We start from the raw sequence: 57,671 nt of genomic DNA, 5'->3' as shown, positions 1-57,671 counted from the left end.
GGAGAAATCGTTGGCGGTTCGCAAAGAGAGGAACGTTTTGATGTTTTGGTCGAAAAAATGAAAACACTGGGCATTCATGAAGAAGAATTATGGTGGTATCTGGACACCCGAAGATTTGGTAGTGCGGTTCACTCCGGTTTCGGACTCGGATTTGAAAGATTAGTGCTTTTTGTAACCGGAATGACTAACATTCGTGACGTAATTCCGTTTCCAAGAACACCTATGAATGCTGAATTTTAATAAAAAGTTTAATCGGTTAATCGTTTATTTGTTTAACCGATTATTCCGAATAAACAATTAAACAAATAAACGATTAAACACAAGTGCTAAAGCAATTCTTAAATTTAAAGTTAACCCAAAAATTATCTCCACAGCAAATTCAGCTGATGAAGTTAATTCAATTGCCTACGCAAGCCTTTGAACAGCGTCTTTTAGAAGAAATGAATGAAAATCCGGCATTAGAATCCGGAAAAGAAGAAGAATACGAGAAAGACGAATATGAAAACGACGAGTACGACGACTTTGAAGATTCAGACCGAATTGAAGCCGACGACATCAATATCGACGAATATTTAAGCGACGACGATACTCCGGATTACAAAACGCAAACTAACAATTACAGCGACGATGATGAATCGCGCGAATCGCCTATAGCCGCTCCGATTAGTTTTCATCAGGATTTAATCAACCAGCTGAACACTTTTATTCTGGAAGACCATGAAAGAGAAATTGCCGAATTTCTGGTGGGAAGTATTGATGATATGGGCTACATTCGTCGTAGTATTCCGGATATTGTGGACGATATGGCTTTTACTCAGGCCATTTACACCGATGAATACATGGTAGAACGTATGCTTCAGGTTATCCATCAGTTAGAACCTTCCGGCGTAGGAGCAAGAGATTTACAGGAATGTTTGTTATTGCAGTTAAAACACAAAACGCCTACCGATTCGGTTGATTTGGCTGCTGATATCATCGAAAATCAGTTTGATGCTTTTACCAAAAAACATTACGACAAACTGATTCAGAAATACAATGTTTCGAATGAGCTTCTTAAAAAAGCGATTTACGAAATCGAAAAACTAAACCCGAAACCGGGTGGTGGTTTTACCGGAAACAACAAAATAACCGAAAATGTAGTCCCTGATTTTGCCATTCGAATTATTGATAACGAACTCGAATTGACCCTAAACGGAAGAAACGCCCCTTCTTTGCACGTTTCTAAGGATTATCAGGAAATGCTGCAAACGTATAAAGATTCCCGCGATAAATCAGTAGCTCAAAAAGATGCTGTTCAGTTTATCAAACAAAAATTAGACTCAGCCAAATGGTTTATTGATGCTATCAAACAACGTCAGGAAACCCTGTTTGTAACCATGAATGCCATCATGCATTATCAGGAAGAATATTTCTTAGATGGTGATGAAACCAAACTAAAACCAATGATTCTGAAAGACATTGCCGATATTGTAGGTTTGGATATTTCGACTGTTTCCCGTGTGGCTAACAGCAAATATGTGGAAACGCCTTATGGCACCAAACTGATTAAGGAATTTTTCTCAGAAGCGATGAAAAACGATCAGGGAGAAGATGTTTCGACTTTGGAAATCAAAAAAATATTGCAAAATATCATCGAAGAAGAAGACAAGAAAAAACCGCTTCCGGACGACCAACTGGCAGAAATGCTTAAAGATAAAGGCTATCCTATTGCCCGAAGAACAGTGGCCAAATACCGCGAACAATTAGATATTCCGGTTGCCCGAATGCGCAAAAAGATTTAAAACCTTCCCTTTTTACAAAACAAAAAAGGCTGTTTCGTTATTTGAAACAGCCCTTCTTTTTATAAAACAAACCAACCATTTTTATTCTTTCTTACTATCGATGATTGCTCCGGTTCCGGCACCAACACCCGCTCCGGCCAGACCACCAATAATAGCACCTTCTCCTTTTTTCTTACTGATAATAGCACCTGTAGCAGCTCCTACTCCGGCACCAATTACCGCACCTTTAGCCGTACTACTCCATTTCTTTTTCTCAGTTGTAGTCTGAGGTGTGGTATTATTAATTACCGTTACCTCTTTTCCCTTAGCAGCTTCCTGTTTTGCCATTTCTATTTTCATCGAATCAATGGCTTTTTGCTTAACCATTTCCATTTTCATCGAATCAATACTCGCCTGTTTCATCGAATCAATACTGGCCTGACTATCATCCATCATTCCTGCTTTTTCGGCTTTTTTACAGGAAACAATCATCAAAGAAGCTAAAATTACATAAACAATATATTTCATGACTTATCGTGTTTAAAATTATTACTCTACAAAGATACACTAAAAGACCGCCTGAATTCCTTACATGATTTTGTTAATATATTACAGAATTTTAACTCCGGCCTTATTCTTCCTGACTTTTTTGCATGGCTTCAAAATAAGCCGCGCGACTTAGCGGTTCATATTCTTCGGTTTCACCTAATAAAACCAATTTATCATTAGCTGTTTTTCTAAAACTGTAATTCGCCAGATTTCCGGTTCGGGTACATACCGCATGAACTTTCGTCACATATTCGGCCGTTGCCATCAATGCCGGCATGGGGCCAAAAGGATTTCCTTTAAAATCCATATCCAGTCCCGCAACAATCACACGAACACCCTGATTCGCCAAATCATTGCAAACCCTTACAATTTCATCATCAAAAAATTGTGCTTCGTCAATTCCTACCACATCACAACCCTGTGCTAAAATGGCGATATTAGCCGCCGCAGGCACCGGCGTGGAACGAATTTCATTCGCATCGTGCGAAACTACCATATCCTGATGGTAACGGGTATCCACTTCAGGTTTGAAAATTTCTACTTTTTGCCTGGCAAATTGTGCTCTTTTCAACCTGCGAATCAGCTCTTCTGTTTTTCCCGAAAACATGGAACCGCAAATAACTTCAATCCAACCAAATTGCTCTTTATGATTTACTGTATTTTCGAGAAACATTTTATATTTTTTCTAACTTAAAAAATGAATAGTTTTTATTACTTTGTAAACTTAAAATCGGCTTAAGATTTTATACTTTTACACTTTCTCAAAAGTAGAAAATTTTTAGCAATTTGAAGGTTTTAGAACACTTAATTAAAAGCAGTTCCTAATTCTTTCACTAAATAATAAAAAACATTCGCCAAAACTAAACCATTGTAAAATTGCCGGTCTAAACAAACGGCGAGAGCATCATTTGACCTCTAAAAATAAATTACAGATATGAAAAAAAGATTAGAAGCCGATTTAATTAGCATCGCACACAGAATTTTACAGCTTAAAGATAAATCTGATGTGAATCAATTGTATTTGGAAACCCAAAAACTATACGAAAAACTGTCTGTTTTAAAATTTATAGAAGAAAATTACGCGGATACCAAACCTACCATTGGCAACTATAGCGATATTGAAAAGGAAGTAGAAGGTTTCTATGACAAAGAAGCTGCTTTACCGGTTGAAACGGTTATTGAAATGACCGAAAGCACTATTTATCCGGAAACTAAAACCGAAGAAACTGTTGCTGCAACAACAGAAATAGTTGAAGAAGAAAAAGAAGCTGTTGCCGATTCTGAAAATAGCACAATTAAGGAAGAAACTATTGTTGCAGAAGAAACTGAAGAAGAGGAAGAAGACTTAGTTTCTGACGAAGAAGAAATCTTAGAAGAAAACGAAACTGAATTCCACGAACAGGAACCGGAAATTGAAATTGAAGAAGAGGAAAAAGAAGAGGAAGAAACTGATAATGAAAAAGTGGAAATTCCGGCTTTCAAAGCAGCTTTCGAATTAGCATCTGAGCCGGAAGCTGAAGAACCTAAAAAAGCGGAGCCTTTACAAATTTCGTTTGAAGACTTATTAGGTTTGGATTACAGCGAGCCTGAATTTGTTAAAGTAGATGAAATTCCGGCTCCAGCCGCAACTAATAATATTGTTTTTGAAGCTCCGGAAGCCATAGAAACTCCTGTAGAAAAAGCCGTGGAAACTTCTGAAAAAACCAATTCAAAATCTCTTTCGTTAAACGATAAATTTTCAAAAGGAATTGAAATTGACCTGAACGACCGTTTGGCTTTTGTTAAACATCTTTTTGGCAACAGTAACGAAGACTACATTCGAGTGATGAATCAAATCATCACTTTTGATAATTTTTATGAGACCAAAAGTTTCATAGACGACATGGTTAAACCCGATTACAACAACTGGGAAGGAAAAGAAGAATATGAGGAACGTTTTATGGAAATTATCGAAAAAAAATTCCTTTAAAACAACTGAAGAAGAACTAATTTATGTCTAAATTATACATCGTTCCCACACCCATAGGCAACCTCGAAGACATGACTTTTAGAGCCATTCGGATTCTAAAAGAAGTCGATTTAATTCTGGCCGAGGACACGCGTACCAGTGGAAAACTCCTGAAACATTTTGAGATAAGCACGCACATGCACAGTCACCACATGCACAACGAGCATAAAACCATCGAAAATCTGGTTGCCCGATTGAAAGCCGGTGAAAATATTGCATTAATTTCAGATGCCGGAACTCCTGCTATTTCCGATCCCGGTTTTTTACTCACCCGTGCCTGTGTTGAAAACGGAATTACGGTGGAATGCCTTCCGGGCGCAACAGCTTTTGTTCCGGCTTTAGTGAATAGTGGTTTACCTAATGACAAATTTGTTTTCGAAGGTTTTTTACCTGAAAAAAAAGGACGTCAAACCCGCTATTTAGAATTAGCTGAGGAAACCAGAACGATGATTTTGTATGTTTCGCCACATAAATTAGTCAAAACACTGAGCGAATTTGCGACTTATTTTGGCCAAGACCGACAAATATGCGTTTCGCGGGAACTTTCTAAAATGCACGAAGAAAACCGAAGAGGAACAGTCAAAGAAGTTTTGGCACATTTTGAAAACACAGCTCCAAGAGGCGAAATTGTAGTTATCGTTGCCGGAAAAACGATTGTAAAAGAAGCCAAGAAAAATAAATTTCAAAAAGACAAAGAATAATTAAATCTCATTTTGTCACATCGAGCGGAGTCGAGATGCTTCTATTAGTTCTCGACTCCGCTCGAACTGACAATAAAATCATAAAACAAAAACACTAGCAGATAATGAATATTCCAACTTTCCTAGAAAAATTAAAACAAACACCTGAAGCCATTACTTTTCCGGAAACCATTGAAGTAATCGAAGCGAATTACGATTTTACTCCAACCGCTTTTCAAAACGGAAATACACATAACGCTGCCGGAACAAACTCTGGTTCCTGCAAATTATTTGCTTTTGCCCAATTACAAAACTTATCTCAGGACGAAACCTTAGCTTGTTTTGGCGCTTTTTACCGCGATGAAGTTTTAGGAGATCCGGAAGGAACGAATCACCAAAACATCCGAAACTTTATGGTTCACGGCTGGAGCGGCATTCAGTTTGAAGGAACTGCTTTAGAATTAAAATAATTATTTAAGATTGAAGGTTAACGTCCCGATAGCTATCGGGACTGATTTCAGATCTAAAATCGTTAATCAACATTCAAAAATCGAAAAAAATGCGCTGGACACTGAAACCCAAACCTTCGGAAGACAAAATCAAACATTTGGCGCAGGCCTTAAATGTAGAAGAATTTGTAGCCCAATTGTTGGTGCAGCGCGGCATTGAAACTTTCGAACAGGCCAAAAACTTTTTTCGCCCTTCTTTAGAGCATTTGCACGATCCTTATCTGATGAAAGATATGGACAAAGCCATTGCCCGAATTGAAAAAGCTATCGAAAACGACGAACGCATTCTTATTTTTGGCGATTATGATGTTGACGGTACCACGGCAGTTTCTTTGGTTGCTTCTTATTTAAGCAGTTTTTATCCCAATGTGGCCACTTACATTCCGGATCGCTATACCGAAGGTTATGGCGTTTCTTTCAAAGGGATTGACTATGCTGATGATAACGAATTTTCATTAATCATTGCGCTGGATTGTGGCATCAAATCGATTGATCATGTGGCCTACGCCAAAGAACGAAACATTGATTTTATTATTTGCGACCACCACCGCCCGGGAGATTCTTTGCCCGAAGCAGCTGCGGTTCTGGATCCTAAAAGAAACGATTGTAATTATCCTTATGATGAATTGTGCGGCTGCGGAATTGGTTTTAAACTCATTCAGGCGATAGGTACAAACCGAAATCAGACGATTGAAGATTTAGTTCCTTATCTCGATTTGGTTGCTACCGCCATTGCCGCTGATATTGTCCCGATAACCGGAGAAAACCGGGTATTGGCGTATTTTGGTTTGCAGGTCATCAACAACAATCCCAGACCGGGAATTAAAGCTTTGGTACACCAAATCAAAAAGCAAAAATTAGACATTACCGATGTGGTTTTTATCATTGCTCCGCGAATTAATGCTGCCGGACGCATCAAACACGGAAATCAGGCAGTGAAATTACTCAGCGAATTTGACTTCGAACAAGCGCAACAGTTTGCTTCTGAAATCGAACAATACAATGCTGACCGTAAAGATTTAGACAAACAAATCACTAAAGAAGCTTTCGAACAAATTGAAAGAAATCAGGAGCAAAATAGATACACTACGGTTGTTTATCAGGAAGACTGGCACAAAGGTGTTATCGGGATTGTAGCTTCCCGATTAATTGAAACCTATTATCGCCCGACGCTGGTTTTTACCAAAAGTGGTGATAAATATGCTGCTTCTGCCCGTTCGGTTAAAGGATTTGATGTCTATAATGCACTGGAAGCCTGTTCGGAACATTTGGAGCAATTTGGCGGACACATGTATGCTGCCGGAATGACTTTAAAAGAAGAAAACTATGCTGCTTTTAAAGAAGCTTTTGAATTACAGGTTCAAAAAACCATTCATCCGGAGCAGCTTATTCCTGAGGTTGAAATTGATGCTGAGATTAATTTTTCGGATATCACACCTAAACTTTGCCGGATTTTAAAACAATTCGAGCCTTTTGGCCCTATGAATATGACACCTGTTTTTGTGACAAAAAATGTTATCGATACCGGTTATGCCAAAAAACTCGGAGCTGAGGAGGAACATTTAAAACTTTTCGTGAAACAAAATCAATCCGAAGGAATTGCAGCTATTGGTTTTGGTTTAGGAAATAAAATTGATTTGACCACCAATCAAAAACCATTTCAGGCAGCTTATTGCATTGATGAAAACGAATGGAACGGTAAAACTTCCATTCAATTACGATTAAAAAGTATTCAATAATGACTTCAAAAAAAATAGATAAAAAAGACCCTTACGCAGCCTTGCGTTACAAAGAATTCAACACCTTTTTATTCCTTCGTTTTGCGATGGTTTTTGCCTGGTCCATGCAATTTATTGTGATAGAATGGGAAGTGTACAGCATTACTAAAGATGCGCTTTCACTGGGAATCATCGGATTAATGGAAGTAATCCCTGCGGTTTCATTAGCCTTATTTGCCGGACATATTGTAGATCAAAAAGAAAAAAAAGGTTTGCTGATGAAATGTATTTTTGCTTTCTCGATAATCAGTTTTGGACTGTTTCTTTTAACCTGGCCGGCTGTTGTAGGAGGAATTTCGAATCAAGTTATATTATACCTCATCTATTTTCTGGTATTTTTAGGTGGATTAGTCAGAGCTTTTTTAGGTCCTACTATTTTTTCCTTACTTTCCTTAATTGTTCCTAAAAAAGTATACCCGAATGCCGCAACCTGGAGTAGTACGGTTTGGCAAATTGGTTCAGTAGTAGGACCCGCCGTAGCCGGTTTTTCAATTACACTTATGGGAGTGCATTGGTCTTTATGTCTGGTTTTTAGCTGTTCGGTAATGGCATTATTGGCTTTATCCCAAATTAGCGAAAAACCAATTTTAAATCCTAAAATTGGCGAACCGGTAATGCAAAGTTTAGCCGAAGGAATCAAATTTGTCTTTAACAATAAAACGGTTTTAGGAGCGATTACCCTTGATATGGTTGCCGTTCTTTTTGGCGGAGCTGTTGCTTTATTACCTATTTTTGCTCAGGATATTTTGAAAGTAGGTCCGGAAGGATTTGGTTTCCTGAGAGCCGCTCCGGCTGTGGGTGCTTTTTTAACGATGCTTGTTACTGCCTATGTCCCTTTGAGTAAAAATGCAGGAATGAAATTGCTGACCGCCATTTTTGGATTTGGTGTTTGTATCATAATTTTTGGACTTTCTACCCTGTTTTGGGTTTCCCTTTTAGCCTTATTCTTTAGTGGTGTTTTTGACGGAATTTCTGTGGTCATTCGTCAAACTATTTTGCAAATCAAAACTCCGGATAATATGCGCGGAAGAGTTTCTTCGGTAAACTCCATGTTCGTAGGTTCTTCCAATGAGTTAGGCGCTTTTGAAAGCGGCTTGACCGCCCGATTAATGGGGACCGTTACCGCAGTCGTCTTTGGAGGAAGTATGACACTTTTAGTGGTTTTAACCACAGGAATTATTTCACCTTCTTTTAGAAAACTGGATTTAACAAAAGATATTGAAGAACACGAGAAGAAAAATTAAAAAATAACCATAGAAATTTCCTAAAAAAGACTAATTATTGTTAAAAAAACACATTCTTAACAATAATTTAATCTAAGTATTTTTCGTTTAAACTACTTTCATAGCTTTTTAAACGAAAACATGAGCTTCAAAACAAAAATTAATGCAGTAAGAAGAAAAATTACGCGCAGCTTAACAAAGAATATTGGAACAACAAAACTGGGACAAAATCCTGATTCCAAAATAGAACTTAAAAACGTGTTAATCTGCCGTCCTAACCACCGTTTGGGTAATTTACTCCTTATCACGCCTTTAGTTCAGGAAATCAACCATGCTTTCCCGGATTGTAAAATTGATATTTTTATAAAAGGAGGCTTAGGCCCTATCGTTTTTAAAAATTATCCTTCGGTTGAAAACTTTATTGTTTTGCCAAAAAAACCGTTTAAAGAACTCCTCAAATACATTAAAGTTTGGTTTAAAATCAAACAAAAAAAATACGACTTAGTCATCAATATCGATGGCGGTTCTTCTTCAGGACGTATGTCAACTCAATTGGCAAATGCCGATTTTAAATTTTTTGGCGAACTCAACCTAGAAATTGTTGCCAATCATCCTGATTATAAACACATGGCCAAATATCCAATTTTTGAATTTCGCCATTATTTAAACCAACTTGGTTTTTCAAATCAGCAAAAGGAAATCCCAACTATTGACATCAAACTCAGCGAGCAGGAAATTCAGGATGCTAAAAAAATTCTGAATCAAATTGTTCCAAATGATAAAAAAACCATCGCCATTTTTACTTTTGCTACAGCTGCCAAATGCTACTGCAAGGAATGGTGGGATGTTTTTTATGAAAAATTAGTACACAATTTTCCGGAATACAATATTGTGGAAGTTTTGCCTGTGGAAAATGTTTCGCAAATTAACTTCAAAGCACCTTCGTTTTACAGTAAAGACGTTAGAGAAATTGCAGCTTTTATAGCCAACACCGAAGTTTTCATTGGTGCCGACAGCGGAATTATGCATCTTGCCTGCGCTTCGCAAATTCCTGTTGTAGGATTATTTTCGGTAACAGTTCCTGAAAAATATGAGCCTTATGGAAACAACAATATCGCCATCGATACCAATGTTACCGATTTAGAAACTATGATTGAAATCATAAAAAAGCGCCTTAACTAAATCAGGATTTTTAATTATTTTTATTTAGAACAAATTTAAATAATGATTATATTTGTTTCATACTTTAAAAATCATGGAACAAATACATCAAATATACCTTAACAGCACAGGAATTGCGTTTTATTGGGAAAAAGAAGAAGGAATCATTCCCGGCCGAATTCAACTAATCTTTAAGGAAATCGGTTTGTTTTTTTCCTACGCCGAACTTAAGGATTTTAATTATTTAATTGACGAAAGTATTGCTAAAAACAGTTGTTGTGCGGCCTGTGAACTAAAAAATTCTAACTGTAAGTTTTTATTAAAAACGCCTTTATTTCCCCTCGATTTATCAGTTACTATGAACGAATTACGAGATATAAAAGATTTGGTTTACGGAACTTTGTTCAAAATTGATTTGGAAATCTATTTATACGGGGAAGGAAAAAACTAGTTTTCGAAAGTTTTAATTACAAAATTTTCTCCATCAAAAACACCATAGGTAAAATACGAAATCCAATCGCCAAGATTAACATAATCGGCATTTTCACCCACAGGATGAATCATCGGCAAATGACGGTGACCAAAAACCAGGAAGTTATAATGCTTGGTTTCTAATTTTCGTTTGGCATACAAAATCAGCCATTCTTTGTCTTCTCCTAAAAATTTCACATCCGATTCTCCGGAAATCAATTTGTTTTTCACAGATAGATATTGCGCCAAACGGACACCAATATCCGGATGCAACCATCTGAAAAGCCATTTCGAAAAAGGATTCGTAAACACTTTTTTCATGCGTTTGTAACCTTTATCTCCCGGGCCTTTTCCGTCTCCGTGACCAATTAAAAAAGTCTTTCCGTTAAAAGTAAACTCCTGATTATCGTGAAAAACAGGAATATTCAATTCTTTTTCAAAATAATCATCCATCCACAAATCGTGATTCCCAACGAAGAAATAAATCGGAATTCCGCTGTCTCGAATTTCGGCCAATTTGCCTAAAACACGCACAAAACCTTTAGGAACAACCGTTTTGTATTCGAACCAGAAATCGAATAAATCACCCAAAAGAAAAATTGCCTCAGCATCTTGTTTCACTTCGTCAAGCCAGGCCACAAATTTTTGTTCTCTGGGAAAACTCAATTCGGCTGTTGGCGCTCCAAAATGCTGATCGGAAGCAAAATATACTTTTTTCATAGAAGAAGTTCTGAGTTATGGGTCCCGATAGCTATCGGGATGGGTTATGAGTTTATACATTAGAAATTCTATTCAACGTCTAACTCTTAACTTATATCTTTTAGAGATTATCACTGGCAAACCATTCGGCAAAAGAAGAATCGGTTTCCTGTAATTTCAGCGAAAACAATTCAATTCCTTCAGGTAATCTGCCGCTAATTCTTTGGGCAAAATCAATAACCATATTCTCACTCGTAGGCTGGTAATCTACTAAAATAACGTGGTGTCCTCGATTTTTTAATTCTGCTGCCAATTCAACATGAGGTGTTGTTTCGTTAAAAACTGTTGCATGATCAAACTGATCTACCACTTCTTCTTTTACGATTTTTTTCAAATCGCCAAAATCGATTACCATTCCGAATTTCACATCATTACGATTCTTTATCGGTTTTCCAATAACCGTTACGGACAATTTATAACTATGACCATGTACATTTTTACATTTTCCATCATAGCCGTACAAAGCATGACCGGTTTCGAAACTAAATTGTTTGGTAATTCTGATTTTACTCATCGTAGATTTATTTTGACGCAAATTTAAGGAATTGCTACGAGAAATAGCTATTTCCCCTTTTTAAACTGTTCCAGAGCTTTTTTAGTAAAATCGGACAAAACCAATTGTCCGGAAATCGCAGCGCGTTCTAACAACAAAGCATTCCAGTGCCCGGTTCCTTCCCAGAAAACTTTTTTCATAGCTGACAAAGAAGCCAAACTATAAGAAGTCAGTTTCGCACTAAAATCAGCAATAGCCGCATCCAATAATTCGGAATTTTCAAAAACTTCGGCATACAACCCTTTTCCCTGCGCCCATGCAGCCGATTTCCATTGGTGTGCGTTTAAAGTCATTTCGGTCATGGCGGTTGTACCCATTTTTCTGCTAACAGCAGGTTCAATCACAAAAGGGCCGATTCCAATCGCTAATTCCGATAATTTAACCGCAGCATTATCTGTCGCAAAAACATAATCACAGGCTGCTGCAATACCTACTCCTCCTCCAACTGCTTTTCCGTGAACACGACCAATAATGAGCTTGGAACATTGACGCATGGCATTGATTAAATGTGCAAAACCGGAGAAAAATTCCATTCCTTCCTGCTCATTTGAAACAGCCAGAAGCTCGTCAAAAGAAGCACCGGCACAAAAAGCAGCCGCACCTTTACTTTTCAAAATAATTATAGCCACATCGTCATTGGCACTTAAAGAATTGATTTCCGTTGTTAATGAATCCAACAAGGATCTTGGAAAAGAGTTACTCGCCGGATGTCCAAACTCAACCGTAGCAATTTTATTTTCGATAATAGTAAGTAAAGAACCTTTAGTTTCCTGCGTATTCATTTTGAATAGTTTTTAGGTAAAGTTAAAAATATTCGATAAAAACAATAGTTTTTTCAAAAGTTGTTTTTTGAATAAGATAAAATACTATATTTGCCTCGCATTTTGAAATTCAATCCATACGGGGGATTAGCTCATTTGGCTAGAGCGCTACGCTGGCAGCGTAGAGGCGACCGGTTCGAATCCGGTATTCTCCACAAAAAAAGGCTGTAAACTAACATTTACAGCCTTTCGTTTTTTATAAAAACATGCACTTATTTTTCAGGACAGTCAACTGTTGAAAATTTATATTTTACATTTTCAAAATCTATAGGTTCTCCTTTCACAAAGTAAGTAGCTCCCATTGTCGTCTCCATTTTTCCGTTACCAAGAATCAACTGACCTTCTTTTTTTAAGAAAGCCAACGGATTTTTATAAGTTACTTTGTCATTTCCTGCATCTATAAATGTGTAGCTAACCAATAAAGTGTCGCCATGAAAATCACCGAAAATCTCTCCAATTTTATTTGGCATTTTGTCAATCTTCATGACCATATCACCAGAAACTTTCCCGCTTTCTAAGGTATTTATTTTTAAATCGATAGTATCATTTTCGTATAATGCCATATAGCATGCCGTACTTACCACCACATCAGGTTTTAATTTAGCTTCCTTCTCCGCTTTTTTTTCAGGATCTTGTTTACAACTTCCAAAACCAATGCAAACGAATAAAAAACAAATCCAACTTAGAATTCTCATAATAGTATATTTTAAATTAATAATTGCGATAATAGCTAAAGCTAATTTACGAACAAACTCCAATTATTAACCCATATATTTCCAATTATTTCAACTAAAAATCAAAATAGTACTAACTTCCGGCCAAACTTTTCATCATTATTATTGTAGTTCGAAAATTAAAGCCGATTGTTTCTCTACCTCAAAAAAACTGCTTAATTCGAATTGCTTTCCGGTCAAAACATCTTTCCCAATTTTAAAATTCTTAATATTCTCCTGAAAACGTTTTGGATTTATTTTACCAGAAGTCAAACCATTATTCACCACCACCATTACTGTTTTGGTATCGGTAAATCTAAAGTAAACATAGACATTGTTTTCCGGAACATAGTGCGTCATTTTTCCAAAATGCACGGCGTCATTCGATTTTCTCCATTGGAACAATTTAGAGGTAAAATCAAAAAATTGTTGTTGTTCAACAGTTCTGCCAGTTTTTGAAAAGGCATTATTAGAATCTCCCTGCCAACCTCCCGGAAAATCCTGTCGGATTGCGCCATCGCCTTCACTTTTATTTCCGGCCATACCAATTTCGGAACCATAATACAATTGTGGAATACCACGCACTGTTGCCAAAATAGACATTGCCATTTGGTACTTTTTGAAGTCCTTTTGATAAACTTCGTTAAAACGATTGGTGTCATGATTTTCAACGAAAGTCAAAAGATTATTACTGTTTGGATACAAAAAATCATTAGTGAAATTGTTGTATATTCTTAAAAGTCCCTTATCCCATTCGGATTGATTTTGATTGAATACCACAGCCAAAGCATCCATCAGCGTAAAATCCATCACACTTGGTAAATGAGAATTAAAATTTTGTATCGCTCCAATTTTACTGTCCTTTTGCCAATAAGCCATTTGCGCCTGATCCTGCATCCAAACTTCACCTACAATATTAAAATTCGGGTATTCATCGGTGATGGCTTTGGTCCATTTGGCAATTCCTTTTTTGTCATTATAAGAATAGGTATCTACGCGAAATCCATCCAAATCGGCATATTCAATCCACCAAATAGCATTTTGAATCAAATAATTCAACACCAAAGGATTCGATTGATTCAAATCGGGCATCGATTGTACAAACCAGCCATCGGCACATAATTTTGCATCTATTTTAGAAGCATTGGTATCAAATTGAGTCGTCATGCGGTAATTAGTTTGCGCATAACCCGGAAATTGATGTAGCCAATCATAAGTTGGCAAATCATTCATCATCCAGTGTGCGGCTCCCCAATGATTGGTCACATAATCCATGATGAGTTTCATGTCTCTTTGGTGCAATTCGGATGACAATTTTAGATAATCCTCATTCGTTCCGTATCGCGGGTCTATTCGATACACATCCGATTGTCCGTAACCATGATAGGAACCTTGGGCATCGTCATCTTCACAAAGCGGAGTGGCCCATAGCGCCGTTGCGCCCAACTCCTTAATGTAATCTAAATTTTGAATAATCCCTTCAATATCGCCACCATGTCTGCCGGACGGATTATCCCTGTCAGCCTTTTCAAGCATAGCTTTTTGATTGTCATTTTTCGGATTCCCATTAGCAAAACGATCAGGCATAATCAAATAAATCATATCCGAAGCATCATAACTTTTGCGTGAAGCAGAATTAGCTTTTCGCTCTTTCAAGGCATACTTTTGAGTGAAAACCACTTTTTTATTTTTGAAAAATGTAAAAAGCAGCTCTTGTGAAGTCAGGTCTTTGGTATCAATAGTGACAAAAACATAATTAGGATTCTCCGTTTTTTGGATGGATTTAATTGGAATTCCATTTGAAACCGAAACTTCATTTTCAGCTATATTTTTGCCATAAAATAAAATTTGGAGTTCCGGATTGTGCATGCCTGCATACCAAAAAGGCGGCTCGGTTTTTTGGATTTGTGACCAACATTTTATCGAAAGAAAACACACTAAAAAAAGACTTATCCTCAATAGTTTTTTACTTTTTATAAATAAATTCATCATACTAATTCGTCTTAAAATTCCAAATTTGCCCAATTGTTTCTCCGCCCTTATTATCCTTAACCACCACTTTCCAGTAATAATTTGTTACAAGCTGTAAATCATTAATTTGCAAAGAAGTTACAGTCAAATTGGTTCCTACCTTGGTAGTTGGATTAGCTGTCGTTCCGCAATAGACATCATAAGTAAGCACATCACTAGCATCTACATCTGAAGCCAACCATTTTAAGGTAACGCTCGTTGCACTGATAAGCGAATTGATTTCAGGCTGTACCAATTGAGGTAAAAAAGGCGCGTGATTGGCCACTGCCTCTCCTTCGGTATAAAAACTAAAGGTATTAGAGTAGGTACTGGACGCATTCTTACTGTCAATAGCTTTCACCCGCCAATAATAAGCCGTTCCTTTATTGAGGGTAAAACTTTGGTAACTAGCAGTGCCTTCGGCTGTTTTTACAATTTGGCTAAACTGATTATCGGTAGCGATTTGAATTTGATAAGTAATCGGATTATTCTCGGCATCCGTGGCAGGATTCCATTCCAAACTCACCGCATTATTGATACACAAAGTGTTATTAGCAGGTGTTACCAACGAAGGAGCTGTGGGCGCCGTATTTCCAGTTTCCGATTCGAATGACGAATCACCGCCACCACAGGAATTCAAAAATGATATTATTAAAAATAAAGCAACAATCTTTCTCATCTTTATTGTTTTATAATCGTTAAACTAACCGGATTTTCTAAATCAATTTTTGCGAAATAAACAGCTGAGGCTAATTTTCCCAGAGACAATTTCACTTTTTGATCCACAACCGCATACGTATCTTTAGAAATTAATTGCCCGTTTGCCGTGTACAAAGCAATATGAACTTCATTTTTGAAAGTTGGAACCAAAAGCGTCATTACATCCTGAACCGGATTTGGATAAGCCAGCACCGTATCACTATTTGCAGAAATATTTTGGGTATAAATTCCCTCGCAAGGCACAGCCGATTTCACTTCCAATACATCGCCTTTTTGAACATCAATTGAAAAAGAAATGGAATTGGTCTCAAATTGAGTTATTCCATTCAAAACAACCTGATAAGGTGCTGTTCCCTCGGCTATTTCAACTGCTATTTTATTCGAAGTAAGCGTAGATTTTCCAACTAAAGTCCCACCCGAACCGATTGTAATGAAAAAGCATTGTTCGAAAATTTTGCCGGGAATAGTAATACAAACCGGGTAAGTTCCAGGTGCTAAATCAGAAACCGTCAAACTATTGTTCACAAAATTATAATTGACATTATTGATTTTGACTACATAATTATAAGACTGAATTGCATTGATCGAAATTTGTCCGTTTTTCTTATTGGCGCAGGTTTCAGATTTGGATTCGATAGTAAAATTATCCGAAGGTAAAGCAAAAGGGACATCGGCAGCAAAGGCTGCTTTATTTCCGTAAATTCGAAATTGTCCCGCAGGAATGGCAATCGGCTCATTGACATTAGTCACATTCCAAACCGAATTATCCATCAAATTATACCATTCGCCAGTGTATGGAAATCCTGTTGCAACATTTTGGCTAGTTACATCAAAATTGGCCAAAATAAGCACATCTTTTAAGCTGGTTGAAGGTAGATTAGCATCACTTATTTTTATGGTTTTGGTCAACGAACTACTATTAGCCATGGTAACTGTACCAGAAAAAACTGCCTCTTCGGTTTTAAGTTTTATCATTCGAGCCCAATCGGAATAAATTTTATAACGATTGTCATTGGCTAACCAATTATTTACCCATTGCGGTTGCTGTTTGGTAGCCAATTTACAATCACCAGCTGTAGCATCCGATGAAGTATTTACGGTTCCATCAGTACAACTAAAAATAGAATTTTCATAACCCAATTCTCCAAAATGCCAAATCATCTTTGGTCCCGGAACCAACAAAGAAACCGCTCCAATAGCCGACATTCTGGACAAAGCCGTATTGAGATTTTTGACATTATGAGTAGCGTTGGCAGCATTTCCATATTGTAAATTTTTATACATCAGGCGTTCTTCGTCATGACTTTCGGCATAGCCCATCAATCTGTTTTTAGTAAAACCTCTATTAGCGCTGTTCATTCTGGCAATATTGGCTGTATAACCCATCGAAAGTTCGTTGTACTCATTGGTCATTTTTCCCCACAACATAATTCCCTTGCTAGGCGACTCGGCAATTCGATAATTGGCCCATTGCTGTTCTTCGGTATCGGTGCCCAGATGTTCAAAAATAGTATAATGTGTTGGGTCTAAACCCCAAGAATAATCGGCATAGGATTTCAATACATCCACGCGATCCTGTTGATATCCATTGGTACAACTTTCGTCAGCAGCCGTACAGTTTTGCGTAAATCCTTTGGTCAAATCCCATCGAAAACCGTCAATGTGGTATTCCTGAATCCATTGTTTGATGACTCTTTTTACATAATATTGAGTTCGGGCTTGTTGATGATTAAAATCTTCTCCTACATTGTAACTGTGTTTAGCCTCTGTATTAAAATAAGGATTCTCGGTAGTTGGAGAACCAAAACCATCTCCGTCAGGATCGTTCATCCACATGCGAACCATTGGGTTTCGACCAAAAGCATGGTTGAGCGCCACATCCAGAATGACTGCAATTCCGTTCTGATGACACAAATCAATCAGCTCTTTGAACTTATCCGAAGTTCCATAAAATTTATCCAAAGCCAAATGAAATGAAGTATTGTAACCCCAGCTTTCATTGCCTTCAAATTCCATCACCGGCATTAACTGAATTGCGTTTATTTTTAATTTCTTGAAATGATCCATTCGATTAATCAAATCCTGAAAATTGCGATGCGCATCAAAATCACGGACTAAAACTTCGTAAACCACTAGTTTTTCTTTTTCTGGTTTGGAAAAATTGGTCACTTGCCAATTATAGGCAGTTTGACCAGTTTTTAAGACCGTTACTTCAAAATTTTGTCCGGCTGGATAGGCAGGCAAATTGGGATAAGTAGTTGAAGGAATCCCAGAATCATCATAAGGAGAAAGCACCAAAGTAGAATAAGGGTCGGCAATTTTGACTAAAATTGGCGAATTTGCCAAAGGCGTTTGATCGACAACCCAATATTGATAAGAATAATTAGTTCCAGAGGTCAAACCACTTAATTCCAACCAAAATTTACCTGTTGCTGGATCTTTTTTCATGGCATAATTTGAAGTTGGCTGCCAATTGTTGAAACTTCCAGCAACATAGACAAAATCTTTCCCCGGCGCATCCAAAACCAGCGTTGCTTTTGTCGCATCTGCAACATTATAATTAATTCCATCTTCTAAACCTGATGGCATTGCCTCGGAAATTGTATTTGGATTTACCACCACAGCAAACTTTTTGCTAATTACAGTTGCTCCTTGCGTAACCACCAACTCATAATTTTGATTACTCGAAATTGCCGAATGCGTATAAGAATAGCTGTCTGTACTAGAATTGGTATTAATTGTTGAGCCATTGGCTTTCAAAACATAGCTGGCATTTCCTCCTGAATTGCTCGCTGAAATACTAAAATTGGCTCCCGAAGCAATTATCGTTGTACTATTTTCTGCCGGGGAACTCAAAGTAACTTGGAAAGCCCCAACCTCAACAGCGATATCCTGAGATTGTTTGGACCCGGTTCCGTCTTTTGCTTTAATTAAAAACCCTATTCTGCCAATTCCGTTTCTATTAAAATATACTGATGGTGTAAATGTTTTTGTGTAAGTATCCGTTCCTGCATTATATGTAAATCTACTAGCTTCATTCGAAGAAGTCCAGGAACCGTTAGAAGGAGCATCCATTTGAGTTGCATCATTTACATCATAAGACCATGCCCATAGATATAATGCATTGCCTGTAACTCCCCAAGTACTTTCATTAATACTTGTACCCGCAATTGAAATAGTAATAGAAGTTGTCTCTTCAAAAGTTAGCGGATTTATTGAATAACTAACGGTTTGCTTCTGAGCAAAAGCAGTTATTGCCATCAATAAGAATATTAATAGTACATTTTTTTTCATAATCTCGTTGTTTGTTTAGTTAACTTGATTAAAAAAGGCTATCCGCAGATAGCCTTTTTATCGTATTCAAAAATTACTAATTTTTTGTAACGATGTATGTTTTTGCAGTAAAATCAACAACAATAGTATAGTTTCCTGCTGTTGCAATTGGAATGTTAGCTCCACCCGCATCTAAAGTGCCATCATTTCCATTATCGCCGTAATTTGTTGTCCAGCTATCATCTAATCTGAATTTGATTTCTCCAGCGGCTAAATCCATTGTGATTGAATATTTTTTAGTAGCAGAATTATAATCTAAGTTCGCATCAGCTCCCCAACCGTCACCACCTGTTGTTGCAGCGGTAGCACTACCAATTATACCCCAGTTTGGCCAGGCAGGATATGGTGTTACAGTGATAGTATAAAAATTAGATACCTGAGGAAGCGCACTAACCGCACCAACAGTAGATTTAATACGTACATCTAATTTTCCCTCGGCAAAAGGAGCAAGCCCGGCATCTAAAGCAGCAGCATTTAATTCTTCAACCGTAAAATTTTTAAATTTAACAGTGGTTGCACCCGCTACAGTAGGAGTTTCAAAATTAGTACCTGCTTTTGCTACTTCAATTGTATAGTTAACAACTGTTTCAGTTCCTTCATATTGCGCATCATTCCAAACAAAAGTAGTCGCCAAACTCGCAGCGTTAGCATTTTGAAGCACAAGATTAAAATTAGATTGCGGAGTAAGTAATACCGGTGCAGTTCCTTGAGTGATTACCGGTCTGTTTTCAACATCATCAGCATTACATGACACTGTTAATACGGCAATAAATCCAATTAAAATTTTATATATATTTTTCATTTTTATTATTTTTTATATGGTTAATTATATCCAGGGTTTTGTTTTAAAGTTGGGTTAGCTTGAATGGTTGTGCCAGGAATTGGCATAAGATTTCTGTATGACGGAGTAGAAGTACCATTTTGAATACCACCTTTCCATTGCCATATTTTACTTGATCCCGTAAATTTGTCAAAACGAATTAAATCGGTTCGTCTGTGGCATTCCCAAAACAATTCTCTTGCTCTTTCTGCCAGAATAAAATCTAATGTTAAATCGGAAGTTGAAAGACTGGTCGCATTGGCTCTTGCTCTAATTTTATTGATATAACCTAAAGCCGTTGCTATATTACCGTTTGATGCCCCTCTTAAAGTTGCTTCAGCATACATTAAATACGCATCTGATAATCTAAACATTGGAAAATCGGTATCCGGAATATCATTTCTTTGAGCAGCACTTCCGTCAGATTTTACATTTGTGTACTTCGTAACTGCATAACCATTTGAAAAAGCCCCAACATTAGCAATATCTAAAGTTTGTCCATTGGTATAAAAAGTACCTCTGGCATCTCCCGTAGCAGTTTCATCAGGAAACAATTGAACAAATTCTTTTCTTACTCTGATACCTGACCAACCACCATTCATACCTTGTGCAGCAGCATCCATACTGCCTCCTATAGAAGCGTGCAATATAAAACTCATACCTCCACCGGTCGCTCTAATCGCATTTCCGTCATTGATAACGGGGAATATAAATTCATTTTGAGCTCCATTGGTGTTATTATCGGCAGAAAATAAATAACGGTAAGGCACATCTGCGAAAGTGTAAGCTGAATTGATAACATCATTACAAGCTGTAACTGCTTCATCATTTTTGGCTGTTCCAACATATACTTTTGCATTAAGATAAATTTTTGTCAATAAAAACTTAGCAGCCGTTTTATCTACTCTTCCGTATTCATTTGTTTTTGAAGCCGCAAGACTATTGTCTAAATCTTTTAATTCCGATTCAATAAATGCAAAAACTTCGGCTCTGGTTTTTTGTTCCGGATAGAAAAATCCAACAGGATCATTTTCAGTTGTAATAGGTACATTCCCAAACAAATCCATCAAATTATAGTATGAAAATGCTCTTAGGAAACGCGCTTCCGCTCTGTAAATAGCAATTTCAGCTTTTAAATTGGAGTCGACACCTCTACTGTTTAATTTCTCTTCTGTAGTTTGTCTTAAAAATTCATTAGCAATACTAATATGGAAAAAGGCTCTGGAATACAATCCGTATAAGAATTGATTATTAGTGCTCCAGGTTTGAAAATTTAATGCTGGTAAACCATCATCTCCCCATGCCACAATAGCTTCGTCAGTTGTAAATTCTTGTGTTACAAATAATAGCCTTAAATAACTACTAAAATCACCTCCAATTCCGGCAATATCAGCAGCTCCATCACCATCATTTCCTCCCACATATAAACCGGCATAAAGCTTAGCCAATACCTGTTTATAAGATGCTGGATCTTCAAAAAAGGTTTCTGATAAAAACTCATCATCGTCTTTTGGGGTTACTTCTAAGTCGCTTGTACACGAAGTAAGCGTCATATTCAATCCTAAAATGAATAGGAAAAAATAAGATATATATTTAAATGATATTTTCATTTTATTTTTTTTTAAAATTTGTTCTTGAATGTACTATTAGAAATTTGCATTAACTCCAAACAAATACGTTCTGGCACGAGGATAAACATTGCCATCAATACCATTAAATTGTTCAGGATCCAAACCGTCATATTTTGTCAACGTTAAAACATTTTGAACTCCTGCAGAAAATCGCAATGTAGCAGCCTTAAATAATTTTTTTTCTAAGGTGTATCCTACTGTCAGGTTGTCTAATTTTATGAAAGATGCATCTTTTACAAAATAATCAGAATAGTTACGTTGTGTCCCATTTGAATTAGTTTCTTCATCAAATCCTGTATTATAATAATCTATAGTAATATTTGCTAAATCAGATTCTCTTCTTAAACCTGCCTGTAAATATCCTTTATCAGAGCTTACATTATCAAAAATATAGTTACCCAAACTAGCTCTCCAGTTCATTGTAAAATCAAAATTTTTGTAATTCAATGTACTGACAAAACCAAATGTATAATCCGGTGCTGCTTTGTGAAACCTGTAACGATCTTCGGTGTTAATTTGCCCGTCTCCATTTCTATCTGCATAAGCCCCTTGAATTGGTCTTTTGTTTGCATCATACAATTGCTCATAGACATAAAATGTATTTGGGGCAAAACCTACAGAGTTAATTTGTATTTGATTACCAGTTCCTCCCGTAATAGCTCCCGTAGTATATCCTTGAAAACCCGGAACAGCAAAACCTAAGTCGCTTATCTCCTGTTTAATATAGGTGGTATTGAAAGCTAAATTCCAAGTCAGATTATCGTTTTTAATAACATCTGATTCAATGCTGAATTCAACTCCATTTGTTTTTACACTACCTACGTTAGAAAAACCCTGATTTCTCATATTTGCACCATCAGGATAAGCAATAAAAGCTAAAAGACCATTTGACTTTTTATTAAAATAGTTAATAGATCCTGTTATTTTGTTATTGAATAATCCATAATCTAAACCTATATTAGCTTCAGCTAATTCTTCCCATTTAATATCTGGATTATAACCCTCAGTTCTTGCGACCCTGTAAATAGTGTTTCCAAAAATATACTGGGAATTCACCGTACCTAAGGTCACTCTTCTTAGATAATCATACGAGGCATTAATATCCTGCTGTCCTGTTTCACCATATCCTAATCGTAATTTAAGGTTTGATATAGTGTTGTTGTCTTTCAAGAATGATTCATTTGAAATATTCCAGGCGAAAGCAGCACCTGCAAAATTACCCCATCTGTTTTTTTCAGAAAAACGGGAAGTACCATCTCTTCTATAATTCAATGTTAATAAATACCTGCTGTCATATCCTAAATTTACACGACCAAAGTAAGATTGCAAATTAATATCCGGATCCGTTTGTACATCAGGCTCTGTACCAGGTATTCGTACATCATTAGTTGTAAATCCTTCTCTTTGGAACATCTGATAGTTGTAACCTGTCGTAACATCAACTTTAAATTTTCCTAAATCTTTAGTATAGTTAAAATAGGCATTTAAGTTTTTATTTTGGCGCGAATCTGTATATTGGGTATATCCTCCTTTATTCACCCAATTTCCTGTACTAAAACCTTCAGGTTGAAATCCGGTAGCGCTTTCAGTACTAATATCTATAAATCCGCTACTATCAAATTTATCAATACCTAATTCAACAACAGCTCTTAAATCTTCAAAGAAATGCAATTTATAATCTAATCTTACATTACCCCATTTTCTGGTAGAAGTAGATCTATTGTTTGTTTGATTCAACATAGCCACCGGGTTTCTTCCTGGCAATAATGGTAAATTCCCATTAGCTTCTAACCATTCAAAATAGCCTCCATAACGAGACCCCGCCTGATAAACCGGTTGTGTAGGATCAAATCCTATTGCATTACCTATTACAGCCGCCTGATTTTGGAATCTGTTTTTTCCAAAAGACAGATTTCCGCTAATGTCAATTCTTAAATGATTATCAAATAAAACCGGATTCAAAGACAGAGATGTCGTTGTTCTTTCGAAGCTGGTATTTTTTAATATTCCGGGATTGTTAGTGTTACCTACAGAAAGCCTTACAGGTAATTTACCAAATAGCGCACCACTGGCAGATATATTATTATTTGTTGTTAAAGCCGTATGGAAAATTTCATCTTGCCAATCAGTATTTGCTGTACCTAATAACGCTTTTTGAGCCGCAGTACCTTTTTCATTTACTACAGCACGAAATTGGTCAGCACTTAATACATCTACCGTATTGGCAATGGTATTCACACCTACCTGAGAACTGAAATTCACTTTTACACCGCCTTTGCTCCCTTTTTTAGTGGTAATTACAATTACCCCATTAGCTGCACGAGAACCATAAATCGCTGCTGCCGAAGCATCTTTCAATACCGTGAATGACTCAATGTCATTAGGATCAATTGTAGATAAAATACTTGTAGCGCCATTCGGGACAGCATTACTCATAGGAAGTCCGTCTATTACAATTAAAGGTTCGTTTGAGGCATTTAACGATGATCCTCCTCTAATTCTAATGTCTGCTTTTGCACCAGGTTGCCCTCCGCCGGTTACATTCACACCCGAAATACGGCCGTTAATTAAACTTTCAGCTGTAACGTTCTGACCTTTATTAAAATCTTTTGCTGAAATTTGGGAAACAGAACCCGTTGCATCTTTTTTCTTTACGGTACCGTAACCTACCTGTACAACTACCTCTTTAAGTTGATTGGTGTCTTCAGTCAAAGAAACCGAAAACCCTGTTTGTCCGTTATAAACGACTGTTTGGGCAATATACCCCATAAATGTAAACAGAACTTTGTCACCCTGTTTTACATTAGGCAATTTAAATTTACCGTCAAAATCAGTCGATACTCCTGAAAGAGCACCTTGTACATTTACATTTACTCCCGGGATTGGTTGACCTGTTGCTTTATCGACAACAGTCCCGCTTAAAGTGTTTTGAGCAAACACGGTAAACGGCAACAATAGGAATAAAAATAACAACTTTTTGTAAATTGTTTTCATACTTTTTGTTTAATTAGTTTGTTTTGGTTGTTAATAATAATTTTACAAAACCGAATATGGTCTTTAAGGAAGAGATTATTTCGATTTTGTTAATGTAAAATTATAGAGATTTAACAGTCTCCATTTTAACAACAATAAAAATGTAGTTAAGTAAGTAACTAATTAAGCCTAAAAAACTTTAAAAACAAGCAGTTAAGCATTTTTTATCTCGTGAAAAAAGTAGTGATTATGTAGTCAAAAAAACTGTTTTTTTGTGCTTTTTTTCTCTATTAACAAATAGTTAATTTAACATTCTATTAATTGTATAATTAACAATTATTTATTCTTTAATTTACATAATAAACAATTAAAATTACAAAAAAATACAGACTTTAAAGAATTTAACCGAACTAAATTATTAATTAAAACGGTCTGGAAAGACCAGTTAATTTGACCTATATCAACAGTCCTGAAGGCAAAAAACAATAGCATTTTTACTGATTTTGTATTTTAAGTATTTCAAAATACAAGCTCTACAGACCGGTATTTACGCCTAAAATTTGATGCTATAGTGTGAACCGATAGGTTATTTTTATCAAAAAAGTATTCGCCGGCTTTTTTCCCAATATTTGTGAATTCAATTCGGATATTAAACTTTCATTTGGATTTCCATTTGCCACTATTCCTTGTGACCAGACCAAAAATATTTCCGAACCGGGAATATATTCCCAACGTGCCACTAAATTAGATCTGAATTGTACAAATGAAAAATCAGGATTTTGGATTGAATAATCAATTTGATCATTCATATCTTCATCTATTTCATACTTATTTTCTGTTTTATTAAAATGAATCTGATTATGATTATATAAACTTACCCTGTCTCCATAATAGCTCGCAGTTGGATTTATCACTCTGCTAAAATGATTATACTTCACTCTGGAAATAAAAGGCTGACCATAATATTGAATGGTCAAATTAGGATTAATATTGTAATCTAACCGAATCGAAGTACTTAACGTATGCTGAACTAAATTTGCAGTAATATATCTCGGTATAATATTAAAATGAGTCTGATTAATATATTGCAATTTATTTTTATTCAAAGACAAAGCCGGATTAACCGAAAACATAAAAGCATTTATTGGCTGATAAACCAACGCTAAATTCAGTTCAGAGTATGAAAAAGAATCATTTTTACCTTTGTTATCATATATATTGACATTATATCTTAATTTTTTCCGACTGTCGGATATAATGCTTACCGATTTAAAGAAATCTTCGGAATAACGAAACCGAGGACCTCCCTGTAAAATAGAATTTGAATAATTTACCGGCTTATAAATGGCCGAAAAAATAAAATTCCAGTTGTTTTTCAATACAATATCCGAACTAAGAGTATATTGCATTTTATTATAATTTCCTTCGAAATCAAAGTTAGCAAGCTGCTCCAGATTAGTTGTTATTTTCCGAAAAATACCAAAAGGCTTTAAGGTTTCATAAGACAAAAATGCATATTGCTTAATTTCATCGGCTTGCCTTAAAAAACCAATATCGTTTAATTCCAATTCAGGTGAGCGCCAAATGATTCCTCCTCTATAACGCCAGTTTCCCACACTGGCTTTTCCTGTTTCAAATTTTCCTCCGATTCCGGCAAGGGATGTTCTTGAAGAATTAACTGTAAGATGTCCTGCATCAGTTCTTTGAAAAAGATGACTTATGCTTTTTTGGGTTGCAGTTATAGCTTCTTCACTTCCATTAACCCTGCTGGCTATAAAATTGCCCTTGAAGTAATACTTTCTGTTATTCCAGTTATGCATAAAATCAACTCCTACAGTATAAGCCGATTTATGCATAAAATTTAAAAAATCAGCTTCTAAATTTCTATTTGTTGCTGTAAAAATGGCTCCTATATAACTGTTGCGATTGTTAAAATCTTTTTGGGCACGTCCAACAAAGTAGTTGGTTAATGGTTCAACTAATTCTTTACCAGCTTGTCCGTTTTCCTGAATTTTTGCATATTCGCTATCTGTCACACTTTCCAAAATCCCTATTGACCAGCCATTTTTAGTTTTTCCGCTAAATTTTGCCGCACCTAAAATATTGGTATTATTTGGTACGGATACAAAAGAACCATTAGAAATATTAAATCTGCCATAAGGTTTTCTTCCAATTCGTCGGGAATAAAACAAATTGTCCTGATCATCAGCAAAAGTGTAGTTGAAAATATTTTTGTTCTCAACAAAAAAAGGTCGTCTTTCATCATAAAAAATCTGAAAACCATCCAGCACAATCGCAGCCGGATCAGCTTCAACCTGCCCAAAATCGGGATTTACGGTTAAATTTAATGTTAAATCATTAGTAATAGCTATTTTAGCATCCAAACCTCCATTTAAGTTAAAATCCCTACCTTTTTTAAATGGATTTCCATCTTCACGAGGGTAAGTCTCTAATTTAGAAAGAACAAAAGGCTGAATTTCTATTTGTCGTTGAGGAGACAAAGCTATCAAACCGTGTAATTCTCCAAATTCGCTTACCCAACCCGGAGCGTCGAGAGGAATACGCTGCCAAAGGGAACGCTCTTCAGTTCTAAAATACCTGCGTGTGGACTGAAGCCCCCAAATCTGTTCAGGGGCATCACTAAATTTTAACTGACTAAGCGGTATTTTAATTTCAGCAGTCCAGCCTTCATTGTCAATATTGGTTTTTAAATACCAAATCGGGTTCCAGTTACCCTCCCATGTTTTTCCGTTATCAGAAATAAATCCATCACTTTTTACACCCGCTACCGATGCTGCAAATGAAAAAGCTGTAAGCTTGTCATAATGACTACTTATGTTAATTTCAATCCAGTCTCCTTCAAAACCATCCCGTCTGGATAATCTTTTAACAATACCTTTAGGATCTTTGTCATAACATCTAAACCCAAAATAAATAAATTCTTTATCATATACTATTTTAAATTTGGTTTGTTCAATCGGTTCGGTATTTTCTTCAGGAAGATTTTCAATATAATCTCCGGTCCAGTCCACAATATCCCAACTGGCATCGGTTAAAATGCCGTCTATAACCGGAGCCGCTAAATCACCTAAAAATTTTGTGGTATAAACTCTCTTTTCGATTTTGGGCATATCCTGCCCTGAACAAAAATAAAAAGAGAATACGAATACCAGCAAAAATCGTATTTGCAGTATAATCATATCATTTTATTTGTGTTTAAATTATTTGAAATCTTATGTATGAATTATTTTTTGTTCTGCAGCCCAATAGCGTAACAATTACCGTCAGCGCTTCCAAAATAAACAGTGTTATTGGAAATAAAGGGAGAAGAAACAATAGAACCCAATTTATAAAATTGATCCATCACCGTTTTATTGACATCATAAAAGAGAAAATCACCCCCGTTAGCAGCATAAGAAAAGTCAAGAAGGTCATTATTTAATATTTCAGGGGCTGATAATTTTCTGCTTTCCGTACTGAAACTATTCCATTCCTTGCCCGAAGATTTAGTGCTTACGGCGAAGAAATTACCTGTAAAATCTCCAAAATAGGCCGTATCACCAGCAATGGCCGGAGAAGAATACACATACCCGCTTGTTTTAAACTTATATAATTCTTTTCCGTTTTTTGCGTCCAGCGCCAGCAGCTCAAAAGTATCTGATGTTCCAACATATAATACATCATTCGCCACAACTGCCGAACTGATAATCCATGAATTAGCCGCGTCATACTTCCAAACCAATTTTCCGGTTTCGGCATGGAGCGCAAATATAAAAGGATCACGAGCCCCAAAATAAACCATATCATTAGCCGCCACTACGGTAGATTCAATTCCTTTAAAGCCTAATTGCGTTCCTGTTTCAAATTTCCAGCGCATTTTTCCGGTTTCTGCATCTATGGCATACATATTAGCATCCCAACTGCCAATATAGAGCGTATTTTTGTACAGAACAGGACTGCAGTGAATGGATCCTTTTGCCTCAAACTTCCATTTTAGTTCTCCGGTATTTGCATTGAGTGCATATACATTTCCATCGCTGCTCCCAAAGAAAATTCTTGGATTTTTATCGTCAGGGTTGATAACAGGGGAGGACAAAAAGAAATCCCATAAATCATCCATATATTGGTCCACAGGTTTAAAACCTAAGTAACCTATTTCGCCAAACCACTTTTCGCCACCGGTTTTAAATTTCCATTTCACACGCCCGGTTTTGGTATCAATAGCGTAATAATAGCCATCAAAACTTCCAATGTAAACAGTGTTTTTGAAAACTGCCGGCGAACTATGTACAGCACCTCCGGTTTTAAATTTCCAATGTGTTTTACCTGTTTTTTCGTCGATAGCATAAAGATTGCCATCCTCACTGCCTATGTAAAGGACACCATCATAAACAACAGGTGATGAAAATATTTTTCCACTGGTTTTAACAGCCCATTTTAAATTGCCTAAAGGCATGTGTTTATCTCCTTTAAAAACGCGATTTTGAAATACGTTTGCGGTTCTCTTTTTTTCCTGCTGTCCAAAAACTGCTGAACTTTTTATTCCAAAAAGAATTATAATTACTGCAATTAAATACGTTCGTTTCATGTTTGGCTTGGTTAAATTAGTTTTTTTATGACAATATATTATTACAAAAATAAAAAACAACAGTATGTCTGTTCACTATTTTTTTAATTCCAATATCCACATTTTCATGGCAGGGATAGTGGTTTTGGTTGAAGCATTAAACTTCTCCTCAGTGATCACATTTCTTGCAGATGTAAAATCGGCAGTTCTTTCATCATACTTTTGCAAATCAATTTCTTTTTCAGTAGTACTAGTATTCATGACGCACATGATAGTCTGATTTTCATCGTATCTGAAATAAACATACAAACCATCAACAGGCACATAATGCATCATTTTACCTGTTTTAAGTGCCGAAGATGTTTTTCTGAAATTCGCCAGTTTTCGAACCAGATCCTGAGTAGACTTTTCATCCTCTGTGAGTCCTTTTCCTGTAAAAGCATTTTTTGTATCGGTTGCCCATCCACCGGGAAAATCACTTCGGACCAAACCATCCGGATCCTTAAATCCTTTCACCAAAACTTCTGAACCATAATACAATTGAGGGATTCCGCGGCAGGTAAGCAGCCATTGAAAACCTATTTTTTGTTTTTCTACATTTTTTCCAACAACAGAAAAGAAACGATGTTCGTCATGATTGTCCAAAAGCAATACTTTTTGCATCGGATTTTTACTTAAAAAATCACTGCTAAGTGTATAATACAATTTGTTTACGCCATCAGTCCAGCCAAATGGCTGAGTAAGTGCAGGGATAATTCCGTAATACAGACTCTGGAAATCAACAACCGATGGCAAATTGCTTTTAAAAGGCGTATCGATGTTGTTTTGCTCAAAATAAGTCTGGTTTGCCACTCCGTGAACCATAATTTCTCCAAAAATGGTCATTTTAGGATATTCATTTAAAATGGCTTGATTGCAGCGATTTGCAAAGTTCAAATCATTGTAAGTATAAGTATCCAGGCGAACGCCGTCGATACCAAAGGTTTCAATGTGCCAAATACAATTTTGAATTAAAAAATTGGCCATATAGGGATTATCCTGATTGATATCAGGCATGATCTTGTCAAACCACCCATTACTCATTTTTTTCTGATCCGATTTTGCACCATAAGGGTCAAATAGCGTCTGTTCCCTGTAATTAGTCTGCGTATATTCCGGCCAGCGGTGTACCCAGTCATTTTCCGGTTGATCCTGCTCTAAAAAATGATACAGTCCAAAATGGTTGTAAACAGCATCAAAAATGAGTTTCATACCACGTTGATGCAGTTTTTCGCTCAGTTCTTTATATTTTGCATCTCCACCGTATCGCGCATCAATTTTATAATGATCTGTAATGGCATATCCGTGTTCGGTACGGTTCATCATATCATTTTCCATTATAGGAGTAAACCACAAAGCAGTAATTCCTAATCCTTGCAGGTAATCCAAATTGTTAATTACACCTTGTAAATCACCACCATGACGGTCGTACATTTGGTTTCTATCCAGAGATTGATCCCTCATTCCTTTAATGCGATCATTGGTTACATCTCCGTTACTAAAGCGGTCCACCATTATTAAATCAATAAAATCAGCAGAATTTACACCTTGGGCATATTCGGTGCCGTTGCCGGTTCTGCGGGAATTAAGAGTCCAGTTGATTTTTTGCTTTTTTCCGTTCTGAATAACTTCAATGGATACGGTTCCCGGACGGGCTTCAGGTGAGATTAAAATATCGACAGCAAGATATTTTTTGTTCGAAAACTGATGTGTTTTCAAAACCTGAATTCCTGAATAATTAATGCCGGCATAATCAGAAGAAAAAGCCTCGCCGGTACTCCGAATAAGTAATTGTATTGAATTTGTTTTCATATCTACCCACCAATTAGTAGGATATACATCAATATTCTTAGCATTTGCAGCAAAAGCCAAATGCATTAAAATCAAGAAAAAAAAGAATGCTTTTTTCATCTTTGGTTGTTTTTAAGTTAGTTTTAGAACGAAAGATATTTCTCTTTTTCACTTTAAAAAAACAACTTATTTAAACAACATGATTTACATTGTAAACAACAATTTTAGTTTAAATTAAAGCCTTATTTTTACATTAATACAAAGCCTAAATTAAATGAGCGGAATCACTTATAATCCTGAGAACAAATTTCAAAAAATAAAACGCTATACCTTTTACTGGCTGGGTTATATTTTGCTGTTTAGTATGATTCAGGGACTTCCGGAAGGTGATTTCATAATAGCCTGGCGCAACGAATGGTACAGTGTTTTGCCCAAGATATTTTTTGTGACTATTATTGTTGAATTTTTAATGCCCGGTTTGTTATTTAAGAAAAAAACGACTGCTTTTATTGTCTGCTATATTCTTCTCATTTTATTTTTTGCATTCTTGCAGCGATTAATCGACAATTATATAATATTACCTTATTATTTGACTTTCTGGAAGATTGAACCGCTTTTGTCGGCACCGGTTTTTTTGTACAACGTGAGTAAATTGCAGTTTGTAGTCACGATACCAATAGCATTTAAACTTTTTTATTACTTAGCAGAAGAAAAAAACAAAGTCCAGACGATTTTATCCGAAAAACTGCAGGCAGAATTATCGTCGCTCCGAAACCAGTTTCATCCGCATTTTCTATTCAATGTCCTAAATAGTTTATACTCTAAAATTTTGAGCAAATCGGATGATTCTGCTGAAATTGTGCTTAAAATATCAGATTTGCTTCGGTTTTCCATTTATGATGTCAACAATAGAAGCATCTCTCTGCAAAATGAAATAGATTATCTCAAAAATTATATTTCGTTACAGCAGCTGCGTTTTGAAAATCAGCTTCAATTAAGTTTTAGCGTTTATGGAAATATTGAGAATCATTTTATTGAGCCTTTTTTGATACTTCCGTTTATCGAAAACAGTTATAAATATTGTTTAGACGAAAACAATAAAGGCTGGATTACAATTGCTATTAGTGTCAGTGATGATTGGCTTGTGGTTAAAATTGAAAATAGTCTGCCGGAGCATTTTAATACTATACCGGATAATGTGAGCAGCGGAATTGGAATTGCAAATGTAAAGAGGAGATTAGAATTGCTATATCCTGATAAACATGCTTTGACAATAAAAAATGAGACGTTAAGTTTTTTTGTTTCCTTAAAAATAAAGATAAAAGATGGCAGCAATTAATTGTATTATAATTGAAGATGAATTACCGGCTTCTGTTTTATTGGAACTTCATATTGCTAAGTTTGATTTTTTGGATTTAAAAGGCAAATTTACCAGTGTTTCCAGTGCGCAGAATATTTTGAAATCACATAAAATCGATCTTATTTTTTTAGATATAAATTTACCCGGAAAATCAGGAATAGAATTTGCAAAAAGTCTTTTAGCGGAAACTGCTGTTATTTTTACAACCGCTTATACAGAATATGCTGCCGAAGGATTTGAAATTGATGCTGTCGATTATATTTTAAAACCAATTTCGCTGGAACGTTTTACGAAAGCTATTAATAAATACAGCAAAGTTCGGGAGTTAAACGATATGATATTGTATTCTAAAAAACAAGAGAAAGAAAATCCATTTATTTTTGTAAAATGCGAAAGAAAAATGGTCAAGCTTTTTCTGGAAGAAATAAACTATTTTGAAGCTCAAGGCAATTATTTGCTGATTTTTACCACAGAAGAATGTTATAAAACCTACCAATCGATTACTGAAATGGAAGACAAACTGCCCGAAGGCTTGTTTTGTAGAATTCATCGTTCATTTTTAGTGGCAATAAATAAAATTACAAGCTACAGTACCGGCAGTATCAACATCCAAAATAAGCAATTGCCTATAGGAAGGTTTTATCATTCATCTGTATCTCATATTTTAAATTCTATGAGCAGTGCATTTAGACAATATTGATTAATAAGCAGCGAGAGATTGTTTGGATTTGAAATTTTTCAATTTAATATGAAAAAAATTATTTACACTAGCCCAAAATAATAAAAAAACCCCTCAAATTGCTTTGAAGGGTTTAGGTGTAATAAAATAACTCTTTGCCACTTAACTAATTAAACAAAATTTACTTTATCAATATTCTCAAATCTATTTCTTTTCAATTACGCTGATGGCATAACCACCTCCCGGCGCAGAAAACTGACTCAATTTAGTTTTGTTGGTCACATTCATTTTACGAATGGTATAAGCCTGCGGATTAGTTTTATAATGCGCATTTTTAGCATCGGCATAAATAGTGGCTTCGTATTTTTTTCCTTTTTCAAGGAAATCAAAATTGATGGAAGATACACGAGACGTTTCGCCATTTACATTTCCAATAAACCAATTGTTTGTTCCCTTGGCTTTTCGGGCTACGCTAATGTATTGTCCTGGTTCAGCTTCTAAATATTTACTCTCGCTCCAGTCAACTGCAACATCTTTGATAAATTGGAAAGCATCAGCAAAGCGCTCGTAATTTTCCGGTAAGTCGGCAGCCATTTGCAACGGACTATACATGGTTACATACAAAGCCAGTTGATTTGCCAGAGTACTGTTTAGGTGCGAAGTATTCTCCGGATTGATTTTACTGATATTCATTTCAAAAATTCCCGGTGTATAATCCATTGGCCCGCCAATTAATCGGGTAAATGGCAAGATGGTAACGTGATTCGGTTTAGAACCACCAAAAGCCTGATACTCGGTTCCTCTGGCCGATTCATTTCCAATTAAATTCGGATAAGTTCTGCAAATTCCAGTTGGACGAATCGCCTCGTGAGCATTGACCATAATTTTATAATCGGCAGCTTTCTCAATAGCATATTGATAGTGATTTACAATCCATTGATCGTAATGATTTTCGCCTCTTGGCAAAATTGGCCCTACATAACCACTTTTCACCGCATCATAACCGTTGTCTTTCATAAACTGATACGCTTTATCCATGTGACGCTCATAATTTCGGGTTGAACCGGAAGTTTCGTGATGCATAATCATTTTGATTCCTTTGGATTTGGCATATTCATGAATTCCTTTTACATCAAAATCCGGATAAGGTGTCACAAAGTCAAACACATAATCTTTAGAATGACCAAACCAGTCTTCCCAACCTACATTCCAACCTTCAACCAATACGGCATCGAATCCGTTTGCGGCAGCAAAATCAATGTATTTTTTCACATTAGTTGTATTGGCACCGTGTTTTCCGTTAGGTTTCGCTTTAGCAAAATCAGTTACACCTAATTGCACCGTTGGATACTCATCAGTATAAGCCCATGTGCTTTTTCCGGTAATCATTTCCCACCAAACACCTATATATTTCACCGGTTTTATCCAGGAAGTATCGTCAATTTTACAAGGGTCATTTAAGTTCAAAGTCATTTTGGAAGCCAAAATTTCCCGGGCATCATCACTCACCATAACAGTTCTCCAAGGCGACTGGCAAGGTGCCTGCATATAGCCTTTATCTCCTTTAGCATCCGGAGTTAACCAGGATTCGAAAATCATGTTTTTATCATCCAGATTCAGGTGCATGCAGGAATAATTAATCAAAGCCGCTTCGTGCAAATTGATGTATAATCCGTCAGCCGTTTTCATCATCAAAGCCGTTTGAACTCCCGTAGGCGAAAAAGATTGCTGAGAAACATTAGCCGTCATGGCTTTTTCCGTCAAACCTCTGATTTCGGATAATTTTGAAGTCGTATAATCGTATTCCTGAGTATCATAATCTCCCGGAATCCAAAACGCGGTGTGATCGCCGTTCATGGCAAATTGGCTGCGCTCTTCTTTAATCACAAAATAAGTCAGGTTCTTTTGCGAAGGAAACTCGTAGCGAAATCCTAAACCTTCATCAAACAAACGAAAACGGATAATCATTTGTCGGTCGGTTCCTTTTTGGTTTAGCGTAACTACCAATTCGTTATAATGGTTACGAATGCTGGCTACTTCGCCCCAAACCGGTTTCCAGATTTCATCAAAAGTAGTCGTCTTTGTATCTGCAATCGCGAAATCATTCAATAAAGATTTTGCATCGTCTTTCAACTCCAATCCCAATTTACTAGGCTTAATAACTACTTTGCCTTTGTATTTCAAACTGTAGCCGGGAGTTCCGTCTTTTTGCAAAGAAAACTCCATTTGCAATTGCTGATTGGGTGACTTAAGCTGCTGTGCTAACAAAGTATTGCACGTTAAACAAAGCCATGTTAATAAAAAGAAATGTCTCATTTGGTTGTTTTAATAAAATTAATAATCTGCTTTAACTTCTTTGGTTAACCAAATTTAAAACGATTTCACAGTGCCTATTTTTACTAATATAATTTGGTAGCTATAAATCGTAATTTAAAAACATAATTTATTCATTTACAATATTTTAAATAATATTTTAAATCAAAAAAAGTAGTGGTTTAGTAGTATAAAAAAAGCCTTTTAACCCCAAAAAAAGAGTCAAAAGGCAGCTGTTTTTGAAAAAACAATTTTCTATTTATTTGTACCTATTCGCATTACATTTGCTTCAAACTCATCTCTTGGTCCTAATGCTTTATTCCTTAGTTTGGTCCTGTAATTATAAATAGTCGATAAGGAATAACGCAAAAATTCGGCAATTTTAACACTATCGGATATTCCTAAACGAATCAGGGCAAAAATTCGCAATTCGGTATTCATTAACTCGCCCGGTTTTAATTTAATGTCTTCGTTATCGGTCAGCAAACTGTTGAATTCCTCAATGAAATTAGGGAAAAGCAACAAAAAGGTTTTATCAAAATTATGATAGAACTCTTTCAACTCAACTTCGATAAACTCCTTGGATTTTACGGCTTTGACCAATTCAGCGGTTTTTCCACTGGAAACAATAACATTCAGTTTGCGTCGGTATTCGTCTAATTTACTGATGTAAACCGAGCATTGATCCATATATCTTCCAATGTAAATTTCTTTTACCAAATTGGCTTCTTTGAGTGTGGTATTAGTTTCATTCAATTTTTCGTTAAAACTGTTCAACTCTTTATTCAATTCGATAAATTGACTGTTGGCCAAACTGATTTCCTTTTTAGCTTTAGATAATTTTTTCATTTGTTTGAACAACAAAATCAAAACCACCAGTAAAAACAACGACAGAATACTGGCGCTCACCAAAAAGACAATCAGCTGATGCCTGTTGGTATCATTTTGTTTTTGATAGGCATCATTAATGATAGGCATCATTCTCGAAATTTCATACGTTCTCAAACGCGCATTACAAAAAAGCGCATCTTCCAGCGAACGCTTGATGTATTTGTAAGCGCGGTCGATATCGCCTTCTTTGTACATGATAAAAGCCAAAGAACGCAGGGAAATGTATTCCTTTTTCTCCAGCTGTAAATCGGAAATAGCCGATTTAATTAACCATTTTTTCTCCTGTTCAAAATCTTTTTTTCGTTGGTAAGTTTCCGAAATAATATAAGCAACCACCGCTTTATCAGGATCATTATTACTTATTTTCGGAAAATAATCCTGTAACATTCGAAGCGTCTCATCGTATTGTCCTTTTTCAAAAAATTTATTCGCTTGCGTGATAACATAGGATTTCGAATTTGCAGGATCATATTTAAAAACAGAATCCCGAAACTGCTGCGTCAACTGCACATAACTATTTTTCTCCTGATTGGAAGCCGCATATTCCGACATGTACAAATAAATAGAACTATGCACTCCGTAATAAAAACTTTTAATTTCGGGCGTGGGATTGATATCTACTTTATTCAAAATATCCGTAGCTTCCTTATACATTCCCAAAGTTCCCATAATGGACGCCAAATTTAATTTTGCCGTATTAATTTTGTTTAAATCCTTTAAAGTATTGGCTACTTTCAAACTTCGTCGGGCATAATTTAAAGCCGAATCCGATTGATAAGCACGATATTCATTATATAATTTTTGATATATCTCGTATTTCTGGGCATTTGAAGACGTTAATTTCAGTAAACTGCTCAATTTATTCATTTCGGCTTCTTTCTTATTATGATAAAATTCGCTTTTATCCAAAGTCGCGTCTAATTCATCTAATAATGAATTCATTTCATCTTGAGAATACAGTAGTGCAGGAAAACAAATAATAAGGAATAAAGTCCAAATTTTATTCATTGTGGTTGTTTTTTGGTTAGGTTAAGGTAGAACTAATTTATTAAATATTCGGCAATAAAAACTTTTTTAGAGCACTTAAAAAATACTTTTCAGCAAAAAAATTGCATAACAAAATCAAAAGAGTTAAAAAATAATTCGCTCGTATTCCAGAAATATTTTCAATTTTTATCTAAAAATATACGAAAGGCGAATAGAACCGTAAAAGTAGCCAATCGTTCGGTGAAATTTTAATTCTTTGCCCCGGTAAACAAAGGCATAGGATAAATTCCAATTGTTTTTTCGATAGCGAAATCCGGCTTCGGCATTGAACCGCAACGGAATCAAATCAAAAGTTACCGGACTGTTATCATTAAACATGCTGCCCTGAATGGTAGCATCATAAATTTGATAATTTAAAAAAGGCGCCATGTAAAAATAAAATTCCCTCGCCTGCTGGATCGTATCGGCTCTTATTGAAGCACCATGAAAATTGGAATCTGAAAGCGGCATTAATTTTTTCAGCCCAATTCGGGTTACAAATCCGGTGGTTAGCGAAGTAAAAATGGTTCCTAATTTAGCTTCCGACAACCATTGAAAATCGATTCTTTCGCTTTTAATTTTTTTCAGAACAGGACGGGAAATCATAAAATACGTTTGAATCCCAAAGGTGTTTTGAATTTGATAATCCCATTGCTCAAAAGCAGTATAATGAAACAACCGATGCGTTCCGGATTGTACTTTGTCAGCAAAAGAATAAGGTCCTACAAATCCTAACTGTAAATATTTTTTAAAAACCGTTTGATTCGAATAAAAATTAGTATTTCCAAATTCTCCGAAAAGATAACCCGCAAAAGGACGATCAAACATATCTTCCTCATCGACATAAATAGTCCGCGGACTGTACATGTATTGTCCTAAACGGATTTCATTGATTTTCTTGAGAACATTTGGTTTGCTTTTTTTAGCCAAATACCGATAGAAAACTTCTAAACCATTCGTATAATATTGATCATTTTTAGTAGAAGTATACAAATCATTATCAGTAATAACTCCTATTTCAACACTATTATTCTGACCCGATATACGAACCGAAAGCAAAAACAAATAGAGTAATAATAATGTTTTGATTCGCATCTAATATTCAATTTTACCTACAGTATTCATCACGCGCATGATTTTATCTTTTCGTCTGTTGATGTAAGACGACGAACTCGTTGCGGTATATTTTCGAGGATTAGGCAAAATGGCGGCTATTCCGGCGGCTTGTCTTCGGGTTAAATTAGCGGCGTCTTTTCGGTACCAATGTTCGGCTGCCGCCTGTGCTCCGTAAACGCCATCGCCCATTTCGATGCTATTTAAATATACCTCCATGATACGCTCTTTGCCCCAAATTAATTCTATTAAAACCGTAAAATAAGCTTCAAGGCCTTTTCTTAAATAACTTCGACCCTGCCACAGAAAAACATTCTTGGCGGTTTGTTGCGAAATGGTACTTCCACCTTTTATTTTCCTTCCTCTGGAATTACTTTTATAGGCTTTTTGCATGGCCTTAAAATCAAAACCATTGTGTTGTAAAAACAATCCGTCTTCACTGGCAATAACTGCTTTTTGCAAATTAACTGAAATATTTTCCAGTGGTTCCCAGTCGTGACTGAAATAAACCGGCTTTCCGGCAACTTTATTTTCTATGGCTCTGATGAGCATCAATGGTGTAAACAGCACTGGAACAAACTTAAAAAAGACCACCAAAAACAGTGAAAGACCAACAAACCACAAAATCATTTTAAAGAAAAACACTCTCAATGTTGCCATAAAATTTCGGGAAGCTTTTTTAGTTTTTGTTTTAGGATTTATTTTTGTTGCCATTATTCGAAACCGGATTTTTTAATTTCTTTAAACTTACATAATTCTTTTAGAAATAAAAATCCACCCTTAAAAAACGGCGATTTTTACAGGGAGTAAAATTACTTTTTTTAAAGATTCTTCCAATAGATTTAACCTTATTTCTAATTCATTTAAAAAAAACTTAAAGTACAATCTACTTTAATACGACAATTTTAAATTAGCTATTTTTATATTTCTAAATAAAGATCAATGACTGCTCATAAAATGACTGCCGAATTATTATGGCAACTAGGAAGATTAAGCGTTTTAGGATTTTCCAAAGACAAAAAATATATTGTTTATAAAGTCAACACACCTTCAATAGAAGAAAACAAACAAAATACAAAGCATTATTTTATTCCGGTTAACGGAGGAAATCCAACCGAAATTGAAAACCCAAATACTATTTTAAAAAACAAAAATATATCGCCTGATGGCAAATACCTGCTTTCGCATCAGGAAGTAAAACTTCAAAATATTTTAGGGAAAGATTTTTATCCGGAACTGGAAAAATCAGAAGTTCAAATTTACGATTCCTTAAATTACAGACATTGGGACAGCTGGCACGAAGGGAAATTCAACCATGTTTTTTATAGTGAAAACCGCGATGATGCTCCTAAAACCGACATTATGCCAAACGAACTTTTTGACTGTCCGCAAAAACCTTTTGGCGGAGACGAAGATTACATTTGGTCACCGGACAGCAAAAGCATTTTGTATGTATGCAAAAAAAAGACAGGAACCGAATATGCTGTTTCTACCAACACAAACATTTTTCAATACGATTTAAAAAACAAAACAACCCGCAATTTAACCGCGGAAAATGCCGGTTATGATGTGGCACCCCAGTTTTCAAATTCCGGAATATTAGCCTGGTTACAAATGCAACGAGACGGTTATGAAGCCGACAAAAATGATATTGTTATTCTTAACAATGAAATCAAAACCAACTTAACGGCTCATTGGGACGGCACAGTAGATAGCTTTTTATGGAGTGATGATAACCAGAAAATTTATTTTATTGCTCCTATTGATGGCACCAAACAATTATTTGAAATCGCCTTAACTAATCCAAAACCCACTCAAATCACGGACGGAGATTTTGATATCACAAAAATCGTTGGTTATCACAACACTCAAATTATTGTTTGCCGAGAAGATATTAATCATGCTTCTGAAATTTTCTCTTATGATTTAGCTGAAAAAAATTGGATACAAATCACCAATATCAACACTAAAATCTACGAAAAATTAACCTTCAGCAAACCCGAAAAACGATATGTAAGCACTACCGATGGCAAGAAAATGCTGGTTTGGGTCATTTTTCCGCCTAATTTTGATGCTTCCAAAAAATACCCAACACTTTTATATTGCCAGGGCGGACCGCAAAGTGCGTTGAGTCAGTTTTATTCTTTTAGATGGAATTTTCAGTTAATGGCTGCCAATGATTATATTATTGTTGCCCCAAACCGTCGCGGAATGCCCGGACACGGAGTAGAATGGAACGAACAAATAAGCAAAGACTGGGGCGGTCAGGTAATGGACGATTATCTTTCGGCGATTGATACTGTGGCTGAGGAAAGCTATGTTGACAAAAACCGTTTGGGTTGTATCGGCGCCAGTTACGGTGGTTATTCGGTATTTTATTTGGCAGGAATTCACGATAACCGTTTTAAAACTTTCATTGCACATGACGGGGTTTTCAACACCCAAAGTATGTATGGCACTACCGAAGAAATATTTTTCAGCAACTGGGATTTTGGCGGTGCGTATTGGGAAACTGAAAACAATGTTTCCCAAAAAGCCTACAATGAATTCAATCCGATAAATTTAGTAAACAACTGGAACAAGCCTATTTTAATTATTCAGGGAGGAAAAGATTTTCGGGTTCCTATTGGTCAGGCGCAGGAAGCTTTTCAGGCAGCGCAATTAAAAGGTATTAAAAGTCGTTTTCTCTATTTCCCGGAAGAAAACCACTGGGTTCTTAATCCACAAAATGCACAAATTTGGCAAAAAGAATTTTACAAATGGCTGAAAGAAACACTTTAAAACTATCAAACAATAAAAATGGGAAATAAGAACAGTAATATTCCTTTAAAAGTATTCATCAGCTACATCATTCTTGTTTCACTTGTAGCAAGTGTAGGCTGGGTTTTATACAAAGAAAATCAAGACTATTCGAAAATAGAAAACAAAATAGCTTTTGAAAAAAATAAGGTTTTAAAAGTAAGCCAACTCTTCTCGAATGTGTATAAAACCGAAAGTTTAGCCCGAAAAACCATTCAATCCAATTCGGAAACCGATTATAAAAACTACATCCGGGAAACGAATTCTTTGCAAAACAGAATTGGTTCTTTAAAACAAATACTTTCCAGCGAATATCAAATTAAATTACTGGATAGTGTGATGATTTTGCTTACCGAAAAAACACAAAACATTAAGCACCTCAAAGCTATCAAAAACAAAACTTCTGATGAAGCTTCGGTAAACGAAGCCATTAAAGAACTCACCCAATTAGAATTTTCACTTAGCAAATTAAAACTCGAAGATTTTACCAAAAGCCCCGAAAAACTTAGCAGTTACCAGCGCAAAGTACTGCAAAACTACATAGATTATCTCAACCAGAATATTCCCGACGACAACAGCAATACGCTAACCAAAAAAGAAACCGATTCTATTTTAGCCGCTTCAAAACGATTGCTTAGCAAAGTAAAACTGGAAACCGAAAAGAAAAAAGAATCCTTAAACATTCAGGAAAGCAAATTGCTTACAAATGAACTTTTAATCTCGGACCAACTCAGAAAAGTACTCCGTGTTATAGAACAGGAAATCCTGACTTCATCAACTAAAAACAACACTGAAAAAGAAAAATCATTAAAAAAAATCAACCAAATCATAACCTATGCGGCCATTTTAGGACTATTACTCACCCTCTTTTTTTCGATATTAATTGCCAGTGATTTTTCAAAAACCCAGCTGTATAAAAAACAACTGGAAATAGCCAATTTTAAAACGCAAAACTTACTAAAAAACAGAGAACAACTCATCTCCACCGTTAGCCATGACTTAAAAACGCCATTAAGTACTATAACCGGTTACGCCGAATTATTAGGTAATTCAACCTTAAACAGTAAACAAAATTACTACACAAACAACATTAAAAGTTCATCGGAGTTCATCGCCAGGTTAGTACAGGATTTATTGGATTTTTCGCAAATTGAAGCCGGAAAAATCAATTTAGACAAAAAACCTTTTTCCCTGGCTGAAACTATCAACGAAGTCGCTAAAAATATTCAGTCGGTTTACCCGCAAAAAAATATCGACTTGGAAATTTTAATAGACAAAGAACTCGAAAATCCAATCATTGGTGATACTTTTCGTTTAAAACAGGTTTTAATTAATATCATTGGAAACGCTTATAAATTCACTCCGGAAGGTTTTATAAAAATACATGCAGCTCTTAATTTTGACAAAAACCAAGCATTGATAAGCGTTGAAGACTCCGGAATAGGAATTGAAAAAGAAAGTCAGGATTTAGTTTTTGAAGAATTTGCCCAAGCCAATGAAAATATTGAAAAAAATTATGGCGGTACAGGCTTAGGACTGGCTATTTCTAAAAAAATAATGACACTTTTAGGCGGCGAATTGTACCTGAAAAACAGTTCAAAAAAAGGAAGTTGCTTTGAAATCAGTTTAGCCGTTACATTTGATACCGAAACTAAAACCGAGGAAAAAAAACCACCGGTTTACATCCCGAATTCGCTAAACAAAACGATTGTTGTAGTCGATGACGATGCTCATTTGCTACAATTAAGTTGCGAAGTTTTAAAGGAATATCATCAGGTTCTTTGTTTTTCAAATGCCGATCAGGCGCTGCAAAAGCTGGCATTTGAAAATTTTGACCTTCTGATTACCGATATTCAGATGCCGGAAAAAGATGGTTTTCAATTCATCGAAGAATTACAAAAAATGAGCATTTACGACAATCAACCATTGATTGCCGTAACCGGAAGAACTGATTTGGGAGAGGAAATTTACACTAAAGCAGGATTTGCAACCCTACTCAAAAAACCATTTAGCCCTAATATACTGTTACAAACCATTGATGCTATTTTTGAAAAAAAACAGCTTCCTGTTCAAAATAATACCATTAAAAATCATGAGAACAGCTTCACTTTGGATTCTTTAAAATTATTTCTAAAAAATGATTCTGAGGCTGTCAAAAACGTCGTTGAATCTTTCATCGCTTCAACCATTTCTAATCTTATGCTACTTGAAAATGCAGTTCAAGCACTCGATCACCAAAAAACAAAACAACTCGCGCACAAAATGAATCCTATGTTCAAACAAATTGAAGCGATCGAAATTACAGCAATTTTAGACCAATTGGAATCAAAAGAATACGATGCAACCGGATTAGTTACTCAATTCTCTAATTTGAAAACCAAAACCAACCAACTCCTTACTGAATTAGCAAAAGTCATTTAGTGAATATTGTACAGTTTGAGTTTATTGTACAATGTTTTTCGGGTAATTTTAAGCAATTTTGCGGCTTCTGATTTATTATTTTTGGTTTTTACCAAAGCATTTTCAATTGCTTCTTTCTCGTTTTCCGACAAAGAAAAAGAAGTGTTTTTTGTTTCATTTTGCTGAAAAAATTCCACAGGCAAAACCGTGCTTTCTATAAAATCGCCTTGAGTCAACAAAGTAGCGCGTTTGACACAATTTTGCAATTCCCTTAAATTTCCGGGCCAGGGATAGTTTTGAAAAATATTGACTACTTCTTTTGAAAAACCTATTACCTCTTTATTCAACTGCTGATTGGCTTTTTCCAGAAAATAATCAGCAAAGAGAATTAAATCTTCTTCGCGCTCAACCAGCGAAGGCGAATGAATGGAAAATTCATTAATCCGGTGATACAAATCTTCCCTGAAATCGCCGTTTTTAACCGCTTCGCGCAAATCTTCATTGGTAGCTGTAATAATTCGAATATCAACCTCAATTTCTTTATTGCTACCCACCGCTTTTATTTTTCGCTCCTGCAAGGCACGCAACAATTGAATTTGATTTTCATAAGACAAATTTCCAATTTCATCCAGAAAAAGTGTCCCTCCGTTAGCCGCTTCAAAATAACCAATCTTATCGGAAATAGCGCCTGTAAAAGAGCCTTTTAAATGTCCGAAAAACTCGCTGGCGGCCAATTCTTTTGGAATAGCGCCACAATCTACAGCGATGAAATTATGCTCTTTTCGAAGACTTTGACGGTGAATACTTTGAGCGATTATCTCTTTTCCGGTTCCGCTTTCGCCAATAATTAAAACTGACATATCCGTTGGACTCACCAGTTTGATATGCTCCGATAATTTTTTAGAAGCAGCCGAAATTCCCTGAACATATTCGGTAGTAATAACTTTTTTTTTGTTTTTAGGAGCTATTTTTGACGTCTCTTTGACCGAAGTTTCACTTGCAAGAGCATTGGTAATTACTGCTAAAACTTCGTCGGGGTTAAAAGGTTTCGAAATATAATCGGAAGCGCCATTTTTAATAGCTTTCACAGCCGTACTTACCTCCGAATAACCGGTCATCAAAATCACGGGAAGTTGCGGAAAAATTGCTTTAAACTCGGCTAATAAATCAATTCCATCAGCATCTGGCAGTCGCAAATCTGTTAAAACTAAATTGAATGCTTCATTTTGAATTGCTAATCGGGCTTCACTGGCTGAAAAAGTAGTTCTAACCTCAAAATTATTTTTGATTAGAAATTTTTCTAACAGTTTACCAAACGAAACATCATCTTCAATAATTAAAATCTTCAACATTAGACAGACACTTTTTGTGCTAAATTAAGGCTAATATTATTGTATTTTCATAAAATTATGCAAAAAAGAAGGCTGCTCTTTCGAACAACCTCCTTCAAAAACAATAAGCTAATTCGCGATGCTTATTTTTGTATCCAGTTCCCATCAACATCTGTATAAACAGTAGCCAATTGGTCTTTAACTGTGATTTCTAGTTTGTATTCCTTTTTTTCGTTGATATAAGCCTTAGACAATACGGCATCCGGATAAGATTTCTTTAATGCTTCGGTCACTTTTGAGGGCAAATCCCCTGCTTTAATTTCTGTAAATTCATCTGTTGCCGGAGCTTTTTGTTCTGTTGGAGCTGTATTTTGATCTTGCGTTTGAGCATTTATTGTTGATAAACTTCCTAATACGATTGCTGCTGCTAAAATTAATTTTTTCATGATGTGTATTTTTTTAATATGTTATTTTTAAAATCTGTTCTATTCGTTTTTAATTATTTTTGAATCCATTTCCCTGTTTCATCTGCATATAAAGCGCCTTCTTTATCACCAACTTTTACCTCCAGTTGATATTCTTTTTTATCATTAACCGAAGCTTTATTTAAAATTGCAGTTGGAAAAGCTTTCTTTAAAGCCTCAGTAACGGCTGCCGGAAGTTCTTCTGCCTTAATTTCGGTATAAGCTGACGTTGCTTCTGTTACTTGTTCTGTTGCTTTAGTTTCCGCTGCAGGAGTTGCAGTCTCATCTTTCTCTTGTGCATTCATTGCTGTTAAACTTCCTAATACGATTGCTGCTGTTAAAACTAATTTTTTCATAATGTGTATAATTTAAAGTGTTATTAATGTTTTACACTTTGGACAATGAAATTATTATACCAGTATTTTTTGAAGAAGGAATAAAATTAAAAACTATTGATTTTCAATAACTTAAAAACAAATCATGATTTTACACTTTGTGTACCACTGTGTAAAACAGAAAAAAACTGTTTCTTTTTTACACACTTTTACACATAAAAAAAGCCGCACATCACTGTACGGCTTTGGATTTTTCAACAAATTAAACTTTATTCCGGTTCATTCATTTTGAAAGTTTCCATGAAGGCAGTAGTATAATCTCCCGCAATATAACGAGGATCATCCATTAATTGTCTATGGAAAGGAATAGTAGTTTTGATACCTTCGATTACAAATTCATCTAAAGCTCTTCTCATTTTAGAAATAGCTTCTTCACGGGATTGCGCGGTAGTAATTAACTTTGCAATCATCGAATCGTAATTTGGCGGAATCGTATAACCTGAATATACGTGAGTATCTAAACGTACTCCGTGTCCACCCGGCATGTGTAATGTAGTAATTTTTCCTGGTGAAGGTCTAAAATCATTATATGGATCTTCGGCATTGATACGAACCTCAATAGCGTGTAATTGCGGAAGATAATTTTTTCCAGAAATTGGAATTCCTGCAGCTACCATAATCTGCTCACGAATCAAATCGTAATCAATAACCTGCTCTGTAATTGGATGTTCTACCTGGATACGGGTATTCATCTCCATGAAGTAGAAATTACGATGTTTATCTACTAAAAATTCAACCGTTCCGGCACCTTCATATTTAATGTATTCAGCTGCTTTTACGGCTGCTTCACCCATTCTTTGACGCAATTCGTCAGTCATAAATGGCGAAGGCGTTTCTTCTGTTAATTTTTGGTGACGTCTTTGAACAGAACAATCTCTTTCAGAAAGGTGACAAGCTTTTCCATAAGCATCTCCTACAACCTGAATCTCGATATGACGTGGCTCTTCGATTAATTTCTCCATGTACATACCGTCATTTCCAAAAGCAGCAGCCGCTTCCTGACGAGCACTTTCCCAAGCTTTAAGTAAATCCTCTTCTTTCCAGATAGCACGCATTCCTTTACCACCACCACCGGCAGTAGCTTTCATCATTACTGGATATCCAATTTCTTTGGCTACTTTTTTAGCTTGTTCATAAGACTCTAAAATCCCTTCTGAACCTGGAACACAAGGAACTCCTGCTTCAATCATAGTTGATTTTGCAGTAGCTTTATCTCCCATTCTGTCAATCATTTCAGGAGCAGCTCCAATGAACTTAATTCCGTGTTCCTGACAAATTTTTGAAAATTTAGAATTTTCAGAAAGGAAACCATATCCTGGGTGAATTGCATCAGCATTTGTAATTTCTGCTGCAGCAATAATATTTGACATTTTCAAATAGGACAAGTTGCTTGGTGCAGGTCCAATACAAACCGCTTCATCAGCAAACTTTACATGCAAACTTTCTGCATCAGCAGTAGAGTAAACAGCAACTGTTTTAATTCCCATTTCCTTGCACGTTCTAATCACACGAAGTGCAATCTCTCCTCTATTTGCAACTAATATTTTTTTAAACATCTCTTTTGAGTTATGAGTTATGAGTTATGAGTTTAAAATTATGACTGATTACAAAATCACTTCATAATTTATAATTCATAATTTATAATTAATTAAGATGGGTCTACTAAGAATAATGGTTGATCAAATTCTACCGGAGACATATCATCAACTAAAATTTTAACGATTTTTCCGGAAACTTCAGATTCGATTTCGTTAAATAATTTCATTGCCTCAACCACACAAAGTACATCACCTTTAGCAATAGAACTTCCTACTTCAACAAACATTGGTTTGTCCGGAGATGGTTTTCTATAGAAAGTACCAATCATTGGTGACTTAATTGTAATATATTTTGATGTATCATCAGCTGCAGGAGCAGGAGCCGCAGGAGCTGCTGCTGGTGCAGGAGCTGCAGGCGTTGCTATAATTTGTTGTACTGGTGCAGCAGCCGGCATTTGTTGTACATAAGTTGGCTCTGGAGTACTACTTTCTAATACCGTTCTGATAGTAATTTTCACATCATCCATTTCCAGCTTTACCTCAGCAACACCAGAATTAGATACAAATTTGATCAGGTTCTGAATTTCTTTTAAATCCATAATATTTGTAATTTTAGTTTTAATTTATTGTTTGTTATACGCCCATTTCAGATAAATAGATCCCCAAGTGAATCCTCCTCCAAATGCGGCAAAAATAATAGTATCTCCTTTTTTAAACAAATGTTCAAAATCATTTAAAACCAAAGGCAGAGTAGCCGATGTTGTATTTCCGTATCGCTCGATATTCATCAAAACTTTAGATTCCTCTAAGTTCATTCGGCTTGCCGTAGCATCAATGATACGTTTATTAGCCTGATGTGGAACCAAATAAGCAACATCTTCGTTAGTAAGATTGTTTCTTTTCAAAATTTGTTCACTGGCATCAGCCATATTGGTTACAGCATATTTAAAAACCGTTTTCCCATCCTGTCTGATACTGTGTCTTTTTTCTTCAACTGTTTGAATTGTTGGCGGATGAAGAGAACCTCCGGCGTCGATTTTTAAGAAATCACGACCAATACCGTCGCTTCTTAAGTATTCATCCTGTAAACCTAAACCTTTATAATTAGGTTCAAATAATACTGCTCCGGCACCATCACCAAAAATAATACAGGTCGTTCTATCAGTATAATCTACGATTGAAGACATTTTATCAGCACCAATTAATAATACTTTTTTATATCTTCCTGATTGAATATAGGCGGCTGCAGTTGACATTCCGTATAAAAAGCTGGAACAGGCCGCTTGCAAATCGTATGCAAAAGCATTAGTGGCTCCTATTTGAGTCGCAACATAAGCTCCCGTTGCAGAAACCTGCATATCCGGTGTTGCCGTTGCCATTAAAACCAAATCAATTTCCAAAGGATTAATATTCGCTTTGGCAATTAAATCTTCAGCTGCTTTTATTGCTAAAAAAGAAGTTCCTTTGTCAGCGTCTTTTAAAATTCTTCTTTCTTTTATTCCTGTTCGTGATGTAATCCACTCATCGTTTGTGTCAACCATAGTTTCAAGAACCTGATTAGTAAGCACAAAATCTGGAACATAAGCTCCAACAGCAGTAATTGCGGCTGTAATTTTATTCATTTTATTCGGATATTTCCTCTTCTGTTTTTACCCAGAAGAAAACGTTTAAAAAAGGGGTTAAAAATACAAAAAAAATCTAAAACCCTTTATCTTAAAACTTCTTATTTAACGAAAATAACAAACAACAAAAAACTCTCACAAAGTGTGAGAGTTCTCGTAGTATCTATAAAAACATATTAAGCAAAAGTAGCTTCTGACTTGTCAATAACCACTTGTCCTCTGTAATACATTTTTCCTTCATGCCAGTAAGCTCTGTGGTACAAGTGAGCTTCACCTGTAACAGGGCAAGTAGCGATTTGAGCTACAGTAGCTTTGTAATGTGTTCTTCTCTTATCTCTTCTTGTTTTCGAAGTTTTTCTCTTAGGATGTGCCATTTTACTATATTATTTATCCGTTAATAGTTGCTTTAATTTGTCCCAACGCGGGTCTATATTCTCTTCTTTATTCTCTTTTTTCTCTACTTCTTTGACCTGTAATTCATTCAGCTTATCCAAAGCATCCGTTTTTAAACTTCCGTCTTTAACTCCTGGATGAATTCGTTTTTGAGGAACCGAAAGAACAATCATCTCATAAATATACTGTGCAATATTTATTTCAAACTCTCCAAAAGGCAAAATAAGCAACTCCTCATTATCATCATTAAACACTTCTCCAAAACGAACGATCAATTTCATTTTACCTTTAATTGGCAAATCAAAATCTTCACCCGTCAAGTCGCAAGGCACGTTAACCGTCCCCTTGTGCTTAAAACTTAACTCAAGCATATTGCTACTTTTCTCTAAAACCACCGAAACTTTGATATCCGAATTTTGAAATTCGTCATACTCAAAGATCCCAAAGAACGCATTATCTATCTGATACTCAAAATGATGTTTTCCTAGCTTTAACCCTACAAAAGGAATTAAAAATTCTTTAGTCTTGTCCATTTCAACAAAATTTTGCCCAAATCCGAAGCTTCGGAAAGGGAGTGCAAAGATATAAAATTATTGTAAATCCAATAACTTATTAATCTTTTTTTATTTACATTTATTTTTCCTTAACTTTTAGCGGATTTTTAACCATCTCCTCATGCTGAATCCTTGAGCGATAAACATCTATAGCCAAATAAACCGCTTCTTTAAAAGAATTAAAATCTGCCATTCCTTTTCCGGCAATATCATAAGCAGTTCCATGATCCGGAGACGTCCTTACCTTACTCAATCCCGCTGTAAAATTAACTCCTTTACCAAAAGACAAAGTCTTAAAAGGCACCAATCCCTGATCATGATAAGTTGCAATAATTGCATCAAATTTTTCATAATGTCCACTTCCAAAAAAACCATCTGCCGCAAAAGGCCCAAAAACCATCGTTCCCTTATCAAACATTTTTTTCAACACCGGACGAATCAATTCTTCATCTTCTTTACCAATAACCCCTCCGTCGCCACAATGCGGATTCAAACCTAAAACAGCAATTTTAGGATTATTGATACTAAAATCCTTAATCAAAGACTGCTTGACCGTATTTATTTTTTTTACAATCAAATCTTCCGTCAATCGGGAAGTCACTTCGTTAATTGGCACATGATCCGTCAACAAGCCTACTCTCAGGTTGTCCTGAACCATAAACATCAACGCATCACCTTCTAACTCCTGATCTAAATAATCCGTATGTCCAGGAAACTTAAAATCTTCCGATTGTATATTGTATTTATTTATAGGTGCCGTAACCAAAACATCTACCAAATCCTCCTTCAAAGCCTTGGTAGCCGCCACAAAAGATTTTATAGCATACTCACCCACCTTATCATCATTTACACCCAAATTCAAATCGACTCCTTCTTTCCAAACATTCAAAACATTTAGCTTCCCCGGTACCACCTGATCCAGTTTATCAATACCGTGAAGCGCAACAGTCAACTCCAAATTTCGCTTTATAAAAGACAAAATTTTCACATTAGCAAAAATAACCGGCGTACAAAGCTCCAACATTCGGGTATCTTCAAATGTTTTTAGAACCACCTCGCTCCCAATACCATTTAAATCCCCTATCGAAATTCCTACGATAATATTTTCTGCATTTTTAATCATATCCACACGTTTTATTGCTAATTTTGAAAGCAAATTTAGTAAAATAAAACAAGAATGTTTACAGGAATCATAGAAACCCTCGGAACTATCCAGGAAATAAAACACGAAAAAGACAACATCCACGTTACAATAGAGGCCAACATCACTAACGAACTTAAAATTGACCAAAGTGTAGCCCACAATGGCATCTGTTTAACCGTAGTAGCTATCAAAGATTCCACCTACACCGTAACTGCCATTGACGAAACCATTCAAAAAACCAATTTAGGCGAATGGCAAAAAGACGACTTAGTCAATCTGGAAAGAGCCATGAAACTAGGCGACCGCTTAGACGGACATATTGTTCAGGGACACGTAGATCAAACGGGAACTTGCATTTCGATCGAAGAAACTAATGGAAGCTGGCTTTACACCTTTGAATACGATGATAAATTAAACAATCTAACCATCGAAAAAGGATCTATCACTGTAAACGGTGTTAGCCTGACCGTTGTGAATTCTCAAAAAAACCAGTTTAGCGTAGCCATCATCCCTTACACTCACGAACATACTAATTTTAAAAATTTTAAAGTAGGTTCTAAAATCAATCTCGAATTTGATGTTATTGGCAAATATGTCTCCCGATTATATGCTAACAAAATATAAAAAGAAACGCCCGATTAAACCGGGCGTTTCTTTTTATCTATAGAGCAATAAATTTTATAAAATCCAAATAATAAAGCTACAATCAATAGCACTACCAAATTTTCCTCAATTGGCAAACCCGGAGGAGTTACAGGACCACTTAAAGACACAGGTGCAGACGTCGGTTCGGGAGGCTCAGCATCGGCGAACGCAATTAATTTCCCTGCAAAAAAGAAAAAAAGACCACCACTATACTTGTTAAATATTTTTCCCATACGGTAAAAAACAACTTTTTAAAAACAGCTCACTTTTTATAAAATTCAAAACCAAACCTTCTTAACAAAGATAAGCCATTAAAACGAATTTACCCCAAAAGCAACACCTCTCAAAACGTTAATTTTAAAGGGTTTTAATCGTTTTTTTCAAACCGTTCGTCAGACAAGAAACATTGCAACACCCCAAAACAAAATCACAAAAAAGCAGAAAACTCATTTATTTTCAACAGTTTCACCTATATTTTTACCGCCTCAAAAGCAATCCATCCTAAAAAAATCAAAACACAAAAAAAAGGCTCCGCAAAACTGCGAAGCCTTTACAAAAAGTGGTCCCACCTGGGCTCGAACCAGGGACCACCTGATTATGAGATAGACTATTAATGTTTGTATTTGATTGCATTTAGCTTCAAAATCGCTGTTTTTCAACTATCTATCATTTTTAAAAAATATTTTTGTTTCATCCAGTTTCACAATATGTAAGCATTTGTTGTACGTATGTTAAACTTTTAAAAATATTAAAAATGAAAGCTAGTGTAAAAATCATCCTAAAAAAAACAATACTTAATGACGGTACTTTTCCAATTAATTTAAGAATAACGATAAACAGAAAGTCTAAATTTTACAAAACCCCTTACAATGTGTTACCAAAATTTTGGGATGATAAAGCAAATGAATTTACATCTAAATTCCCAAATTATTTACAATGTAACCGAATATTAAATTCGATAAAACAAGATGCCTCCAAAATATTAGATACAATGATTGAAGATGGACATAACTTTTCCCTAGAATCATTTGACACTCTGTTTAGACCTGAAGAAGTTGAAAAATTAAACTTTATTGCTTATTTTGAGGAGAGAAAACTTCAATTAAAAGAATCCGGAAAAATAAGTTCAAGTAGTTCCTATTGTGATACCATCTCTGCTCTCATAAGATTTAAACCAACAATTACTACTTACGATTTCACAAAAATTAATTACGATTTCCTAATAGCATTTGAATCCTCCTTACGGGCTAATGGCTGCAATGATGGCGGTATAGGAGTATATATGCGCAATATCAGAGCGATATATAACTCTGCAATAAAATCTAAAATTGTTTCTAGTGAGTTTTATCCTTTTAAAGATTATGTAATTTCAAAATTAAAATCCAGTAAAGTAAAGAAAGCTTTAAACAAAGAAGATTTACAATCATTATTAGACTATGACATATCTAAAAACAAAGAAGGAGTTAAAGCCTTATACACTTACTTATTCAGTTTTTATTGCCGAGGCATGAATTTCACTGATTTAGCTGAATTGAAATGGACAGACATTAATTTAAATGATTTCTCATACGTTAGAAATAAAACTGGAATAAAACTAAATGTAAAAATTCCAGACAACAATTACATGAGAACTATCCTTAACTACTTTAAAATTTATCGACCATTTGATACCGATTACATTTTTCCAATATTAGATAGAGATGAAAAACTATACACAAAAGAAGAATTGAGAGACAGAAAAAAAAGTGTTTTGAATTATTATGGAAAGCTCCTCAATACTATTGCTCTCGAATGTGAAATTAAAAACAAAGTAACTTTTTATACTGCCAGACATACTTTTGCAACTCTATCTTTAAAAAAAGGTATCAATACCGTCATGATTAAACAAGCTCTAGGACATCAATCCATTAAAACAACCGAAACTTATCTGGAAGATTTTAACACCAAAGAACTAGATAAAGCCTTTGAGAATTTAATTTAATAAGCAAAAAAAGTAATTCCGCAAAGTCAAAAGACATTGCGGAATTTTAGTTATCAAAATCATTACTTAAAAATTGATAATTTCCACGGTAAATAAATTTCTTTCTATGACTAAATCATCAGCATACTTCGCGAAATAGAAAACTGATATAGTTAATATAAAATCCAAAAACTAACTATTAAATTTACAAATAATCTTTGAAAATGTTTTCCCCCTTTTTGTAAACTACATACCTTGTATTTAATGAATCCCAAATTTGTACATATATTGTCCCATCCTTATTTTTACCAATATTTATAGAAATATTATCTTCTTGCTCATTTGTTTCAATTTCAAGCTCTTCATTATTAACCACATAAGCCTCAATAGCCTCTGGTTCTTTAGTGATTGACATTATATCTTCACTACAATTTTTTAATTTTATCTTTACCTTCATATAATAATCATTAGAAAAGCGTTGTTAGTATTTCTTGTATTTGATTTGCTCTTGCAATAGATGCCGGATTTAGCTCGCCTGTACTAGGAATAGTTTTCTGTGCCGCCTCCATTAATCCAGTATATATTTCGGTTAACACTTGCTTAGTATAACCAGATTCGATGAGTTGTTCTGCTGTGAAATCGGATGCTGATTTTAATATTGTTGTTTGATTCCCCCAACCTAAAAATTCTGATGCTGCTCTACTACCACCTACTTTACCTAAAGCCTCAACAAGAAGATTAGTCCCTTGTGTAGCCACTACTTCTTCAGCAATAACAGCAGATGCTCTGATCAACAATCCCGCTTCAGAAAAAGCTCCGAGGGTATATAAATCGAGTCCTGCCCATAATAAGTAGCCACCTGCTGCCAAATAGTCTCCATTTTCAAGAGCTTCACCGCTTTGATATAATGCACCAACAACGGGCAGTAACTTTAGAGTATCTTCAGCAATAGAGGATAAATCAGGTGAAGATGAGGGATCATTAAATAGCCTATCCTGAGCAGCAAGATAACTTGCCGTAACATCAGCCATAAATTGCTCATGATCAAAATTTGTAGCTGAATCAACTGTTACAGGATCTAAAGTCGCCCAAAGATCCATTTGTTCTTCGGTTAAATTATACATCATTTCCGTAATCTGTTGATTGTCGGCACCACCATCAAAATCATAATTTAAGAATTCCATAGAAGAGGTAATCACATCCCCGGATAAATTCCCAGAATCATAATCAGCATAAGCATTCCCATTATCGTCAAAAGTCCAATGTGAATCACCATCTCCCTGAAACGCTATAAACAAAAAATCATCGTAATAATCTTGATAATCCCCTCCATCATTCCAATCCTGTGAATAACTAATTTGACCTACAAGCATACATAAGAACGTAAGTGCTAATATAAAGTATTTATTTTTCATGGTTCTTATTGTTTAATTAAAATAGAAGATTTCACTTGTTGTCCGTAATTTAAACGCAGTATGTAATATCCTGAAGGTGCATTAAGACTAATGTTCATCTTTTGTACTCCCTGCTCCAGATTATTCCACCGGGTAGTATAAAGCTGGTTGCCAGTCATACTGTAAATACTTGCATTAACATTAGTTTCTTCGGTTAAATCAAAACTCAATTCAAAGCTACTACCAAAAGGATTGGGATACACCACTACCTTAGAAAGGACTTCACTTTCCTGAGTAACTGTAGTTTGATCTTGTTTCTTCTCTAAAATAAGATACATGGGTTTTTCGTTCTCCCATTCTTTTATGTTGTAAAGTTGTAGATTACCTGCCAAAAACAGGGATTCATCAGTTTGCAATAATTGTAACTTAGCATCTTTAAATTCATAAGAATTTATAGTATCTTTATAAAAATGTTCTGTTCGGTCTATTCTAGAGTCTTCAAATACAATGGCATCGTCTTGTATACGGGCATTAAAAATAGCGGTATCACCTGCTATCTCTTTCCATTCTCCAGTTAATTGCTTACCGTCTTGCTGTAGGTTTATTTCCAGTGGAGTACTGCTTATAATGTTTTGACCACTAAAATCATAACGCAACAATGTACCAGTATAATTTCCTGAAATGTTTTGAGCTATAGGAGCTTGTTTTACCTTCTTGAAAGTATCCGGAGCATCTGTTTCGGTAATTGTAATAACTTCGTCTATGGGTTTAGATACAGTCTTTAACTGATTTGGATGAGCATTTTCAGCTTCCGGGTCAGATAGTTCTATTTCTGATTTTTTAAATCCTAAAACTGCAGATTTGTTAAGCCAGTATTTAGCCTTTTCAGTATCAATAGTTACACCGTATCCATTACGGTAGCATAATCCCAACATATACATAGCTGCAGCATTATTTTTTTGGGCTGCCTGTTCAAATAGTCCAATGGCTTGAGCATAATCCTGTGGATAACCAAAACCTTTATAATGCATATAACCCAATGAGTAAATACATTGACTACTGCCTTTATCTGCTCCTTGCTGAAAAACACTTATAGCTAATGGAAAATTTTCGGCGGTACCTTTACCCTTCATTACCATACCACCCCAGGTATTCCAAGCCCTGTCATAACCGCCTTTAGCCGCTTTTTCAAAACAACTGATAGCCTTTTCATAATTTTGGGCTACACCAACGCCTTCTTTATACAATAATCCTAAGTTGTACCAGGCTTTGGCATAGCCGTTTTCACCCGCTTTTTCAAGCCAGTTAATAGCTTGTTGTTCATCAAGTGATACGGAGATTCCTTTGCTGTACAATAAACCCAGCCCGTTCATTGCTTCAGCATTACCCTGAGCTGCAAGTTGCTGATAAGTGGCTAATCCGGCTTCGGGATTGTAATTTTTGCTTCCCTCAATAAGTTGCAATCGGGCAGTTACTAACGCCCTCTTAATTTCTGGAGATTCCTGTGCCCGGCACAGCATTGCTCCCAGAAGCAGTAGAAATACTGCTGTTTTTTGAGTAATTTTTCTCATGGTTATATTGATTTTAATTGATTAATTGTTTTTTCTTACCCTAGTCTCACTGAATTGCTTTATTCTTTACACTGACAAAGGTTCTTCGGTTTAAGACCTTACCAAGTCAAAGCATTTTTTACAGTGGTATTTTTAGCTTTAGTACGGGTTATCACATCTAATTGTTTAAGCAATTCCGGTTTTTTACGCTCTACATCTCCTCTCATAAAAACATTTTCAGGAGTATGATATACGTAGGCCTTCTCTTTAATGACCAAATATTTTAATTGATAATTAGCAAATTCTGTTAAAGTTTTATTCTTATCTAAATCTTTGGTTAGTCCTTCCGCTTCAAGTTGTAACCAGTTTCTTAGGGCTTCTTTCCGGGCATCCTCTTTATTTTTAGAAACCAACCATTTATTGATTTGTTCTGGATTTAGTATCCTGCCTATAACCTCATGTTCCGAAGGAACTATTTTTGAAGGACTAAGGTTAGACTCCTTTTCGGAATTTTCTAATTTAATTTTTTCATGCTGTCTGTATTGAGACAAAAGAGAATCAATTTGATTTTTAGTTAATTCCAATTCTTTTTCATACTTAATTACTGAAGCATACCTGTTATTTTTATAGGATCCATTAGACAGTATGTTAGCACGTACTAATAGAGGAGGCTCTCCAAGTGCAATTTTTTTTGCTAAAAAATCCCCCTTTTTTTTATCGTATTTATCTGCTTTTTTATCTAACAAACTGTTTTTAGCCAAATAATAATTTAAAATTTTAAGAAATTCTGTCTTATAATCTTTTTCGCTTAGGATTTTAAGTCTTAGGATTTTGACCATCTCTTTTTTTGCTTCCTCTATTGATTGGTCTTTATAAATTATGTTGAGTAAGGATATATATTGCTCTTTAGCCAGAATTTTGCTAAGTTTAATATTATAAGCTTGAATGGTTCCTTTTGATGGCACAGTAGGAACAGAAACTAAAGAATCGTTTTGCTCACGTATTTGGCTAACTTGTGTTGAAGTTAATTTTAATTCAGTTGCAAATTTTAGAGCTGTTAGGAAACGGTTATCCTTATTAAGTTCATATCCATAGTGATCTAATTCTTTTTCGGATAATATGGATTTTAAAAAAGGAATATTAATAGTATAATACAATTTTAACTTTTCAACAGATTCTCCATTTGCTAGAGCCATAGTAGCCAGACTATCGGCTGTGATAAGTTTTTGAC

At 35.5% G+C, this 57,671-nt stretch carries 48 protein-coding genes and 1 tRNA gene (2 of these 49 cut by a window edge); 16 read left to right on the top strand and 33 right to left on the bottom strand.

What is annotated here, in order from left to right:
• Both asnS and rpoN read left to right on the top strand, forming a co-directional pair.
• On the top strand, positions 1-240 hold the end of the coding sequence (asnS, locus tag B6A10_RS01755; protein ID WP_188219475.1) for an asparagine--tRNA ligase. The gene continues 1,194 nt to the left of window position 1, outside the view; the window shows 240 of its 1,434 coding nt (coding positions 1,195-1,434); its start codon lies off the left edge, out of view; it ends in the stop codon at positions 238-240.
• Positions 241-323: 83 nt separating this feature from the next.
• The gene (gene rpoN, locus B6A10_RS01750) at positions 324-1,781 is read left to right on the top strand and encodes an RNA polymerase factor sigma-54 (protein WP_188219474.1); all 1,458 of its coding nucleotides are present in this window, start codon (positions 324-326) and stop codon (positions 1,779-1,781) included.
• Between the two features lie 81 nt (positions 1,782-1,862).
• Here the strand turns inward: rpoN and B6A10_RS01745 are convergent, their stop codons facing one another.
• Together B6A10_RS01745 and B6A10_RS01740 are read right to left on the bottom strand one after the other, a co-directional pair.
• A complete protein-coding gene (locus B6A10_RS01745; RefSeq protein WP_026715394.1) occupies positions 1,863-2,288 on the bottom strand; it encodes a YMGG-like glycine zipper-containing protein in 426 nt (141 codons plus the stop codon).
• A 103-nt stretch (positions 2,289-2,391) separates the two neighbouring features.
• Complete coding sequence (locus B6A10_RS01740; RefSeq protein ID WP_026715393.1) at positions 2,392-2,982, bottom strand: thymidine kinase; 591 nt, start codon at positions 2,980-2,982, stop codon at positions 2,392-2,394.
• Positions 2,983-3,243: 261 nt separating this feature from the next.
• On the opposite strand from B6A10_RS01740, the gene B6A10_RS01735 reads away from it, so the two are divergent.
• The 7 genes from B6A10_RS01735 (at position 3,244) to B6A10_RS01705 (ending at position 10,119) form a co-directional block, all read left to right on the top strand.
• Entirely contained in the window at positions 3,244-4,278 is a 1,035-nt protein-coding gene (locus B6A10_RS01735; RefSeq protein ID WP_188219473.1) for a hypothetical protein, read from the top strand.
• Between the two features lie 23 nt (positions 4,279-4,301).
• Positions 4,302-5,018 (top strand): 16S rRNA (cytidine(1402)-2'-O)-methyltransferase, encoded by a 717-nt coding sequence (gene rsmI, locus B6A10_RS01730; RefSeq protein ID WP_188219472.1) that lies wholly within the window; start codon positions 4,302-4,304, stop codon positions 5,016-5,018.
• A gap of 104 nt (positions 5,019-5,122) precedes the next feature.
• On the top strand, positions 5,123-5,467 hold the full coding sequence (locus B6A10_RS01725; protein WP_188219471.1) for a HopJ type III effector protein: 345 nt from the start codon (positions 5,123-5,125) through the stop codon (positions 5,465-5,467).
• Between the two features lie 89 nt (positions 5,468-5,556).
• On the top strand, positions 5,557-7,245 hold the full coding sequence (recJ, locus tag B6A10_RS01720) for a single-stranded-DNA-specific exonuclease RecJ (RefSeq protein ID WP_188219470.1): 1,689 nt from the start codon (positions 5,557-5,559) through the stop codon (positions 7,243-7,245).
• The gene (locus tag B6A10_RS01715) at positions 7,245-8,528 is read left to right on the top strand and encodes an MFS transporter (protein WP_188219469.1); all 1,284 of its coding nucleotides are present in this window, start codon (positions 7,245-7,247) and stop codon (positions 8,526-8,528) included. The genes recJ and B6A10_RS01715 overlap by 1 nt, the downstream gene beginning before the upstream one ends.
• A 120-nt stretch (positions 8,529-8,648) precedes the next feature.
• Positions 8,649-9,689 (top strand): glycosyltransferase family 9 protein, encoded by a 1,041-nt coding sequence (locus tag B6A10_RS01710; RefSeq protein ID WP_188219468.1) that lies wholly within the window; start codon positions 8,649-8,651, stop codon positions 9,687-9,689.
• A 73-nt stretch (positions 9,690-9,762) separates the two neighbouring features.
• Positions 9,763-10,119, top strand: a complete 357-nt coding sequence (locus B6A10_RS01705; protein WP_026715386.1) for a hypothetical protein — start codon at positions 9,763-9,765, stop codon at positions 10,117-10,119.
• Here the strand turns inward: B6A10_RS01705 and B6A10_RS01700 are convergent.
• The 3 genes from B6A10_RS01700 to B6A10_RS01690 all read right to left on the bottom strand — a co-directional run bounded on the left by B6A10_RS01700 (position 10,116) and on the right by B6A10_RS01690 (position 12,233).
• Entirely contained in the window at positions 10,116-10,859 is a 744-nt protein-coding gene (locus B6A10_RS01700; RefSeq protein ID WP_188219467.1) for a UDP-2,3-diacylglucosamine diphosphatase, read from the bottom strand. The two genes, B6A10_RS01705 and B6A10_RS01700, sit on opposite strands and share 4 nt — an antisense overlap.
• Positions 10,860-10,959: 100 nt before the next feature.
• On the bottom strand, positions 10,960-11,412 hold the full coding sequence (locus tag B6A10_RS01695; RefSeq protein ID WP_026715384.1) for a 6-pyruvoyl trahydropterin synthase family protein: 453 nt from the start codon (positions 11,410-11,412) through the stop codon (positions 10,960-10,962).
• Between the two features lie 47 nt (positions 11,413-11,459).
• Positions 11,460-12,233 carry an enoyl-CoA hydratase/isomerase family protein gene (locus B6A10_RS01690; protein ID WP_188219466.1) on the bottom strand — a complete coding sequence of 258 codons (774 nt, stop codon included), beginning with the start codon at positions 12,231-12,233 and terminating at the stop codon, positions 11,460-11,462.
• A 120-nt stretch (positions 12,234-12,353) separates the two neighbouring features.
• On the opposite strand from B6A10_RS01690, the gene B6A10_RS01685 reads away from it, so the two are divergent.
• Positions 12,354-12,427: transfer RNA gene (locus B6A10_RS01685), tRNA-Ala, on the top strand.
• A 57-nt stretch (positions 12,428-12,484) separates the two neighbouring features.
• On the opposite strand, the gene B6A10_RS01680 is transcribed toward B6A10_RS01685, so the two are convergent.
• The 10 genes from B6A10_RS01680 to B6A10_RS01635 all read right to left on the bottom strand — a co-directional run bounded on the left by B6A10_RS01680 (position 12,485) and on the right by B6A10_RS01635 (position 30,989).
• Positions 12,485-12,967 carry a hypothetical protein gene (locus B6A10_RS01680; protein WP_188219465.1) on the bottom strand — a complete coding sequence of 161 codons (483 nt, stop codon included), beginning with the start codon at positions 12,965-12,967 and terminating at the stop codon, positions 12,485-12,487.
• A 141-nt stretch (positions 12,968-13,108) separates the two neighbouring features.
• On the bottom strand, positions 13,109-14,977 hold the full coding sequence (locus B6A10_RS01675) for a glycoside hydrolase family 13 protein (RefSeq protein WP_188219464.1): 1,869 nt from the start codon (positions 14,975-14,977) through the stop codon (positions 13,109-13,111).
• A gap of 1 nt (position 14,978) precedes the next feature.
• Entirely contained in the window at positions 14,979-15,674 is a 696-nt protein-coding gene (locus B6A10_RS01670) for a glycoside hydrolase family 78 protein (protein WP_188219463.1), read from the bottom strand.
• 2 nt (positions 15,675-15,676) lie between these two features.
• Entirely contained in the window at positions 15,677-19,009 is a 3,333-nt protein-coding gene (locus B6A10_RS01665) for an alpha-amylase family glycosyl hydrolase (RefSeq protein ID WP_188219462.1), read from the bottom strand.
• 76 nt (positions 19,010-19,085) lie between these two features.
• Positions 19,086-19,850, bottom strand: a complete 765-nt coding sequence (locus B6A10_RS01660) for a SusE domain-containing protein (RefSeq protein ID WP_188219461.1) — start codon at positions 19,848-19,850, stop codon at positions 19,086-19,088.
• Positions 19,851-19,870: 20 nt separating this feature from the next.
• Entirely contained in the window at positions 19,871-21,478 is a 1,608-nt protein-coding gene (locus B6A10_RS01655; protein ID WP_188219460.1) for a RagB/SusD family nutrient uptake outer membrane protein, read from the bottom strand.
• Between the two features lie 36 nt (positions 21,479-21,514).
• Positions 21,515-24,493 carry a SusC/RagA family TonB-linked outer membrane protein gene (locus B6A10_RS01650; protein WP_188219459.1) on the bottom strand — a complete coding sequence of 993 codons (2,979 nt, stop codon included), beginning with the start codon at positions 24,491-24,493 and terminating at the stop codon, positions 21,515-21,517.
• 545 nt (positions 24,494-25,038) lie between these two features.
• Complete coding sequence (locus B6A10_RS01645; RefSeq protein WP_188219458.1) at positions 25,039-27,672, bottom strand: DUF5916 domain-containing protein; 2,634 nt, start codon at positions 27,670-27,672, stop codon at positions 25,039-25,041.
• A 44-nt stretch (positions 27,673-27,716) separates the two neighbouring features.
• The gene (locus B6A10_RS01640; RefSeq protein WP_188219457.1) at positions 27,717-29,060 is read right to left on the bottom strand and encodes a beta-alanine-activating enzyme beta-propeller domain-containing protein; all 1,344 of its coding nucleotides are present in this window, start codon (positions 29,058-29,060) and stop codon (positions 27,717-27,719) included.
• Between the two features lie 75 nt (positions 29,061-29,135).
• The gene (locus tag B6A10_RS01635; protein ID WP_188219456.1) at positions 29,136-30,989 is read right to left on the bottom strand and encodes an alpha-amylase family glycosyl hydrolase; all 1,854 of its coding nucleotides are present in this window, start codon (positions 30,987-30,989) and stop codon (positions 29,136-29,138) included.
• Positions 30,990-31,143: 154 nt separating this feature from the next.
• On the opposite strand from B6A10_RS01635, the gene B6A10_RS01630 reads away from it, so the two are divergent.
• Both B6A10_RS01630 and B6A10_RS01625 read left to right on the top strand, forming a co-directional pair.
• Complete coding sequence (locus B6A10_RS01630) at positions 31,144-32,208, top strand: sensor histidine kinase (protein WP_188219455.1); 1,065 nt, start codon at positions 31,144-31,146, stop codon at positions 32,206-32,208.
• On the top strand, positions 32,195-32,929 hold the full coding sequence (locus B6A10_RS01625; protein ID WP_188219454.1) for a LytR/AlgR family response regulator transcription factor: 735 nt from the start codon (positions 32,195-32,197) through the stop codon (positions 32,927-32,929). Before B6A10_RS01630 ends, B6A10_RS01625 begins: the two co-directional genes overlap by 14 nt.
• A gap of 183 nt (positions 32,930-33,112) precedes the next feature.
• Here the strand turns inward: B6A10_RS01625 and B6A10_RS01620 are convergent, their stop codons facing one another.
• The 4 genes from B6A10_RS01620 to mtgA form a co-directional block, all read right to left on the bottom strand.
• Positions 33,113-35,224, bottom strand: a complete 2,112-nt coding sequence (locus tag B6A10_RS01620) for a glycoside hydrolase family 97 protein (RefSeq protein ID WP_188219453.1) — start codon at positions 35,222-35,224, stop codon at positions 33,113-33,115.
• A 252-nt stretch (positions 35,225-35,476) separates the two neighbouring features.
• Positions 35,477-37,120 carry a DUF6377 domain-containing protein gene (locus B6A10_RS01615; RefSeq protein WP_188219452.1) on the bottom strand — a complete coding sequence of 548 codons (1,644 nt, stop codon included), beginning with the start codon at positions 37,118-37,120 and terminating at the stop codon, positions 35,477-35,479.
• 165 nt (positions 37,121-37,285) lie between these two features.
• Positions 37,286-38,233, bottom strand: coding sequence for a lipid A deacylase LpxR family protein (locus B6A10_RS01610; RefSeq protein ID WP_188219451.1), 948 nt, complete (start codon positions 38,231-38,233; stop codon positions 37,286-37,288).
• Entirely contained in the window at positions 38,234-38,965 is a 732-nt protein-coding gene (gene mtgA, locus B6A10_RS01605; protein ID WP_188219450.1) for a monofunctional biosynthetic peptidoglycan transglycosylase, read from the bottom strand.
• Positions 38,966-39,193: 228 nt separating this feature from the next.
• Here mtgA and B6A10_RS01600 point away from each other — a divergent pair, with 228 nt between their 5' ends.
• Both B6A10_RS01600 and B6A10_RS01595 read left to right on the top strand, forming a co-directional pair.
• Positions 39,194-41,032, top strand: a complete 1,839-nt coding sequence (locus B6A10_RS01600; RefSeq protein ID WP_188219449.1) for a S9 family peptidase — start codon at positions 39,194-39,196, stop codon at positions 41,030-41,032.
• Between the two features lie 18 nt (positions 41,033-41,050).
• Entirely contained in the window at positions 41,051-43,471 is a 2,421-nt protein-coding gene (locus B6A10_RS01595; protein WP_188219448.1) for an ATP-binding response regulator, read from the top strand.
• Here the strand turns inward: B6A10_RS01595 and B6A10_RS01590 are convergent.
• From B6A10_RS01590 to pdxA, 9 genes are all read right to left on the bottom strand, one after another.
• Positions 43,468-44,802, bottom strand: coding sequence for a sigma-54-dependent transcriptional regulator (locus tag B6A10_RS01590; protein ID WP_188219447.1), 1,335 nt, complete (start codon positions 44,800-44,802; stop codon positions 43,468-43,470). The genes B6A10_RS01595 and B6A10_RS01590 overlap by 4 nt on opposite strands.
• 122 nt (positions 44,803-44,924) lie before the next feature.
• Positions 44,925-45,227: a hypothetical protein gene (locus B6A10_RS01585; RefSeq protein WP_188219446.1), complete on the bottom strand. Its 303-nt coding sequence runs from the start codon at positions 45,225-45,227 to the stop codon at positions 44,925-44,927.
• Positions 45,228-45,280: 53 nt separating this feature from the next.
• A complete protein-coding gene (locus B6A10_RS01580) occupies positions 45,281-45,601 on the bottom strand; it encodes a hypothetical protein (protein WP_188219445.1) in 321 nt (106 codons plus the stop codon).
• A 248-nt stretch (positions 45,602-45,849) separates the two neighbouring features.
• Positions 45,850-47,196: an acetyl-CoA carboxylase biotin carboxylase subunit gene (gene accC / locus B6A10_RS01575; RefSeq protein ID WP_188219444.1), complete on the bottom strand. Its 1,347-nt coding sequence runs from the start codon at positions 47,194-47,196 to the stop codon at positions 45,850-45,852.
• A 92-nt stretch (positions 47,197-47,288) separates the two neighbouring features.
• Positions 47,289-47,777, bottom strand: coding sequence for an acetyl-CoA carboxylase biotin carboxyl carrier protein (accB, locus tag B6A10_RS01570; protein ID WP_055091307.1), 489 nt, complete (start codon positions 47,775-47,777; stop codon positions 47,289-47,291).
• Between the two features lie 24 nt (positions 47,778-47,801).
• Positions 47,802-48,800: a beta-ketoacyl-ACP synthase III gene (locus tag B6A10_RS01565; protein WP_188219443.1), complete on the bottom strand. Its 999-nt coding sequence runs from the start codon at positions 48,798-48,800 to the stop codon at positions 47,802-47,804.
• Positions 48,801-48,976: 176 nt separating this feature from the next.
• On the bottom strand, positions 48,977-49,174 hold the full coding sequence (rpmF, locus tag B6A10_RS01560; RefSeq protein WP_026715365.1) for a 50S ribosomal protein L32: 198 nt from the start codon (positions 49,172-49,174) through the stop codon (positions 48,977-48,979).
• A 9-nt stretch (positions 49,175-49,183) separates the two neighbouring features.
• On the bottom strand, positions 49,184-49,726 hold the full coding sequence (locus B6A10_RS01555; RefSeq protein WP_188219442.1) for a YceD family protein: 543 nt from the start codon (positions 49,724-49,726) through the stop codon (positions 49,184-49,186).
• Between the two features lie 100 nt (positions 49,727-49,826).
• Positions 49,827-50,870: a 4-hydroxythreonine-4-phosphate dehydrogenase PdxA gene (gene pdxA, locus B6A10_RS01550; protein WP_188219441.1), complete on the bottom strand. Its 1,044-nt coding sequence runs from the start codon at positions 50,868-50,870 to the stop codon at positions 49,827-49,829.
• Positions 50,871-50,924: 54 nt separating this feature from the next.
• On the opposite strand from pdxA, the gene B6A10_RS01545 reads away from it, so the two are divergent.
• On the top strand, positions 50,925-51,515 hold the full coding sequence (locus tag B6A10_RS01545; protein ID WP_188219440.1) for a riboflavin synthase: 591 nt from the start codon (positions 50,925-50,927) through the stop codon (positions 51,513-51,515).
• A gap of 14 nt (positions 51,516-51,529) precedes the next feature.
• On the opposite strand, the gene B6A10_RS01540 is transcribed toward B6A10_RS01545, so the two are convergent.
• Positions 51,530-51,769: a hypothetical protein gene (locus B6A10_RS01540; protein ID WP_188219439.1), complete on the bottom strand. Its 240-nt coding sequence runs from the start codon at positions 51,767-51,769 to the stop codon at positions 51,530-51,532.
• A gap of 521 nt (positions 51,770-52,290) precedes the next feature.
• On the opposite strand from B6A10_RS01540, the gene B6A10_RS16410 reads away from it, so the two are divergent.
• On the top strand, positions 52,291-53,517 hold the full coding sequence (locus B6A10_RS16410) for a phage integrase SAM-like domain-containing protein (protein ID WP_188219438.1): 1,227 nt from the start codon (positions 52,291-52,293) through the stop codon (positions 53,515-53,517).
• A gap of 184 nt (positions 53,518-53,701) precedes the next feature.
• Here the strand turns inward: B6A10_RS16410 and B6A10_RS01530 are convergent, their stop codons facing one another.
• The 4 genes from B6A10_RS01530 to B6A10_RS01515 form a co-directional block, all read right to left on the bottom strand.
• Positions 53,702-53,953 (bottom strand): hypothetical protein, encoded by a 252-nt coding sequence (locus tag B6A10_RS01530; RefSeq protein ID WP_188219437.1) that lies wholly within the window; start codon positions 53,951-53,953, stop codon positions 53,702-53,704.
• A gap of 10 nt (positions 53,954-53,963) precedes the next feature.
• Positions 53,964-54,911, bottom strand: a complete 948-nt coding sequence (locus B6A10_RS01525) for a hypothetical protein (protein ID WP_188219436.1) — start codon at positions 54,909-54,911, stop codon at positions 53,964-53,966.
• A 5-nt stretch (positions 54,912-54,916) separates the two neighbouring features.
• Complete coding sequence (locus B6A10_RS01520) at positions 54,917-56,461, bottom strand: T9SS type A sorting domain-containing protein (RefSeq protein ID WP_188219435.1); 1,545 nt, start codon at positions 56,459-56,461, stop codon at positions 54,917-54,919.
• Between the two features lie 98 nt (positions 56,462-56,559).
• A protein-coding gene (locus B6A10_RS01515; protein ID WP_188219434.1) for a hypothetical protein crosses the window boundary here: on the bottom strand, positions 56,560-57,671 show its 3' portion. The gene runs 163 nt beyond the window's last position; 1,112 of the gene's 1,275 nt are visible here — the last part of the coding sequence; the start codon falls outside the window, past its right edge; it ends in the stop codon at positions 56,560-56,562.

Origin of the sequence: Flavobacterium pokkalii (assembly GCF_014596575.1) — a bacterium.
GTDB classification, from domain to species: Bacteria; Bacteroidota; Bacteroidia; order Flavobacteriales; family Flavobacteriaceae; genus Flavobacterium; species Flavobacterium pokkalii.
The sequence above is the reverse complement of the archived record's forward strand: the minus strand, read 5'-3'. Positions and strand labels throughout refer to the sequence as shown.

Excerpts from the sequence above, each read along its gene's own strand:
- B6A10_RS01745 (WP_026715394.1), bottom strand. The coding sequence starts at position 2,288 with ATGAAATATATTGTTTATGTAATTTTAGCTTCTTTGATGATTGTTTCC.
- B6A10_RS01740 (WP_026715393.1), bottom strand. The coding sequence starts at position 2,982 with ATGTTTCTCGAAAATACAGTAAATCATAAAGAGCAATTTGGTTGGATT.
- B6A10_RS01735 (WP_188219473.1), top strand. The coding sequence starts at position 3,244 with ATGAAAAAAAGATTAGAAGCCGATTTAATTAGCATCGCACACAGAATT.
- rsmI (WP_188219472.1), top strand. The coding sequence starts at position 4,302 with ATGTCTAAATTATACATCGTTCCCACACCCATAGGCAACCTCGAAGAC.
- B6A10_RS01725 (WP_188219471.1), top strand. The coding sequence starts at position 5,123 with ATGAATATTCCAACTTTCCTAGAAAAATTAAAACAAACACCTGAAGCC.
- recJ (WP_188219470.1), top strand. The coding sequence starts at position 5,557 with ATGCGCTGGACACTGAAACCCAAACCTTCGGAAGACAAAATCAAACAT.
- B6A10_RS01715 (WP_188219469.1), top strand. The coding sequence starts at position 7,245 with ATGACTTCAAAAAAAATAGATAAAAAAGACCCTTACGCAGCCTTGCGT.
- B6A10_RS01710 (WP_188219468.1), top strand. The coding sequence starts at position 8,649 with ATGAGCTTCAAAACAAAAATTAATGCAGTAAGAAGAAAAATTACGCGC.
- B6A10_RS01705 (WP_026715386.1), top strand. The coding sequence starts at position 9,763 with ATGGAACAAATACATCAAATATACCTTAACAGCACAGGAATTGCGTTT.
- B6A10_RS01700 (WP_188219467.1), bottom strand. The coding sequence starts at position 10,859 with ATGAAAAAAGTATATTTTGCTTCCGATCAGCATTTTGGAGCGCCAACA.
- B6A10_RS01695 (WP_026715384.1), bottom strand. The coding sequence starts at position 11,412 with ATGAGTAAAATCAGAATTACCAAACAATTTAGTTTCGAAACCGGTCAT.
- B6A10_RS01690 (WP_188219466.1), bottom strand. The coding sequence starts at position 12,233 with ATGAATACGCAGGAAACTAAAGGTTCTTTACTTACTATTATCGAAAAT.
- B6A10_RS01680 (WP_188219465.1), bottom strand. The coding sequence starts at position 12,967 with ATGAGAATTCTAAGTTGGATTTGTTTTTTATTCGTTTGCATTGGTTTT.
- B6A10_RS01675 (WP_188219464.1), bottom strand. The coding sequence starts at position 14,977 with ATGATGAATTTATTTATAAAAAGTAAAAAACTATTGAGGATAAGTCTT.
- B6A10_RS01670 (WP_188219463.1), bottom strand. The coding sequence starts at position 15,674 with ATGAGAAAGATTGTTGCTTTATTTTTAATAATATCATTTTTGAATTCC.
- B6A10_RS01665 (WP_188219462.1), bottom strand. The coding sequence starts at position 19,009 with ATGAAAAAAAATGTACTATTAATATTCTTATTGATGGCAATAACTGCT.
- B6A10_RS01660 (WP_188219461.1), bottom strand. The coding sequence starts at position 19,850 with ATGAAAAATATATATAAAATTTTAATTGGATTTATTGCCGTATTAACA.
- B6A10_RS01655 (WP_188219460.1), bottom strand. The coding sequence starts at position 21,478 with ATGAAAATATCATTTAAATATATATCTTATTTTTTCCTATTCATTTTA.
- B6A10_RS01650 (WP_188219459.1), bottom strand. The coding sequence starts at position 24,493 with ATGAAAACAATTTACAAAAAGTTGTTATTTTTATTCCTATTGTTGCCG.
- B6A10_RS01645 (WP_188219458.1), bottom strand. The coding sequence starts at position 27,672 with ATGATTATACTGCAAATACGATTTTTGCTGGTATTCGTATTCTCTTTT.
- B6A10_RS01640 (WP_188219457.1), bottom strand. The coding sequence starts at position 29,060 with ATGAAACGAACGTATTTAATTGCAGTAATTATAATTCTTTTTGGAATA.
- B6A10_RS01635 (WP_188219456.1), bottom strand. The coding sequence starts at position 30,989 with ATGAAAAAAGCATTCTTTTTTTTCTTGATTTTAATGCATTTGGCTTTT.
- B6A10_RS01630 (WP_188219455.1), top strand. The coding sequence starts at position 31,144 with ATGAGCGGAATCACTTATAATCCTGAGAACAAATTTCAAAAAATAAAA.
- B6A10_RS01625 (WP_188219454.1), top strand. The coding sequence starts at position 32,195 with ATGGCAGCAATTAATTGTATTATAATTGAAGATGAATTACCGGCTTCT.
- B6A10_RS01620 (WP_188219453.1), bottom strand. The coding sequence starts at position 35,224 with ATGAGACATTTCTTTTTATTAACATGGCTTTGTTTAACGTGCAATACT.
- B6A10_RS01615 (WP_188219452.1), bottom strand. The coding sequence starts at position 37,120 with ATGAATAAAATTTGGACTTTATTCCTTATTATTTGTTTTCCTGCACTA.
- B6A10_RS01610 (WP_188219451.1), bottom strand. The coding sequence starts at position 38,233 with ATGCGAATCAAAACATTATTATTACTCTATTTGTTTTTGCTTTCGGTT.
- mtgA (WP_188219450.1), bottom strand. The coding sequence starts at position 38,965 with ATGGCAACAAAAATAAATCCTAAAACAAAAACTAAAAAAGCTTCCCGA.
- B6A10_RS01600 (WP_188219449.1), top strand. The coding sequence starts at position 39,194 with ATGACTGCTCATAAAATGACTGCCGAATTATTATGGCAACTAGGAAGA.
- B6A10_RS01595 (WP_188219448.1), top strand. The coding sequence starts at position 41,051 with ATGGGAAATAAGAACAGTAATATTCCTTTAAAAGTATTCATCAGCTAC.
- B6A10_RS01590 (WP_188219447.1), bottom strand. The coding sequence starts at position 44,802 with ATGTTGAAGATTTTAATTATTGAAGATGATGTTTCGTTTGGTAAACTG.
- B6A10_RS01585 (WP_188219446.1), bottom strand. The coding sequence starts at position 45,227 with ATGAAAAAATTAATTTTAGCAGCAGCAATCGTATTAGGAAGTTTATCA.
- B6A10_RS01580 (WP_188219445.1), bottom strand. The coding sequence starts at position 45,601 with ATGAAAAAATTAGTTTTAACAGCAGCAATCGTATTAGGAAGTTTAACA.
- accC (WP_188219444.1), bottom strand. The coding sequence starts at position 47,196 with ATGTTTAAAAAAATATTAGTTGCAAATAGAGGAGAGATTGCACTTCGT.
- accB (WP_055091307.1), bottom strand. The coding sequence starts at position 47,777 with ATGGATTTAAAAGAAATTCAGAACCTGATCAAATTTGTATCTAATTCT.
- B6A10_RS01565 (WP_188219443.1), bottom strand. The coding sequence starts at position 48,800 with ATGAATAAAATTACAGCCGCAATTACTGCTGTTGGAGCTTATGTTCCA.
- rpmF (WP_026715365.1), bottom strand. The coding sequence starts at position 49,174 with ATGGCACATCCTAAGAGAAAAACTTCGAAAACAAGAAGAGATAAGAGA.
- B6A10_RS01555 (WP_188219442.1), bottom strand. The coding sequence starts at position 49,726 with ATGGACAAGACTAAAGAATTTTTAATTCCTTTTGTAGGGTTAAAGCTA.
- pdxA (WP_188219441.1), bottom strand. The coding sequence starts at position 50,870 with ATGATTAAAAATGCAGAAAATATTATCGTAGGAATTTCGATAGGGGAT.
- B6A10_RS01545 (WP_188219440.1), top strand. The coding sequence starts at position 50,925 with ATGTTTACAGGAATCATAGAAACCCTCGGAACTATCCAGGAAATAAAA.
- B6A10_RS01540 (WP_188219439.1), bottom strand. The coding sequence starts at position 51,769 with ATGGGAAAAATATTTAACAAGTATAGTGGTGGTCTTTTTTTCTTTTTT.
- B6A10_RS16410 (WP_188219438.1), top strand. The coding sequence starts at position 52,291 with ATGAAAGCTAGTGTAAAAATCATCCTAAAAAAAACAATACTTAATGAC.
- B6A10_RS01530 (WP_188219437.1), bottom strand. The coding sequence starts at position 53,953 with ATGAAGGTAAAGATAAAATTAAAAAATTGTAGTGAAGATATAATGTCA.
- B6A10_RS01525 (WP_188219436.1), bottom strand. The coding sequence starts at position 54,911 with ATGAAAAATAAATACTTTATATTAGCACTTACGTTCTTATGTATGCTT.
- B6A10_RS01520 (WP_188219435.1), bottom strand. The coding sequence starts at position 56,461 with ATGAGAAAAATTACTCAAAAAACAGCAGTATTTCTACTGCTTCTGGGA.